At 45.5% G+C, this 51,254-nt stretch carries 47 protein-coding genes, 1 tRNA gene and 1 rRNA gene; 44 read left to right on the top strand and 5 right to left on the bottom strand.

Annotated elements, in window-relative coordinates; all coding sequences use genetic code 11:
- Window positions 1-11 precede the first annotated feature (11 nt).
- The 12 genes from rrf (at window position 12) to rsmI (ending at window position 10,989) form a co-directional block, all read left to right on the top strand.
- Window positions 12-127, top strand: a 5S ribosomal RNA gene (gene rrf, locus NFU07_RS17210).
- Between the two features lie 133 nt (window positions 128-260).
- On the top strand, window positions 261-1,688 hold the full coding sequence (locus NFU07_RS17205; protein WP_251480446.1) for an aminotransferase class I/II-fold pyridoxal phosphate-dependent enzyme: 1,428 nt from the start codon (window positions 261-263) through the stop codon (window positions 1,686-1,688).
- A 61-nt stretch (window positions 1,689-1,749) separates the two neighbouring features.
- On the top strand, window positions 1,750-3,279 hold the full coding sequence (gene ppx, locus NFU07_RS17200; RefSeq protein WP_397443747.1) for an exopolyphosphatase: 1,530 nt from the start codon (window positions 1,750-1,752) through the stop codon (window positions 3,277-3,279).
- Between the two features lie 98 nt (window positions 3,280-3,377).
- Window positions 3,378-5,480, top strand: coding sequence for an RNA degradosome polyphosphate kinase (locus NFU07_RS17195; RefSeq protein ID WP_251480451.1), 2,103 nt, complete (start codon window positions 3,378-3,380; stop codon window positions 5,478-5,480).
- 121 nt (window positions 5,481-5,601) lie between these two features.
- Complete coding sequence (gene tmk / locus NFU07_RS17190) at window positions 5,602-6,237, top strand: dTMP kinase (protein ID WP_251480448.1); 636 nt, start codon at window positions 5,602-5,604, stop codon at window positions 6,235-6,237.
- A gap of 100 nt (window positions 6,238-6,337) precedes the next feature.
- Window positions 6,338-6,667 carry a cyclic-di-AMP receptor gene (locus NFU07_RS17185; protein WP_052649532.1) on the top strand — a complete coding sequence of 110 codons (330 nt, stop codon included), beginning with the start codon at window positions 6,338-6,340 and terminating at the stop codon, window positions 6,665-6,667.
- Window positions 6,668-6,768: 101 nt separating this feature from the next.
- Window positions 6,769-7,761: a DNA polymerase III subunit delta' gene (gene holB, locus NFU07_RS17180; RefSeq protein ID WP_251480443.1), complete on the top strand. Its 993-nt coding sequence runs from the start codon at window positions 6,769-6,771 to the stop codon at window positions 7,759-7,761.
- Between the two features lie 4 nt (window positions 7,762-7,765).
- A complete protein-coding gene (locus NFU07_RS17175; RefSeq protein ID WP_235197755.1) occupies window positions 7,766-8,578 on the top strand; it encodes a PSP1 domain-containing protein in 813 nt (270 codons plus the stop codon).
- Window positions 8,579-8,588: 10 nt separating this feature from the next.
- Window positions 8,589-8,948 carry a DNA replication initiation control protein YabA gene (yabA, locus tag NFU07_RS17170; RefSeq protein ID WP_260107713.1) on the top strand — a complete coding sequence of 120 codons (360 nt, stop codon included), beginning with the start codon at window positions 8,589-8,591 and terminating at the stop codon, window positions 8,946-8,948.
- Between the two features lie 181 nt (window positions 8,949-9,129).
- On the top strand, window positions 9,130-9,867 hold the full coding sequence (locus NFU07_RS17165) for a tRNA1(Val) (adenine(37)-N6)-methyltransferase (RefSeq protein ID WP_397443746.1): 738 nt from the start codon (window positions 9,130-9,132) through the stop codon (window positions 9,865-9,867).
- Window positions 9,854-10,123, top strand: a complete 270-nt coding sequence (locus NFU07_RS17160) for a GIY-YIG nuclease family protein (RefSeq protein WP_251480436.1) — start codon at window positions 9,854-9,856, stop codon at window positions 10,121-10,123. The genes NFU07_RS17165 and NFU07_RS17160 overlap by 14 nt, the downstream gene beginning before the upstream one ends.
- Window positions 10,120-10,989, top strand: coding sequence for a 16S rRNA (cytidine(1402)-2'-O)-methyltransferase (gene rsmI / locus NFU07_RS17155; RefSeq protein ID WP_251480433.1), 870 nt, complete (start codon window positions 10,120-10,122; stop codon window positions 10,987-10,989). Before NFU07_RS17160 ends, rsmI begins: the two co-directional genes overlap by 4 nt.
- 70 nt (window positions 10,990-11,059) lie before the next feature.
- Here rsmI and NFU07_RS17150 read toward each other — a convergent pair whose 3' ends face one another.
- Entirely contained in the window at window positions 11,060-11,338 is a 279-nt protein-coding gene (locus NFU07_RS17150) for a transition state genes transcriptional regulator AbrB (RefSeq protein WP_052649525.1), read from the bottom strand.
- A gap of 332 nt (window positions 11,339-11,670) precedes the next feature.
- On the opposite strand from NFU07_RS17150, the gene metG reads away from it, so the two are divergent.
- The 18 genes from metG (at window position 11,671) to NFU07_RS17060 (ending at window position 32,171) form a co-directional block, all read left to right on the top strand.
- Entirely contained in the window at window positions 11,671-13,638 is a 1,968-nt protein-coding gene (gene metG, locus NFU07_RS17145) for a methionine--tRNA ligase (RefSeq protein WP_251480431.1), read from the top strand.
- Window positions 13,639-13,850: 212 nt separating this feature from the next.
- The gene (locus NFU07_RS17140) at window positions 13,851-14,618 is read left to right on the top strand and encodes a TatD family hydrolase (protein ID WP_251480428.1); all 768 of its coding nucleotides are present in this window, start codon (window positions 13,851-13,853) and stop codon (window positions 14,616-14,618) included.
- 144 nt (window positions 14,619-14,762) lie between these two features.
- Window positions 14,763-16,034, top strand: a complete 1,272-nt coding sequence (locus NFU07_RS17135; RefSeq protein ID WP_251480425.1) for a G5 and 3D domain-containing protein — start codon at window positions 14,763-14,765, stop codon at window positions 16,032-16,034.
- A 107-nt stretch (window positions 16,035-16,141) separates the two neighbouring features.
- Window positions 16,142-16,699, top strand: a complete 558-nt coding sequence (rnmV, locus tag NFU07_RS17130; protein WP_251480420.1) for a ribonuclease M5 — start codon at window positions 16,142-16,144, stop codon at window positions 16,697-16,699.
- Window positions 16,699-17,577, top strand: coding sequence for a 16S rRNA (adenine(1518)-N(6)/adenine(1519)-N(6))-dimethyltransferase RsmA (rsmA, locus tag NFU07_RS17125; protein ID WP_251480417.1), 879 nt, complete (start codon window positions 16,699-16,701; stop codon window positions 17,575-17,577). Before rnmV ends, rsmA begins: the two co-directional genes overlap by 1 nt.
- A gap of 161 nt (window positions 17,578-17,738) precedes the next feature.
- Window positions 17,739-18,002: a biofilm formation stimulator Veg gene (veg, locus tag NFU07_RS17120; protein ID WP_052649519.1), complete on the top strand. Its 264-nt coding sequence runs from the start codon at window positions 17,739-17,741 to the stop codon at window positions 18,000-18,002.
- 164 nt (window positions 18,003-18,166) lie between these two features.
- Entirely contained in the window at window positions 18,167-19,030 is an 864-nt protein-coding gene (gene ispE / locus NFU07_RS17115) for a 4-(cytidine 5'-diphospho)-2-C-methyl-D-erythritol kinase (RefSeq protein ID WP_251480414.1), read from the top strand.
- Between the two features lie 56 nt (window positions 19,031-19,086).
- Window positions 19,087-19,914: a pur operon repressor gene (gene purR / locus NFU07_RS17110; protein ID WP_235197762.1), complete on the top strand. Its 828-nt coding sequence runs from the start codon at window positions 19,087-19,089 to the stop codon at window positions 19,912-19,914.
- A 1-nt stretch (window position 19,915) separates the two neighbouring features.
- Window positions 19,916-20,293: a RidA family protein gene (locus NFU07_RS17105; RefSeq protein WP_251480412.1), complete on the top strand. Its 378-nt coding sequence runs from the start codon at window positions 19,916-19,918 to the stop codon at window positions 20,291-20,293.
- 375 nt (window positions 20,294-20,668) lie between these two features.
- Window positions 20,669-20,953 (top strand): septation regulator SpoVG, encoded by a 285-nt coding sequence (spoVG, locus tag NFU07_RS17100; protein ID WP_052649515.1) that lies wholly within the window; start codon window positions 20,669-20,671, stop codon window positions 20,951-20,953.
- A gap of 325 nt (window positions 20,954-21,278) precedes the next feature.
- On the top strand, window positions 21,279-22,652 hold the full coding sequence (gene glmU, locus NFU07_RS17095) for a bifunctional UDP-N-acetylglucosamine diphosphorylase/glucosamine-1-phosphate N-acetyltransferase GlmU (RefSeq protein WP_251480409.1): 1,374 nt from the start codon (window positions 21,279-21,281) through the stop codon (window positions 22,650-22,652).
- 15 nt (window positions 22,653-22,667) lie between these two features.
- Window positions 22,668-23,636, top strand: a complete 969-nt coding sequence (locus NFU07_RS17090) for a ribose-phosphate diphosphokinase (protein ID WP_235197765.1) — start codon at window positions 22,668-22,670, stop codon at window positions 23,634-23,636.
- Window positions 23,637-23,825: 189 nt separating this feature from the next.
- The gene (locus NFU07_RS17085; protein WP_251480406.1) at window positions 23,826-24,476 is read left to right on the top strand and encodes a 50S ribosomal protein L25/general stress protein Ctc; all 651 of its coding nucleotides are present in this window, start codon (window positions 23,826-23,828) and stop codon (window positions 24,474-24,476) included.
- Window positions 24,477-24,579: 103 nt separating this feature from the next.
- On the top strand, window positions 24,580-25,149 hold the full coding sequence (gene pth / locus NFU07_RS17080; RefSeq protein WP_251480404.1) for an aminoacyl-tRNA hydrolase: 570 nt from the start codon (window positions 24,580-24,582) through the stop codon (window positions 25,147-25,149).
- A 100-nt stretch (window positions 25,150-25,249) separates the two neighbouring features.
- The gene (gene mfd, locus NFU07_RS17075) at window positions 25,250-28,783 is read left to right on the top strand and encodes a transcription-repair coupling factor (RefSeq protein WP_251480401.1); all 3,534 of its coding nucleotides are present in this window, start codon (window positions 25,250-25,252) and stop codon (window positions 28,781-28,783) included.
- 27 nt (window positions 28,784-28,810) lie between these two features.
- Window positions 28,811-30,418 carry a putative polysaccharide biosynthesis protein gene (locus tag NFU07_RS17070; protein WP_251480398.1) on the top strand — a complete coding sequence of 536 codons (1,608 nt, stop codon included), beginning with the start codon at window positions 28,811-28,813 and terminating at the stop codon, window positions 30,416-30,418.
- Window positions 30,415-31,878: a bifunctional methyltransferase/pyrophosphohydrolase YabN gene (gene yabN, locus NFU07_RS17065; RefSeq protein WP_251480395.1), complete on the top strand. Its 1,464-nt coding sequence runs from the start codon at window positions 30,415-30,417 to the stop codon at window positions 31,876-31,878. The genes NFU07_RS17070 and yabN overlap by 4 nt, the downstream gene beginning before the upstream one ends.
- A gap of 2 nt (window positions 31,879-31,880) precedes the next feature.
- Complete coding sequence (locus NFU07_RS17060; RefSeq protein WP_235199352.1) at window positions 31,881-32,171, top strand: RNA-binding S4 domain-containing protein; 291 nt, start codon at window positions 31,881-31,883, stop codon at window positions 32,169-32,171.
- A gap of 65 nt (window positions 32,172-32,236) precedes the next feature.
- Here the strand turns inward: NFU07_RS17060 and argF are convergent, their stop codons facing one another.
- From argF to NFU07_RS17045, 3 genes are read right to left on the bottom strand one after another with little or no spacing between them, the layout of a single operon-like run.
- Complete coding sequence (gene argF, locus NFU07_RS17055) at window positions 32,237-33,187, bottom strand: ornithine carbamoyltransferase (RefSeq protein ID WP_251480392.1); 951 nt, start codon at window positions 33,185-33,187, stop codon at window positions 32,237-32,239.
- Entirely contained in the window at window positions 33,184-36,279 is a 3,096-nt protein-coding gene (carB, locus tag NFU07_RS17050; protein WP_251480389.1) for a carbamoyl-phosphate synthase (glutamine-hydrolyzing) large subunit, read from the bottom strand. Before carB ends, argF begins: the two co-directional genes overlap by 4 nt.
- Window positions 36,272-37,342, bottom strand: coding sequence for a carbamoyl phosphate synthase small subunit (locus NFU07_RS17045; RefSeq protein ID WP_251480386.1), 1,071 nt, complete (start codon window positions 37,340-37,342; stop codon window positions 36,272-36,274). The genes carB and NFU07_RS17045 overlap by 8 nt, the downstream gene beginning before the upstream one ends.
- A 279-nt stretch (window positions 37,343-37,621) precedes the next feature.
- Between NFU07_RS17045 and NFU07_RS17040 the strand changes: the two genes are divergently transcribed.
- From NFU07_RS17040 to NFU07_RS17030, 3 genes are all read left to right on the top strand, one after another.
- Window positions 37,622-38,044 (top strand): FtsB family cell division protein, encoded by a 423-nt coding sequence (locus NFU07_RS17040; RefSeq protein WP_251480330.1) that lies wholly within the window; start codon window positions 37,622-37,624, stop codon window positions 38,042-38,044.
- A gap of 115 nt (window positions 38,045-38,159) precedes the next feature.
- Window positions 38,160-38,591, top strand: coding sequence for a S1 domain-containing RNA-binding protein (locus tag NFU07_RS17035; RefSeq protein ID WP_235197775.1), 432 nt, complete (start codon window positions 38,160-38,162; stop codon window positions 38,589-38,591).
- A 118-nt stretch (window positions 38,592-38,709) separates the two neighbouring features.
- Window positions 38,710-39,171 (top strand): DinB family protein, encoded by a 462-nt coding sequence (locus NFU07_RS17030; protein ID WP_251480327.1) that lies wholly within the window; start codon window positions 38,710-38,712, stop codon window positions 39,169-39,171.
- A 44-nt stretch (window positions 39,172-39,215) separates the two neighbouring features.
- Here the strand turns inward: NFU07_RS17030 and NFU07_RS17025 are convergent.
- Window positions 39,216-39,289, bottom strand: a tRNA-Met gene (locus NFU07_RS17025).
- A 119-nt stretch (window positions 39,290-39,408) separates the two neighbouring features.
- Between NFU07_RS17025 and tilS the strand changes: the two genes are divergently transcribed.
- The 11 genes from tilS to lysS all read left to right on the top strand — a co-directional run bounded on the left by tilS (window position 39,409) and on the right by lysS (window position 50,820).
- A complete protein-coding gene (tilS, locus tag NFU07_RS17020; RefSeq protein WP_251480325.1) occupies window positions 39,409-40,818 on the top strand; it encodes a tRNA lysidine(34) synthetase TilS in 1,410 nt (469 codons plus the stop codon).
- A 10-nt stretch (window positions 40,819-40,828) separates the two neighbouring features.
- On the top strand, window positions 40,829-41,380 hold the full coding sequence (gene hpt / locus NFU07_RS17015; protein ID WP_251480321.1) for a hypoxanthine phosphoribosyltransferase: 552 nt from the start codon (window positions 40,829-40,831) through the stop codon (window positions 41,378-41,380).
- A gap of 120 nt (window positions 41,381-41,500) precedes the next feature.
- A complete protein-coding gene (ftsH, locus tag NFU07_RS17010; RefSeq protein ID WP_251480317.1) occupies window positions 41,501-43,516 on the top strand; it encodes an ATP-dependent zinc metalloprotease FtsH in 2,016 nt (671 codons plus the stop codon).
- Between the two features lie 164 nt (window positions 43,517-43,680).
- A complete protein-coding gene (locus NFU07_RS17005; protein WP_251480314.1) occupies window positions 43,681-44,448 on the top strand; it encodes a type III pantothenate kinase in 768 nt (255 codons plus the stop codon).
- Window positions 44,449-44,465: 17 nt separating this feature from the next.
- On the top strand, window positions 44,466-45,347 hold the full coding sequence (gene hslO / locus NFU07_RS17000; RefSeq protein WP_235197781.1) for an Hsp33 family molecular chaperone HslO: 882 nt from the start codon (window positions 44,466-44,468) through the stop codon (window positions 45,345-45,347).
- Entirely contained in the window at window positions 45,331-46,278 is a 948-nt protein-coding gene (locus NFU07_RS16995; protein WP_251480311.1) for a peptidyl-prolyl cis-trans isomerase, read from the top strand. Before hslO ends, NFU07_RS16995 begins: the two co-directional genes overlap by 17 nt.
- A gap of 199 nt (window positions 46,279-46,477) precedes the next feature.
- Complete coding sequence (gene cysK, locus NFU07_RS16990) at window positions 46,478-47,419, top strand: cysteine synthase A (protein ID WP_251480308.1); 942 nt, start codon at window positions 46,478-46,480, stop codon at window positions 47,417-47,419.
- Between the two features lie 113 nt (window positions 47,420-47,532).
- Window positions 47,533-48,345 (top strand): dihydropteroate synthase, encoded by an 813-nt coding sequence (gene folP / locus NFU07_RS16985; protein WP_251480304.1) that lies wholly within the window; start codon window positions 47,533-47,535, stop codon window positions 48,343-48,345.
- On the top strand, window positions 48,345-48,710 hold the full coding sequence (gene folB, locus NFU07_RS16980) for a dihydroneopterin aldolase (RefSeq protein WP_251480300.1): 366 nt from the start codon (window positions 48,345-48,347) through the stop codon (window positions 48,708-48,710). Before folP ends, folB begins: the two co-directional genes overlap by 1 nt.
- Window positions 48,707-49,189 (top strand): 2-amino-4-hydroxy-6-hydroxymethyldihydropteridine diphosphokinase, encoded by a 483-nt coding sequence (gene folK / locus NFU07_RS16975; RefSeq protein ID WP_251480297.1) that lies wholly within the window; start codon window positions 48,707-48,709, stop codon window positions 49,187-49,189. The genes folB and folK overlap by 4 nt, the downstream gene beginning before the upstream one ends.
- A gap of 146 nt (window positions 49,190-49,335) precedes the next feature.
- Window positions 49,336-50,820, top strand: a complete 1,485-nt coding sequence (lysS, locus tag NFU07_RS16970; RefSeq protein WP_251480293.1) for a lysine--tRNA ligase — start codon at window positions 49,336-49,338, stop codon at window positions 50,818-50,820.
- Window positions 50,821-51,254 lie beyond the last annotated feature (434 nt).

Here is a 51,254-nt window from a genome sequence, read left to right as displayed (position 1 = left end):
GAAAAAAATAGTCCAGTGATGATGGCAAAGAGGCCACACCCGTTCCCATCCCGAACACGGAAGTTAAGCTCTTTTGCGCCGATGGTAGTTGGGGGTCTCCCCCTGTGAGAGTAGGACGTCGCTGGGCACATGGAAAGTCGTTACCGTAGCCGGTAACGGCTTTTTTGTGCGTTCATTTATATGGATGAATCTGTCGGTTTTAAAATGAAGGAAGGATTTCTGTATAATGGACTATATTAAAGCAAATAAGGATGGCGATTATGACACAGCGAAAACCATTAGTAGCAGCATTAACCGAATTTCAACAGAAGCGACCCTTTTCTTTTCATGTGCCTGGGCATAAAAACGGGATGCTTTCAGGATTGCCAGCCGACTTTAAACAAGTACTTCCATATGATTTGACAGAGCTCACCGGCTTGGATGATTTGCATTACCCGGAAGAAGTCATCAAAGAAGCACAGCAACTGTTAGCTGAAACTTATGCCGCCGAGCATAGCTTTTTCTTAGTGAATGGTTCAACTGTTGGGAATTTGGCGATGATTTATGCGGTTTGCGGAGAAGGAGATCATGTAATCGTCCAAAGGAATTCACATAAATCCATCTTCCATGCTTTGGAGCTTGCAAAAGCCAGTCCAGTGTTTATATCGCCAGAATGGGACCAAACATCATTGACTGCTGGAGGGGTAAGGTTAACGGATGTCGAAGCGGTGATTCGAGAATATCCAAATGCAAAAGCTATAGTTCTCACGTATCCGAATTATTATGGAATGGCTTCAAACGAAATGGGGAAAATCATTGAATTGTGCCATGAACAAGGAATGCCGGTTTTGGTGGATGAAGCCCACGGAGCTCACTTTCAATTAGGAGCCCCTTATCCTTTATCCTCTTTAAAGATGGGAGCAGATGCGGTCGTCCATTCCGCACATAAGACATTGCCGGCGATGACAATGGGATCGTTTCTCCATATCCAAGGACCGCTCATTGCCGTAGATAAAGTAAGGAAGTATTTGCGGATGCTTCAATCCAGCAGTCCGTCTTATGTCATTATGGCATCATTGGATGATGCGAGATCCTACCTACAAACTTATTCCCAAGCAGACAAAAAGAGTTTTGAAGAAAAGCGCCGCCAATTTGTAGAAAGCTTAAAAAGCTTGCCGAATCTAGAAGTTTACGAAGCTGACGATCCGTTGAAATTGATGCTTCGTGTACCTTATCACAGCGGGTATCAGTTAAAGGAACAATTAGAGCAAGAAGGGATCCATGCCGAGCTGGCCGATCCTTATCAAGTATTATTGATTTTGCCTTTATTGAAGCGAGAGCACGGTTTTTCGTTTGCAGAGGTGAGAAGACGAGTCAAAGGCGCTTTGGCGAAATTAAAAGAAATTCCACGTAAAGCAGTGGATGTGACGGTGCAGCCGCAAGAGGCGGTAAGTAAGCTTGAAGCGACGTTTGCTGAACTGGAGGGTGAAGGGGAATGGATTTCTTATACGAAGGCCCAGGGGCGCATATCGGCAGCCATGATTGTGCCATATCCTCCTGGAATTCCGCTCGTGTTGGCAGGGGAGAGATGGAGCACCGATAAATTAGAGAGTTTGATGGACTATATAGCAACAGGTGCACAGATTCAAGGCGAACATCGGCTTTCTGAAAAATTAATTCGGGTGCTTCCTGAAAAAAATCGTCCATGAGGGCTTAGAAATGGGTATGGAGGAGTATACGAAATTCTACAGTCAGGAAGTGATGATCATGATGAGTGAGGAAAAGTACGCAATTGTGGATATCGGTTCTAACACGATGCGATTGGTCATTTATACACGGGATAAAAGTGGAAGATTGACGGAAAGCGAAAACGTCAAGGCGGTAGCGCGCTTGCGGAATTATTTGACGGCGGGCGGAGAAATGGGCAGTGAAGGAATCGATGTCCTGGTACATACTTTGCAGAGTTTCCAGGAAGTCACGCGGCATCATAATTTGCAAGAAGTAAAATGCGTCGCTACTGCAGCGATTCGCCAAGCCAATAACCAACAGGAAATTATCGACCGTGTGGAAGAGGAAACAGACTTTTCGATCCGGATTTTATCGGAATACGAAGAAGCCAATTACGGTTTTTTGGCAGTCGTCAATTCAACGCCTTTCAAGGACGGGATTACAGTGGATATTGGCGGAGGCAGTACCGAGATTACGTTTTTCGAAAATCGCAAATTGATTTATTTCTATAGTTTTCCGTTCGGGGCTTTGTCTTTAAAACAGCAGTTTATCAAAGGTGATATGCCAACAAAAGATGAATTGCGGAAGCTTCGGAAGTTTTTGCAGGAGCAGTTTGCAAGCTTGCCGTGGCTGACGGATAAAAAATTGCCATTGATCGGCATCGGGGGAAGTGCTCGGAATCTGGCCCAGGTCCACCAGGAGTATATTGAATACCCGGTCGCAGGCATTCATCAATACATGATGTCCATCAGCGAAGTCAAAAAGATGAATGCGATGCTATTATCCTTGGATTTTTCTGAAGTACAGAAAGTAGAAGGACTCTCAAAAGACCGTTCCGATATTATCATTCCAGCCATTGAAGTCTTTTCTTGCCTCATGGATTTGATCAAGGCTGAAACCTTTGTCTTGAGCCGAAAAGGACTGAGAGACGGCGTGTTTTATGAAGAATTGACAAAAGACTTCGAGCTGTCCATTTTCCCGAATGTCATGGAAGAAAGCTTTTATGAGCTAGCGAGTGATTACGACATCAATTTGACGCATGCCGCCCATGTCAGTACGTACGCATTGATGATTGCGCACGAATTGGAGAGAATTGGGCTGCTCGAATTGAATGAAGAGGATTTGAAATTCATCCGTCTTGGCAGTGCGTTGTATAACTTAGGCACTTATATCGATGCGGAAGCGAGCAACCAGCATACCTTCTATTTGCTGGCGAACCGCACCATCGACGGATTGCTTCATAAAGAGCGGCTGACTGTCGCTTTGGTTGCTTCCTTTAAAAATAAAGAAGTGTTCAAACGGAATGCAGCCCTCTACCAAGACTGGTATTCAAAAGAAGAGTTGGCAAAATACAGCCTTTTTGGCGCTATAGTCAAGCTCGCTTATAGTCTGAATGCGACAAAACGCAATATTATTGAATCTGTCCATGTCGATCCGGCTGCAGACGGTTTATTGTTCAATGTCGAATGCAATAATGACTGGAAACCAGAACAATACCAGGCAGAAAAGCAGAAAAAGCATTTGGAAAAGCAGTTGAAGAAAAATATCGATTTTCAATTTACATTATCTTAACAATCAAATCAGCCTTTAGGGAGCAACCACTAATTTCAACATGATAAAATTGAAAGAGCGGAAAATTGCAGGTAAAGGTGGCGGTGACGGTGAAAACGATGAACAAGCAGGAGGAAGAATTGAATAGCCCTTCTTACTATAACAATAGGGAACTTAGCTGGTTGGCTTTCAATGAGCGTGTATTGATGGAAGCGTTGGATAAGCGAAACCCGTTATTAGAGCGCTTTAAGTTTTTGGCCATTTTCAGCTCGAATCTGGATGAGTTTTTCATGGTTCGGGTAGCAGGGCTGCAAGACCAAGTGAAAGTGGGCTTTAGCAAGCCGGAAAACAAAGCCGGCATGTCTCCGAGGCTTCAATTAAAAGAAATTGCGAATAAAACCCATCAATTGGTGGAACTGCAGCATGAGACCCTTCAAAATGCATTGATTCCTGCGATGAAGCACGAAGGCGTCAAGTTTTTCAAAATGGAGGAATTGAATCCGCATGATTTGGAGTTTGTGGAGCGTTATTACGATGAACAGATTTTTCCGGTGTTGACGCCTATGGCCATCGACGCTTACCGGCCATTTCCCATGCTCCTCAATAAGAGCATCAATTTGGCGGTCGTCTTGGAAGACCGTAACGAAGAGGCTGAAGTGCGCTATAAGACGGCCATTGTCCAAGTCCCTTCTGTCATCGACCGTTTAGTGCAATTGGATGCCAAAGCAGGAAAAGAACGCATCGTCTTGCTCGAGGATATCATTAGCCACTTTATCGGGAAGCTGTTTCATGGCTTTACCGTTAAATCGGTATCGGTATTCCGGATTACTCGAAATGCAGATATGACCATCCACGAAGAAGGCGCACGTGATTTGCTGAAAGAAATTGAAAAAGAGTTGAGAAAGCGCAAATGGGGAGCAGCTGTCCGGCTGGAAATTCAAAAAGAAAGATTTGACCAAGAACTGCTGCCGTATTTGATGGATGAACTGGAAGTGCAGAAAAAAGATGTTTATGAAATCCATGGACCGCTTGACCTGACTCTATTTTTCAACTTTTATAAAACGATGCAGAAAACCCATGAAAAGTTAATCTATAGTGCCCGTATTTCCCAGCCATCGCCAGATCTTGCGTTCAATGAAAATATTTTTTTAAAAGTCATGGAAAAGGATTTGTTTCTCCACCATCCGTACCAGTCTTTCGAGCCGGTAGTCGAATTTGTTTCAGGAGCTGCTGATGATCCGGAAGTGCTTGCCATCAAACAGACGCTTTACCGGGTAAGCGGTGATTCTCCGATCATCAAAGCGTTAAAGCGGGCAGCTGAAAAAGGCAAGCAAGTGATGGTACTCGTCGAATTAAAGGCCCGTTTTGATGAAGAAAACAACGTTCAATGGGCAAAAGAGCTTGAACAGGCAGGATGCCATGTAATTTATGGAATGACCCATCTGAAAACGCATAGCAAAATTACGCTGGTGGTGAGAAAAAGAGACGACCACATTGAACGTTTTGTGCACTTAGGCACGGGGAACTATAACGACCAGACTGCTAAAGTCTATACGGATATGAGTTTGTTTACCTCGAAAAAGGAATTTGGTGTGGATGCGACGAACTTCTTTAATTACTTAAGCGGTTATACCGAAAAGCCGGAATTCCACCATCTTTCAGTCGCCCCTTTTACGATCCGGCATGACTTTATCCAATTGATCGAAGATGAAATCGAATTTCAGAAAAAACATGGCAATGGCCGCATTATCGCTAAAATGAACTCCTTGACCGATAAAACCATCATCAAAAAATTGTATCAGGCTTCGATTGCGGGTGTTCGGGTGGACTTGATCGTAAGAGGTATTTGCTGTCTGCGTCCGGGGATTAAAGGAGTTAGCGATCATATCCGGGTGATTAGCATCGTTGGCAGACTATTGGAGCATAGCCGCATCTATTATTTCCACCATAACGGCAAGGAAAAGGTATTTTTGTCTTCAGCCGATATGATGACCCGCAATATGGAAAACCGCATTGAAATCCTTTTCCCGCTTTATGATAAGGAGATCAAAAACCAAGTAAAGCATATTTTGGACGTGTCGTTGCAGGATAATGTAAAAGCGAGGGAACAGGATGCGCATGGGCGCTATCATTACGTAGAACGCAAAAAAGGCGAGCCCGAAATCAATAGCCAGCTTGTTTTATACAATGAAGCTTACCGAGTGGCAGAAGATGAAGAGTAAAAGGGAAAGCAGGTGCGTCGAGCATCTGTTTTTTTCATTAAGGCACAAGGCTTACAATGTATTAAGCAACTCCTTTCCTGTATAGTTAAAGGAGTAGAACATCAGGAAAACGGGTGAATGAATAGTGGGTTATTTAATTACATTAGAAGGCGGAGAAGGCTCAGGCAAAACGACGGTCTTGAAGCTGGTGGCGGAAGCGCTGCAGCAACAGGGATTTGAAGTCGAATGCACAAGAGAGCCGGGCGGCATTGAAATTGCCGAAGAGATTCGCCATGTCATTTTAGATAGCAAGAATACGAAAATGGATGGCCGTACAGAAGCTTTATTGTATGCGGCTGCCAGAAGACAGCATTTGGTCGAAAAAGTCATTCCAGCATTAGATGCTGGAAAAATCGTCTTATGCGATCGCTACATAGACAGCAGTTTGGCTTATCAAGGGCATGCAAGAGGGCTTGGGATAGCGGAAATCTATTCCATCAATAAATTCGCAATCGACGATTATATGCCGGATCTGACCTTGTATTTTGATGTCGAGCCGGAAATTGGCCTTAGCCGTATCGAAAAAGATCTGGTCAGAGAAGTGAATCGCCTCGATTTGGAGTCGATGAAATTCCATCTCTCTGTCAGAGAAGGCTACCAGATTTTGGTGGAACAATACCCGGAACGCATTCAAGTGATTGACGCATCTAAAGAATTACCACAGGTAGTTGAAGAAGCTTTGCAGAAAGTGGACGCGTTTATCAAAAAGCCGAAATGAAGGCAGTTGCGGCAATGAAAATGTATGGAATGTTAACTTATGAAGTTTACAATTCATGGTATACTAATTACAGAAAGACTATAAAAAGGAGTGAGTGCTGATGAAACTCGTCGTAGCAGTTGTGCAGGACCAAGACAGTAACCGATTATCCAACGCCTTAACCAAGAATGATTTCCGGGCTACAAAACTTGCCAGTACAGGAGGGTTTTTGCGCTCAGGAAATACCACCTTTTTAATCGGGGTGGAAGATGGCCTTGTACCGAAATTGATGGATTTGATCCGCGATAATTGCCGTTCACGTGAACAAATGGTCGCGCCGGTTTCGCCGATGGGCGGAAATGCCGATTCTTATATCCCGTATCCGGTAGAAGTAGAAGTAGGCGGAGCCACGATCTTCGTCTTGCCAATCGAGCAATTCCATCATTTCTAGAATCCCATTAATAGCATTCACGGTTGCCAGTCAACTATTATACAAGACACCCGTGCTCCATTTGGAACACGGGATTTTTTACAGAGGCTGAAGGTGAAAATGTGCAGAAAACAATTGAAGAGTTTCAAGAAATGCAGCCGGTCGTGATGAAAAGGCTGCAAGGTGCTTATAAGAAGGATCGATTGGCCCACGCCTATCTGTTCGAAGGCCCTGCAGGTTCCGGATTGACCGAAATCACACATTTTTTCGTGAAGCTTTTGCTTTGCGAAACTCCTTTAGAAAATGTTCCATGTGAAACATGCCGAAGCTGCCAGCTTTATAATTCCGGCAACCATCCGAATATTCTCTTCGTAGAACCGGATGGCCAAAACATCAAAATCGATCAAATCCGGGAATTGATCTTCAAGATGAATAAAACAGGCTTTAGTTCCGGCCGTAAGATATATGTGATCCAAGAAGCAGACCGTATGAATAATTCTTCTGCCAATGCGTTGTTAAAGTTCTTAGAAGAGCCGGAATTCAATGTGACAGCTATTTTGCTGACAGAGCGCTTAAATGCCATCATGACAACAATCCGTTCCCGCTGCCAGCTGGTATCCTTCCAACCGTTATCGAGGAAAAAAGTGATGGAGAAGTTGGTGCATGACGGCATGACCGCTTCAATGGCGGCAACGGTCAGCATGTTGACGCAGAGCACGGAAGAAGCAGTTCAGCTAGGTTCAGACGAAGATTTCATCCAACAGCGCAAGCTTGTGTTAAAATTAGTCGATGTTGCCAGCCAGAATGTCCACGAGGCGCTTTTATTGCTTCAATCGGAATGGCTTCCTTTATTTAAAGAAAAAGAGGATGCCGAAAGAGGGCTGGACATGTTATTATTTGCATATCGGGACATTGCTTCAGTAAAAGCGGGTCTCGAGACGGCAAGAACATATCCAGACATGGAAGAAACTTGGAAGCAGATGGCGTTGCAGCGTTCGTTTAACGTATTGTCTAAGCAATTGCAGGCTGTTTTGCAAGCTAAGCAGCAATTGCCGCGCAATATGAACCGGACACTGTTGATGGAGCAATTAATGCTAAATCTGCAGGAGGGGTAAGCGAGTGTATAACGTAATTGGTGTCCGCTTTAAAAAAGCGGGTAAAATATATTATTTTGACCCAGGAGAATTTGTGATTGAAAAAGACGATTACGTCATCGTTGAAACTGCACGAGGTGTGGAATACGGCAAAGTCGTCGTTCCCACCAAGACAGTTGAAGAACATGACGTCGTATTGCCGCTTAAGCAAGTGGTGCGCGTAGCAAGCGACCGCGATCGCCAACAGGTAGAAGAAAACCGCCTGGAAGCGAGCCGTGCGTTCGAGATGGGAACGGAAAAAATCGAAGAGCATCGCTTGGAGATGAAATTGGTTGATGTGGAATATACATTTGACCGCAATAAAGTCATTTTCTATTTCACGGCTGAAGGCCGTGTCGATTTCCGCAACTTGGTAAAAGATTTGGCGTCCATTTTCCGGACACGCATCGAATTGCGCCAGATCGGCGTACGTGATGAAGCGAAAATGCTTGGCGGCATCGGTCCATGCGGCCGCATGCTTTGCTGTTCAACATTCCTCGGTGATTTCGAACCGGTGTCGATCAAAATGGCGAAAGACCAAAACTTATCGTTGAATCCTTCGAAGATTTCAGGTTTATGCGGCCGGTTGATGTGCTGCTTGAAATACGAAAACGATGAATACGAAACAGCGAAAAAAGAAATGCCGGATGTAGGCGCACGTGTATCCACTCCGGATGGAGACGGCCGTGTAGTCAGCATGAATATTTTGGAGCGCGTCTTAAAAATCCGTCTTTCTGAGCAAGAACAGACACTAGAATATGCATTAAGTGAGATAATGGGCCAAGGAACGAGAGCGTGAGGTGGTTTAAGTGAAAGAAAAGAACTTTTTAGACACGGTGATGGATTTTGAGCAACAACTCGAGTCAATGCAAGAACAATTTCGCGAATTGAAAGCGGTAGTGGCCCATACAATGGAAGAGCATCATGCACTGCAGCTAGAGAATCATCATTTGCGCGCACGACTGGATGAACTTCATAAAGCTGTTCCTGAAACAGCAGTAGTGGATCCAGTGAAATTGAAAAAAGCGGTCATGGATATCGGAGAAGGCTACGATAATTTAGCGCGCCTTTACCATGAAGGGTATCATGTCTGCAATGTTCATTTCGGCAGTTCCAGAAAAGGCGACGATTGCCTGTTTTGTTTATCGTTCTTGAACAAACAAAATTAAAATGCCAGTTTAACCGAAAGGCTTCCGACACTCCGTGTGGCGGCAGCCTTTTGTTATTAGATAAGAAAATAGAGAATGCAGACTTGCGTGTTCTGCCTTAAAGCAGGATGGTTGCGACAAGGAACTTAGGTTGCCTGTCTCAGATGGGCGCTTGCGCATTTCTTTAGAGGAGTTGAAACAAATGTTGATAGATGACGAACGGCTCGATTATTTATTGGCAGAAGATTTACGGATTATCCAGAGCCCTTCGGTGTTTTCGTTTTCGTTGGATGCGGTGCTCTTGGCACGGTTTGCTTATGTTCCTTTGAAGCGTGGGAAAATCGTCGATTTGTGTACGGGAAATGGAGCCATTCCACTATTCTTGAGTGCCCGGACGGAATCGTCGATTATCGGTGTGGAACTGCAGGAGCGGTTGGTCCATATGGCGCGCAGAAGCGTTGCGTATAATAACTTAACGGAACAAATCGAAATCATCGAAGGCGATGTCAAAGAAATTCCGGCACGCTTGGGAATCGAAAAATACGATGTGGTCACATGCAACCCGCCTTATTTTCCAGCCCATGAAATGAGCGATAAGAACATCAGTGAGCATATGGCGATTGCCCGGCATGAACTCCATTTAACATTGGATGAAGCTGTAAATGCCGCGAGCAAGCTATTGAAGCAAGGCGGAAAAGCGGCATTCGTCCATCGTTCGGGAAGGCTGATTGATATCATTTCTGCTATGCGGGCGAACCGATTAGAGCCGAAACGCATTCGCCTCGTGTATCCGAAAGAAGGAAAAGAAGCCAATACCTTATTGATTGAAGGGATTAAAGACGGCAAGCCTGATTTGAAAATCCTTCCGCCGCTGATTGTCTATAATTCCGGAGGCGAATACACAGAAGAAGTGAGAGCGTTGCTTTATGGAGACAAATAATCATTATTTCTATGTATTGGAATGTGCAGACGGTTCCTACTACGCCGGCTACACGAATGATTTAGAGAAACGCTTGGCAGCACATAATGCAGGAAAAGGCGCGAAGTATACCCGAGCTAAAGGGCCTGTAAAAATGATTCACCATGAACGTTTTGACACGAAACCGCTGGCGATGAAGGCGGAATATGCTTTTAAGCAATTGCCGAAGCCGAAGAAGGTCCGTTATATTGCTGAAGGGAAGGGAGAGAGCCGATGAAATCTCAAAAAAGTTTTTTGGAAAACAAAGCCACGCTTTATCTCGTAGCCACACCAATTGGCAATTTGGAAGACATGACGGTACGGGCGATCCGTATATTAAAAGAAGTGGATATTATTGCTGCGGAAGATACCCGCAACACGAAACAGCTTTGCAATTATTTTGAAATCCAGACGAAGCTTGTCAGCTACCATGAACATAATCAGGAAAGCGGCGGATTTAAAATTCTCTCGTATTTGCAGGAAGGCAAGTCCGTTGCGCTCGTCAGCGATGCCGGCATGCCTTGCATTTCCGATCCAGGGGAAGATATTGTCCGCCGGGCAGTAGCGGAAGACTTCCCTGTGGTGCCAGTGCCAGGAGCCAATGCTGCACTCAGCGCTTTGATTGCATCAGGCATTTCGCCGCAGCCATTCCTCTTCTATGGATTCTTATCGCGCAATAAAAAAGAGCGGCAGGCTGAACTGGAAGTGCTCAGCCAAAAACAGGAAACGCTGATTTTTTATGAAGCGCCGCATCGTTTAAAGGAAAGCTTAAAATCGGTGCAAAAAGCATTCGGAGACGACCGGAAGATAGTTATGGCACGCGAAGTGACCAAAAAGTTTGAAGAGTTTCTGCGAGGCACGGTTGGAGAAGCAGCAGTCTGGGCTGAAGAGAATACAATCCGTGGTGAATTTTGCATTATAATAGAAGGAAATGATTCACCGGATCTTGAAATTCAGGAACAATGGTGGGAATCGTTGTCGATTTCCGCGCATGTCGAAGAATTGATGAAGAAAAAAGATCTTTCTTCGAAAGAGGCCATTAAAGAAGTTGCAGTGGAGCGGAAAATGTCGAAGCGCGACGTGTACCAAGAGTATCATGTCTGATAAAAATAGCGCCATTTGCAGGAATCAAAAAAACCGAAACGCAAGATGCGTTTCGGTTTTTCTATCTGATTTACTTTTTAAGATTGCTCTGAATCTCATTAACGAGCATTTCAGCGCCTTCTTTGCTCAAAATCAGCTTACCGCCAACAAGTTGCATGTTTTCATCGGAAACTTCTCCGGTAACAGCGCAAGTCATATTTGGTAAGTATTTTTTTAATATAATTTTGTCATCATCTACGTAAATTTCCAATGCGTCTTTCTCAGCGATCCCTAATGTGCGGCGTAATTCAATTGGAATAACAACGCGGCCTAATTCGTCAACTTTACGTACGATACCTGTTGATTTCATGTTTATAATCTCCCCTCAAATTTGTCGGATGTTTTCGTCAAAATTCGACATTTACCACTTCCTGTCATAAATCATACCAACTACTGGCAATTTGGTCAATATAAAACTATCGAAATCATAATAAATTTTGATAATTTGTGACGTGAATTTGATATATTTTTTCATTTTTTTATTCTATTTTTGAAATTTCTTTTCAAGGGCTCAAAACTGCCTTTTTTTATGGAATAATTTGTATTTATTTTGTCGAAAAAGGGTGAAGGAATTGAAAGATTGTACAAAATTGTCGACTTCGTTAAAATAAGAACTATACAAAGAAACTGGAGGAATTTTTCGTGACTGCTAAAAACAAAACATTTTACCTCACTACACCCATTTATTATCCAAGCGGAAAATTCCATATCGGAACGGCTTATACGACAGTCGCATCCGATGCAATGGTCCGTTACAAGCGCTTGCGTGGTTTTGACGTCCGGTTTTTGACGGGAATGGACGAGCACGGCCAAAAAATTGAAGAAAAAGCGCAAGAAGCAGGTCTTGCGCCGCAAGAATACGTCGACAACATGGCAGCAGCAGCTAAAAACGTATGGTCGATCATGGACATCACTTACGATGATTTCATTCGTACGACTGAAGATCGCCATAAAAAAGGCGTTGAAAAGATTTTCCAGACGTTCTTGGACAATGGCGATATTTATAAAGGCCAGTACGAAGGCTGGTACTGCACGCCGTGTGAATCGTTTTATACCGAAGCGCAGCTAGTGGACGGCAAATGTCCTGATTGCGGACGCCCAGTCCATAAAGTGAAAGAAGAGTCATACTTCTTTAATATGAAGAAATATGCCGACCGTTTATTGGATTATTACGAGAATCATTTGGAATTCATTGAACCGGAATCACGGAAAAATGAGATGATCAATAACTTCATCAAGCCGGGTCTGGAAGATCTTTCGGTTTCACGTACTTCCTTTGACTGGGGCATCCCGGTTCCTGGAGATCCAAAACACGTTATCTACGTATGGGTAGATGCTTTATCCAACTATATTACATCTCTTGGGTATGGATCGGACGACGATTCGGCATTCAATAAATACTGGCCGGCAGATGTGCATGTAGTCGGAAAAGACATAGTCCGTTTCCATACGATCTATTGGCCGATTTTCTTGATGGCGCTTGATCTGCCATTGCCGAAGAAAATCTTTGCGCATGGTTTTATCATGATGAAGGACGGCAAAATGTCGAAATCAAAAGGCAATGTCGTTTATCCGGAAATGCTGGTTGAACGCTATGGCTTAGATGCAACCCGCTATTTCCTTTTGCGTGAATTGCCATTCGGCTCTGACGGCGTCTTTTCACCGGAATCATTCGTAGAACGCACCAACTATGACTTAGCGAATGACTTAGGAAATCTCTTGAACCGGACAGTTTCGATGATCAATAAATACTTCGATGGTGAAATTCCTCAAATTCAAGGGCAAGTAACGGAATTTGACGGTGTGCTGCAGGAAGTGGCGAAACAGACGGTTGCAACGTATGAACAGCATATGGAAAAAATGCAGTTCAGCATGGTCTTAAGCGAAATTTGGGCATTGATTTCCCGGACGAATAAATACATCGATGAAACGCAGCCATGGGTTTTGGCAAAAGATGAAGCATTAAAAGATCAATTGGCTTCTGCGATGGCCCATTTAGCAGAAAGCTTGCGCATGACAGCGGTTATGCTGCAGCCGTTCTTGCCTAATGCCCCTAAACAAATTATTGAACAGCTTGGTTTAACAGAAGAGTCACTGGCATGGGAGACATTGGATAGCTTCGGTAAAATTCCAGCGGGCACAAAAGTGGCAGCAAAAGGAACGCCGATTTTCCCGCGTCTTGAAGTAGAGCCGGAAGTGGCTTATATCCGTGACCAAATGCGCGGAGACACTGCGCCTGCAGAAGTTGAAGAAATAATAGAAGAAACTCCGGAAGTGCCGGACGTTCCAGAAATCACAATCAATGATTTCATGAAAGTTGATTTGCGGGTCGGAACGGTCACAGCTTGTGAACCGGTGCCGAAAACGTCGAAATTATTAAAGCTTCAACTTGATATGGGATATGAGCAGCGCCAAGTAGTATCCGGTATTGCCGAACATTACAAACCCGACGACTTAGTCGGCAAAAAAGTGATTGTAGTGGCGAATTTGAAACCGGTCAAACTTCGTGGGGAACTGTCGCAAGGAATGATTTTAGCTGGAGAGAAAAACGGCTATTTGACCTTAGCGGAAGTTGATCAGAAATTGCCGAACGGTGCTCAAGTTAAGTAAATTGCCATAATGCACAGACAACAAAAAAATAATAAAATGGCCTGTTTATTAACGCAGGCCATTTTTTATTTTGGCTTAAATTGGTTAATATTTATCAGGGAAAGTTCGTTTTGATATCGAAAAAACATGTTTTGTTATACAAATGTAATATTGGTGTGAAGAAAGAAATAGGATAAACCATTAAAATAAGGATTAATGTGAGGAGAATGAATATGTTTATTGATACCCACGTACATTTAAACGCAGATCAATATGATGAAGATTTACAAGAAGTCATTGACCGTGCATTAGAAAACAATGTTACAAAAATGATTGTTATCGGCTTTGACCGCAAAACGATCGAAAGAGCGATGGACCTAACAGAGAAATACGAGTTTATATACGCAGTGGTTGGTTGGCATCCGGTCGACGCCATTGACTGCACCCCAGAAGATTTGCAGTGGATTGAAGAATTGGCAGCCCATCCGAAAGTGGTCGGCATCGGCGAAACAGGTTTGGATTACCACTGGGACAAATCGCCGAAAGAAGTGCAGCAGGAAGTTTTCCGGAAACAGATTCAGTTGGCAAAGAAAGTTCAGTTGCCGATTATTATCCATAACCGAGAAGCAACAGAAGATGTGTTGCGCATCTTGAAAGAAGAAAAGGCCGAAGAAGTAGGCGGCGTGATGCATTGCTTCAGCGGCAGCGTCGAAACTGCCCGTGAAAGCATTGACATGAATTTCATGATTTCGTTAGGAGGTCCTGTTACATTCAAAAATGCCAAGAAGCCGAAAGAAGTAGCCGAACTGATTCCGATCGAACATTTGATGATCGAAACAGATGCCCCGTATTTGGCGCCGCATCCTTATCGCGGCAAACGAAATGAACCTTCTTACGTGCCTTTGGTGGCCGAGGAAATTGCCCGCTTAAAAGGATTGACCGTAGAAGAAGTGGGAGAAAAAACAACCAAGAACGCCGAGCGATTTTTTAAGTTGAAATGATAAACCCAGATACTCAGCAGGATGATTTAGTTCTTGCTGAGCCTTTGTTTGGGGAAAATGTAGGGGACGTCCTTAAAAGCCTTTAAGTTGACACCTTGAATTCGAGACTATATAATCACTCAAGTGAATGAGGAGGAGTTATTTTTGACAGAAAAAGCAAATAATAGTAAGTCCGCAAATGTGTTCAAAGGAAAATCTTTAGTTGTTGCCATTGCGACTGTTTTACTTTTTGCTGCTGTTTTGACGTTCGCTATTTATGAAGGAACGAAAAACACAGTAACAATGACAGCGAATGGAAAAACGACAGAAGTGAAGACGCATGCGGACTCAGTAGGGGCATTTCTTGAAGAACAAGAAATCCAAGTCAGTGAACATGATTATTTAAGCCAAGCCAAAGATGCTGCCATCGAAGATGATGTAGCCATCGAATGGGAACAGGCAAAAGAATATAAAGTCGAAGTAGACGGCAAACAACAAGCCGCTTGGACAACAGATAATACAGTGGAAGCAATTTTAGCGAAAGCTGACATTGAAGTGACAGAGCACGACAAAGTATCACCTGCATTAGAAGAAGAGGTAGATGCGGATACAGCGATTTCTGTAGAAAAAGCATACGAGGTCACAATCCTTGATGGTTTGGAAGAGAAAAAAGTATGGTCCACTTCGACTACGGTCGCTGACTTTTTAAAACAGCACAAGATTTCTTTAGGCGAACTTGACCGGGTTGAAAATGGAATGGATGAAATGGTCGTTCCAAATTCGAAAGTAAAAGTAGTTCGCGTCGAAAAGGTCACCGATGTAGTTGAGGATTCTGTGAAATTTGCCCAAGAAACGAAGAAAGACGCTTCGCTTCTAAAAGGGAAAAAGAAACTTGTTCAAAAAGGTGAAAATGGAGTCGTTGCGAAAACGTACGAAGTGATCAAAGAAAACGGCAAAGAAGTAAAACGCGCGTTGAAAAAAGAAAAAACAGTAAAAGAACCAAAGAAACACGTGGTAGCGGTTGGAACAAAAGTAGTGGTAGCAAGCGTTTCCCGTGGAGCAGATTCCAAAGCTCCAGCTAAGAAAGCTTCTTCCAACCAAGCAGTCGTCAAAACAGCTGCTGCAACTAATGCAGCGCCATCGGGCGGCAAAGAGTTTTATGTATCTGCAACTGCCTATACGGCTAGCTGTGCAGGATGCTCCGGCATTACAGCTACAGGCATCAACTTAAAAGCCAATCCCGGCTTAAAAGTGATTGCTGTAGATCCAAATGTTATTCCTCTAGGCTCAAAAGTCTGGGTTGAAGGCTACGGCTATGCGGTAGCTGGCGATACAGGCGGTGCGATCAAAGGAAATAAAATCGACCTATTCGTTCCAAATCAATCAGATGCATTGGCTTTTGGACGCAAGCAAGTGAAAATTAAGGTCCTTAATTAGTATAGAAGGATTTTCTTTAAAGGCTTTCCCTAACTGGGGAAAGCCTTTTACATATTCAGGCGGCTGTGTGTAAAATGGAACAAGATAGGCAGGAAAGAGGAAGACGAATGAAGATTAATGAAATCATCGTAGTAGAAGGCAAAGATGATACCGTAGCTATTAAGCGTGCAGTGGATGCAGATACAATCGAAACGAATGGCTCGGCCATTTCCAAAGAGACGCTTCAGCGTATTCGCCATGCCCAAGAAAAGCGGGGCGTTATTGTATTTACAGACCCGGATTATCCAGGGCAGCGAATCCGTGCTATTATTGAAGAATATGTGCCTCAAGTGAAACATGCATTTCTTGCGAAAGAAAAGACCATTGCGAAGAATGGCAAAGGGCTTGGCATTGAACATGCGTGTGATGAAGACATTCGAGAAGCATTGTCCGCAATTTACACGCCGCGGGAAAAAGACGGCGCAATAGAGATTACAATGGAAGACTTGATCGATGCAGCGCTTGTTGCGCATCCTCAAGCTAAAATACGCAGAACACGGGTAGGAGAGCTTTTGCAGATCGGCTATACGAACGGAAAACAGCTTCAGAAACGGCTCCACATGTTCGGGATTACAAAAGCGCAATTTATAGAAGCGGTACAAGCGGTAAATCAGGAGGAACTTTGATGACTAAAGATATTGCAACGCCCATTCGGACCCAGGAGATCATGGCCAAACACGGTTTGAAAGTGAAGAAAAGTTTAGGCCAGAACTTTTTGATCGATCCGAATATTTTACGGAAAATAGTTGGCCAGGCGAATTTGACGAAAGAATCAGCGGCTATTGAAATCGGGCCAGGCATCGGTGCTTTAACCGAGCATTTGGCAAGAGATGCTGGGAAAGTGCTGGCATTCGAAATCGACCAGCGGCTTTTGCCGGTTCTAGAAGATACGTTGTCGCCTTATGATAATATTTCCATCGTCCATTCAGATGTGTTGAAAGTGGACGTCCTTGCAGAGATTGAAAAAGAATTAGCCGGCTATGAAGATATCATGGTAGTGGCGAACTTGCCTTATTATGTCACGACACCAATCATTATGAAGCTATTGCTTGAAAAACTGCCGATCCGTGGGTTGGTTGTTATGCTGCAAAAAGAAGTGGCGGAGCGCATTACGGCAAAGCCTGGCAGCAAAGCTTATGGATCTTTGTCCATCGCGATCCAATACTACACAGAAGCGGAAATGGCTTTAACTGTGCCAAAAACGGTCTTCCTGCCGCAGCCAAATGTAGATTCTGCTGTGATCCGGATGATCAAGCGGCCTGAGCCGCAAGTCAAAGTCATCGATGAAGACTTTTTCTTTACAGTCACAAGAGGTTCTTTTGTCCAACGGAGAAAAACGATTTTAAACAACCTTCAATCGGCGATGCCGCTGGGCAAAGAGAAAAAGGAATTCATTTTGAAAGCGTTGGAAGAAGCAGGGATTGAGCCTTCGCGCCGGGGAGAGACCTTGACGATTAAGGAATTCGGTTTGCTGGCAGATAAGCTTTACGCATATTTCAAATAAAAGTGGAAGCTTGTTACAAAATTGGCACATGAGCTTCTCGAAAAAGATATTTCGAATAAAAAAATATTGACAGTAACTATAGAACGCTGATAAAATATTAAATTTGCTTGACAAAATAGTCGTATTTTGCTATAATTTATTTATAGTGAGGTGTAGACAAGATGCCCAAAACTTTGGCGGATATTAAAAAATCGTTAGATCTACATTTAGGGAAACGATTGATTTTGAAGGCAAACGGAGGACGCAAGAAAACGGTGGAACGTGCCGGAATTTTGCGGGAAACGTATCACTCCGTGTTCGTAATTGAGCTTGATCAAGATGAGCATGCATTTGAACGTGTGTCTTACAGCTACGCAGACATCCTGACAGAAGCAGTAGAAATTACTGTTTATGAAGGAACAGAAGAAGAACTTGTTGTTAGATAATGAATTCATATTTATATTTTGTAAAATCCACACCTGTTGTTTGAACAGGGTCGTGGATTTTTTTGTTTTTTCAGGGTTGCTGGATTTCAGATTTTCTTAATTCTTCCTATTCGAGCCGCTTGTGTTAAAATAGTGTTCATCAGAATAGTAAAGGAGGCAGTGGAATGCTCTACGTAAAGGCGCCTGCCAAAATCAATTTAACGTTAGATGTTTTACATAAAAGGCCGGACAATTACCATGAAATCGAAATGATCATGACAACTGTCGACCTGGCTGACCGCATCGGCTTGAAAGCGACAGAAAGCGGAATCCATATTGAATCCGCTGACCGCTTTGTCCCAAACGATTCGCGCAACTTGGCTTATCAAGCTGCACAGCTGCTAAAAGATAAATTCCATATCAAGTCAGGGGTTATCATTTCTTTGGACAAACAGATTCCTGTAGCAGCTGGCCTGGCTGGAGGAAGCAGCGACGCAGCTGCCACTTTGAAAGGCTTAAACCAATTATGGCAATTAAACTTATCGTTGGATGAACTCGCAGAGCTTGGCGCGCAAATCGGATCAGATGTCTCGTTTTGCGTATACGGAGGCACAGCGCTAGCCAAAGGGCGTGGAGAAATCATCCAGGAGCTGCCAACACCGCCGAATTGCTGGGTGATCTTAGCGAAACCGACGATTGGCGTGTCAACTGCAGACGTCTATGGGGCTTTTGATGTTACAAAAGCGGAGCATCCGAATACCCAAGCAATGATTGAAGCGTTGGAGACTGGCGATTACCAAGCCATGTGCGACAATCTTGGCAATGCGTTGGAAAGCGTGACCTTAAATCTATATCCGGAAGTGGCACAGATCAAAGAACAAATGAAGAAGTTTGGTGCAGATGCTGTATTAATGAGTGGAAGCGGCCCGACCGTATTCGGCTTGGTCCACCAGGAAGCCCGGATTCCCCGTATTTACAACGGTTTAAGAGGATTTTGCGCAGAAGTTTATGCCGTGCATTTGATTGGCGAACGGGATCCCCTTGCTTAAATACGTATATTTATGGTAAATTTTCTATAAATCATTCGTGTTTAGGAGAGGGTAGTATGAAGTGGAAGCGCAGTGAACGTTTAGTTGATATGACGCATTATCTTTTGGAACATCCACATAAGTTAATTCCTCTTACATATTTTTCGGATCTTTACGAATCCGCTAAGTCTTCGATCAGCGAAGATTTGGGGATTGTTAAAGAGACCTTTGAAGAAAAAGGAATTGGGCTGTTGATGACTGTGCCGGGAGCAGCAGGCGGCGTAAAATACGTCCCGAAACTGCAAAAGCCAGAAATCAAAGCCATTATGGATGAATTGATTGAAGAATTAAGCCATTCGGACCGGCTATTGCCGGGCGGCTATCTTTACATGACCGATGTGCTTGGCAATCCAAGCATCATGAACCGGGTCGGCAAAGTGTTTGCAACAGCTTTCGCCGATGAAAAAATTGACGTCATCATGACCGTAGCGACAAAGGGCATCCCGATTGCCCATGCTATCGCCCGCCATTTGAATGTGCCGGTTGTCATTGTCAGACGAGACAGCAAGGTAACAGAAGGATCTACAGTCAGCATCAATTATGTGTCCGGTTCATCTCGCCGCATCCAGACAATGGTTTTGTCGAAGCGGAGCATGAAAAGCGGACAACGTGTCTTGATCACCGACGATTTTATGAAAGTCGGCGGAACGATGAATGGCATGAAGAATTTATTGGAAGAATTTGAATGCACCCTTGCCGGAGTCGCGGTACTCGTCGAAGCCGAGCATTCAGATGAACAACTTGTTGAGAAATACCTATCATTGGTTAAATTGCGTGAAGTCAGTGAAAAAGAACGCAAAATTGCTCTTGAAGAAGGAAACTATTTTACAAATGGAGGGTTTTAACATGAAATTTGTAGCAACCGATCAAGCAGCCGCAGCAATTGGCCCATACTCGCAAGGTGTGATTGCAGGAAATCTGTTTTACAGTTCCGGCCAGATCCCGTTGACGCCATCAGGGGAAATGGTGGAAGGGTCAATTGTCGACCAAACCCACCAAGTATTTGCCAACTTGAAAGCCGTTCTGACAGAAGCGGGCTCTTCTCTTGAAGGCGTGATCAAAACCACGGTATTCATTAAAGACATGAATGATTTTGCAGCGTTGAATGAAGTGTATGCTTCGTATTTCGGCGATCACAAACCTGCCCGCTCTACTGTAGAAGTGGCACGGTTGCCAAAAGATGCAAAAGTTGAAATTGAAGTCATTGCAGCACTTGCTGAATAAGCCATCCTTCGGGATGGTTTTTTCTTTGCTCTTTTATACACGGGAAACTCAGACGGGCGGTTTCCGCATTTCTTTCTGTCCAGCTCCGGCAGCCAGATTGACTTATGCCCGGCGAATCTGAACGGGCTGCTTTCGCTTTTCGTTATTGTCCAGCTGCAAGAGCCAGCTTCTCGGTCGTAAGCCAGCCCACTGCGGCGGCAACAGCCTCCTCGCGGTCTGTCTTACGACTGCCGAAGCTAAGCGGCTCTTTCCGCTTTTCTACTCATTAATTAAATTTTCTAATAAATTTTGTAATTTATGAAGGAGTTTAGTCCTTTGCATCGAATTACCTTAAGAGCATTCTATTTTGCAACTTAGAAGAGAGGTGGTGAAACAATGGAAGTAACTGATGTAAGGCTTCGGCGAGTGCAAACGGATGGTCGGATGCGGGCTATCGCTTCCATCACATTGGACAACGAATTTGTTGTACATGATATCCGGGTAATCGATGGCAATGAAGGGTTGTTTGTGGCAATGCCAAGTAAACGGACACCAGATGGGGAGTTTAGAGACATTGCCCATCCGATCAACTCCAGCACACGCAATAAATTACAAACAGCAGTATTAACTGCTTACCAGCAAAGTGAAAATGATCCGGTTTTTGAAGAAGCCGGTGTTTAATTGAGCCACCTCTTGAGCCTTCGTCCATTGAAAGGCTCTTTTTTATTTTCGTGAAATAATGTCATCGGATTGTCATGCCCCGAAACCTTGAAAAATCAAGGTTTTTCCGGTATAGTTAAGGATAGTGCAGGAGTTTGACGTTCGATAGAAGTATTCAAATCAGCACTTTTTTACTCATCAATCGCCTGTTAACGTGTTCTGTTTCCATATGTAAGGTCCAAATCGTCGAATCGGCGTTTTTTTTTGGAGATTTAGTTAAGGTTTTGGCAGAACAGGGAATATGGACAAATAGATAATAAATACATACAGACGGAGGATCGACTATATGACAAATACATACGCAGTCATTTTAGCTGCTGGGCAAGGAACACGCATGAAGTCAAAGCTTTATAAAGTGCTTCACCCTGTTTGCGGCATGCCGATGGTAGAGCATGTTGCTAACAATGTACAACAATTGGGTGCTGAAAAAATTGTTACGATCGTCGGCCACGGTGCTGAAAAAGTGCAGCAGCAGCTTGGAGAAAAAAGCGAGTATGCGCTGCAAGAAGAACAACTTGGAACGGCGCATGCCGTCCAACAGGCAGCTTCAATGATCGAAGGTTTGCCTGGAACGACTTTAGTTGTCTGCGGTGATACACCGTTGATCCGTCCGGAAACGATGGAAGCTTTGCTTAGCCATCACGCAGAGACGGCAGCGAAAGCCACTATTTTAACAGCGATTGCCGAGAACCCAACCGGCTATGGCCGAATTCTTCGCGATGAAACAGGCAGCGTTTCAAAAATTGTGGAACAAAAAGACGCTTCTGCAGAAGAGCAGAAAGTGAAAGAAATCAATACCGGAACTTATTGCTTCGACAATGAAGCACTTTTTGAAGCATTGAAACACGTTTCAAATAACAATGCACAAGGCGAATATTACTTGCCAGACGTCATTGAAATCCTTCAAAAACAAGGTGAAGTGGTTGCGGCTTACGCGACGGATAGCTTTGAAGAAACACTTGGCGTCAATGACCGTGTCGCTTTGAGCCAAGCTGAGGGAATCATGCGCAGCCGCATTGCTGAAAAGCATATGCGTGCAGGCGTAACGATCATTGATCCAGCAACTGCGTACATCAGCGCAGAAGCGGTAATCGGAGCGGATACGATCATCCAGCCGAATGTAACGATTGAAGGAAATTCAGTGATCGGTGAAGATTGCATCATCACATCCAACAGCCATATCAGTAACAGCACGATTGGCAGCCGGACAGAAATCCGTTCTTCTCATGTCTACGACAGCAAAGTCGGAGAAGATACAGCAGTTGGCCCATTTGCACATTTGCGTCCGGAGACGGAGCTTGGCAATGAAGTGAAAATCGGCAATTTTGTCGAAGTGAAGAAATCCACTGTCGGAAACGGCAGCAAAGTCTCCCACCTAAGCTATATCGGAGATGCCCTTGTAGGAACAAACGTCAATATCGGCTGCGGCAGCATCACAGTCAATTACGACGGTAAAAATAAACATCTGACAACGATTGAAGACGATTCGTTTATCGGCTGCAATTCCAACTTGGTTGCACCAGTGACGGTCGGCAAAGGGTCGTTTATCGCAGCGGGATCAACGATTTCAAAAGACGTTCCAGCAGATTCCCTAGCTATTGCACGCGCTCGGCAAGAAAACAAAGAAGGTTATGTCAGTAAATTAAACCTGAAAAAATAGGAGGCTACACACGTAATGAGTTATCAAATTGATGCAGCGACCACTAAAATGAAAATCTTTTCATTGAATTCCAATCAAGGATTAGCAGAGGAAATTGCAGAGCACGTAGGTTTGCCATTAGGAAAAAGTTCAGTCACCCATTTCAGCGACGGTGAAATCCAGATCAATATCGAAGAAAGCATCCGCGGCTATGATGTCTTCATCGTTCAATCTACCTCACAGCCGGTCAATGAAAACCTGATGGAATTATTGATTATGATCGATGCTGTCAAACGTGCTTCGGCTCGTACAGTAAACGTTGTAATGCCTTATTACGGTTATGCGCGCCAAGACCGCAAAGCCCGTTCACGTGAACCGATTACGGCTAAATTGGTAGCAAACCTATTAGAGACTGCAGGGGCGACTCGCGTCATTGCACTCGATTTGCATGCTCCTCAAATTCAAGGATTCTTTGATATCCTGATTGATCATTTGGTAGCTGTGCCTCTTATTTCAGACTACTTCTTAAAAGAAAGCGGCATCGATTTGGAAAACGTTATCGTTGTTTCTCCTGACCATGGCGGTGTAACGCGTGCCCGCAAAATGGCGGATCGCCTGAAAGCGCCAATCGCGATTATCGATAAACGCCGTCCGCGTCCGAACGTAGCGGAAGTCATGAACATCATTGGGAATGTTGAAGGCAAAACGGCTATCATCATCGATGACATCATTGATACAGCTGGAACGATTTCAATTGCTGCAAGCGCATTGATCGAAAGCGGAGCAAAAGAAGTTTATGCATGCTGTACACACCCGGTCCTTTCAGGTCCTGCTGTCGGCCGCATCAACGATTCTGTCATCAAGGAATTGATTATCACGAATTCCATCGCGTTGCCGGAAGAAAAGAAATCACCAAAAATCAAGCAGCTGTCTGTTGCGAAATTATTGGCTGAAACAATCGTCCGCGTACACGAACAAAAATCTGTCAGCACGTTATTTGACTGAGTTTAAAATCTCGGTAAGCTGAAATGAAGATTTGTAATTACAAATCGATTCGCAGCTATATCGCGGAATATCACTTAAATAAGTAAATGGATTTTACGCTGCTTATACAGCTCACTTTCCTGAAAGGTTTGGCTTTTGCAAGATAGGGTAAATACTTACTATGCATAATTAAACTGGAGGATGAAGAATATGAGCACAAAAATTACAGCGCAAAAAAGAGAAAGCGGTACGCCGCATTCATCATTAACTGAATTAAGAGGAAAAGGTGATGTTCCAGGAGTCGTTTACGGCTTCCAGACAGAGACCACTCCTTTAGTGGTATCGGAAATTGATTTGATTAAAACCTTGCGTGAATCTGGACGCAATGGCGTCATCAACTTAGAAATTGATGGAAAATCCATAAACGTAGTATTGAATGATTTCCAAAGAGATGCGTTAAAAGGAAACTTTGAGCATGTCGATTTCTTAGCGATTAACATGTCTGATGAACTTGAAGTTTCAGCGGCTGTCCATATGGTCGGCGAATCTCCAGGAGAAAAAGAAGGCGGCGTTGTCAATCAGCCTAACCGCGAAGTGACCATCAAAGTGAAGCCTTCTGACATTCCGGATGCAGTAGAAGTGGATGTTTCCAACTTGGCGATTGGCGATACATTGACAGTCGGCGATATCCGTGGAAACGTTTCGTATGAAATTTTAGATGAAGATGACTTCATTTTAGTCTCTGTTACAGCTCCTCGTTCTCAAGAAGAGTTGGATGAACTTGAAGCGCCTGCTGAAGATGCAGCTGGAGAGCCAGAAGTAATCAATGGCGACGCTGAAGACGGCGAAAAAGAAGCTTAATCAAAAAAGAAAAGGGGCTGTCGAGAGACAGCCCCTATTTTTCTGTTTTAATAAGTATTTGTGGTAAAATGTGAAGCAGTGAAAACAGCAAAGGAAGATGGCTATGAAATTGATTGTGGGCCTGGGAAATCCCGGGAAAGCATATGAATCAACCCGGCATAATGTCGGTTTTCAAGTAATCGACTATTTGGCGTCCAAATGGAATGCCCCTTTGACTCAGTCGAAGTTCAAAGGAATGTATTCGATTATCCACCGTCCGGAAGGAAAAGTCATGCTATTAAAGCCGCTGACTTATATGAATTTGTCAGGTGAGAGTGTCGGCGCTTTAATGGATTATTACGATGTTGCAATTGAAGACTTGGTGGTTATTTATGATGACCTGGATTTGCCTACCGGGCAGCTGCGGCTCCGCCAAAAAGGCAGTGCCGGAGGACATAATGGCATCAAATCGCTTATTCAGCATTTGGGCACCCAGCAATTCAACCGCATGCGTATCGGCATCAGCCGCCCGCCTGCCGGGATGAAAGTGCCGGATTACGTACTCGCGCGTTTTTCGGAATCCGAAGTTCCGGAAATTTCCGAAGCGATCAAGAAAAGCGCAGAAGCCTGTGAGTTATGGCTTTCTAAACCGTATCTTGAAGTAATGAATGATTACAATGCAACTGTTAAATAGAATTTCGCTTTGGCGCAAACAGCGTCCAGAGCTTTTTTCTGTTTCTGAATGAGGCAGAAAAATCACGAATACACTGTTTATTTTGAAAGGAGGAATCGGGATGGATCGTATATTAAAATCGTTTGCTGAGGATTCTCATACGCAGGCATTAATTGCAGACTTGAAAAAAGGGCAGGACCACCAGTTGATTTCGGGATTGTCCGGCAGTGCGCGCCCTATTTTTTACCAGACGGTTTGGGCTGAATCGAATACGCCCTTATTGGTTGTAGCGCCGAATTTATTGCATGCACAGCGCACTTATGATGACTTGGTCAAATTGATGGGGGAAGAGCTTGTCCATCTCTATCCGGCAGATGAATTGATAGCGGCCGATGTGTCATTTTCCGGCCCGGAACTGCGCGCCCACCGAATTGATACGCTCGATCACATGAAAAATGTCGGAAAAGGCATTTACATCACGCCGGTTGCGGGGATGCGGAAGTTGATGCCATCCCATGAGCAATGGGAATTTTCAACCTTGCGTACCCATACCGGAGATGAAATTGATGCTGAAGAATGGATTGGGAAATTGGTGGCGATGGGTTATTCACGAACGCCGATGGTAACGACTCCAGGTGAATTCGCCCTGCGCGGCGGAATATTGGATATTTATCCATTGAATTTTGAACACCCAGCCCGCATTGAGCTATTTGATACGGAAGTTGACTCCATCCGCCAGTTTTCAGCAGAAGACCAGCGTTCACTCGATAAAATGGAATCCTTGTGTATCTTACCGGCCAGTGAATTGGTGCTGACGCGTCTGCAGAAGCTTGAACTGGCAGAGAAAATCGAGGAGAAGCTAGCTGCTACATTGAAAAAAGTGAAAGCGGACGACACAAAAGAAGCGCTGCTTCAGCATATCCAGCATGACATCGACATGCTGCGGGAAGGCAATGTGCCGGATCAAGTGGCGAAGTATGCAGCATTGGTGGATAGCCAATCGGCATTCTTAGGCGATTATTTCCCGGGGAATGGTGTCATTTTCTTTGATGAACTCGGAAGAATCCAGGAAATGACCGAAACCTTGGAGCGGGAAGAAGGCGATTGGATCGTTTCGCTGCTCGAAGAAGGAAAATTCCTTCAAGATCTCCCGTTGGCGTATACGTTCCGTGAAGTGCTCCAAAAAACAAAACAGCAAGTTGCCTTTCTTTCTTTATTTGTCCGGACATTCCCGTCGATTCAAGTGAAGAAATCGATTACGTATTCGTGCAAGCCGATGCAGTCTTTCCATGGACAGATGAATTTGCTGAAAGCGGAAGCGGAACGCTGGGCATTGGCTAAGTTCCAAGTGTTCATCATAGCGGAAGGCGAAGAGCGGATGCGTAAAGTCCGTTCGGTGCTTGAAGACTACGGAATGGAAGCGGAAATCATCACGGCTGCGACAAACGTGCAAGGCGGCCACATGTATTTAGTCGATGGAGACTTGTCCGGCGGGTTTGAAATGCCGCTTCAGCGCTTGGCTGTCATTACGGACGCGGAAATGTTCAAACTGCAGGCGAAGAAAAAGACGCGTCCGCAAAAGCTGACCAATGCGGAGCGCATTAAAAGCTATTCGGAAATCAAACCTGGCGATTATATTGTCCATATCCATCACGGCATTGGCCGTTATGTCGGTATTGAAACTTTGGAAATCGGCGGCGTCCATAAAGATTATTTGCACATTGTCTATAAGGCGGATGACAAATTATTCGTGCCGGTCGATCAAATCGATTTAATCCAGAAATACATTGCTTCCGAAGAAAAAGAACCGAAGCTGCATAAGATGGGTGGAGCGGAATGGAAGAAGACGCACCGGAAAGTTTCCGCGGCGGTTCAGGATATTGCCGATGACCTCATTAAACTTTATGCGGAACGCGAAGCATTGAAAGGCTATGCATTTTCCGAAGAACAGGACATGCAGCGCCAATTCGAAGCGGAATTCCCTTATGAAGAAACCGTGGACCAGCTGCGTTCGATCACCGAAGTAAAGCGAGATATGGAAAAAGAGCGGCCGATGGACCGTTTGATATGCGGAGACGTAGGCTACGGCAAAACAGAAGTGGCGATTCGCGCCGCATTCAAAGCAGTGCTTGATGGCAAACAAGTGGCCTTTTTAGTGCCAACGACGATTCTCGCCCAACAGCATTTTGAAACGATGAGCGAACGGTTTAAAGACTACCCGATTACAGTTGGGCTGATGAGCCGCTTCCGTTCGAAAAAGCAGCAAACCGAAACCGCTAAAGGCTTACGTAACGGTACAGTTGATATTGTCGTCGGAACGCATCGTATTTTATCCAAAGACATTGGCTATAAAGATTTGGGGCTGCTGATCATCGATGAAGAACAGCGCTTCGGAGTTACCCATAAAGAAAAGATCAAGCAAATGAAAACGAATGTGGACGTTTTGACATTGACGGCGACTCCGATTCCGCGGACGCTTCATATGTCCATGATTGGCGTACGCGACCTTTCCGTTATTGAAACGCCGCCAGCCAACCGTTTCCCGGTGCAAAGTTATGTCATGGAACATAACGGTGCGCTTGTGCGCGAAGCGATTGAACGTGAAATGGCACGCGGCGGCCAAGTGTTCTATCTCTATAACCGGGTGGATGATATGACCCGGAAAGTGGAGGAAATTCAAGCCTTGGTGCCGGAAGCGCGTATCGGCCATGCCCACGGGCAGATGTCCGAAACGGAATTGGAGTCCGTCATTCTCGGATTCCTGGACGGCGACTACGATGTGCTCGTAACGACGACGATTATTGAAACCGGGATCGATATTCCGAACGTCAATACCTTGATCGTCCATAATGCGGACCGCATGGGCTTGTCGCAATTGTATCAATTGCGTGGGCGCGTGGGCCGTTCAAGCCGTGTCGCTTATGCCTACTTCATGTATCAGCGCGATAAAGTGCTGACAGATGTAGCGGAAAAACGCCTTATGGCCATCAAGGAATTTACGGAACTTGGATCCGGCTTCAAGATTGCGATGCGGGATCTGTCCATTCGAGGTGCCGGAAACCTGCTCGGTTCACAGCAGCACGGCTTTATTGATTCCGTCGGCTTTGACCTGTACTCGCAGATGCTAGAACAGGCCATCGAAGAGCGGCGCACCGGCATCAAGAAAGAGGAGATTCCGGAAGTCGAGATTTCGCTTGATGTGGATGCTTACATTCCTGACAGTTATATCGGAGACGGCTACCAGAAAATCCAAATGTATAAACGCGTCAAAGGCATCGAAACAGAAGAGGAAGTTGCCGAACTGCAAGATGAATTGATTGACCGGTTCGGTGATATGCCGATTGAGACCGATCGCTTGCTGAGTGTTGCGCGCATGAAAGTCTGGGCGCGTTTGACCGGTGTCGAGTCGATCAAGCAAACTGGCAAAATCATTACAATCAAGCTGTCAGCAGAAGGCACTTCTGCGATGAATGGCGGCAAGCTCGTCGAAGAATCGGCAGCTTACGGCCGCGCTGTCGGCTTCAGTATGGCTGGACAGCAGCTAGTGATGACCATCGATGAAAACAAAACCAAGAAGCATCATCCGTTTGATGTGCTTGAAGGCATGATGAAGCTGCTTCCGGAATCGCTTAGGGAAGAAAAGCCGGTCAGTTAATTTTGTAGAGGGAATGAGTGAAGCCCGTTGGCGAATGAAGGAACAATGAAAACATTTATGAAAGGCGCAGTCCTTTTGACGATGGCGGGCTTTATCGTCAAATTGCTGAGTGCCATTTACCGCGTGCCTTTCCAGAACTTAGTCGGTGACCAGGGTTTTTATATTTACCAGCAAGTGTATCCATTTGTCGGCATTTTCAGTGTCTGGACTTCCTATGGTTTTGCAGTAGCGGTCTCAAAGCTGCTCGCTGATTCAGAAAAACAGGATCATGGTGTGATTTTGCGGATCTCTCTCGGTTTTATTGCGGCCGTATCGCTAGTGGTTTTTTTGATGCTGTTTCTAGGAGCGGAAGGGTTGGCCGGTTGGATGGGCGACAGGAACCTTGCTCCGCTTTTGCAAATTGCCGCTTTAGCGGTATTGCTGATGGCACCGATTGCTGTGATGAAAGGGCATTTCCAATCCCGAAATCATATGCAGCCCGTCGCCTATGCGCAAGTGATGGAACAGGCGATCCGGGTATCGGTTATTTTACTCGGTTCTTGGCTAGTGGTCATGGCGGGCTATTCGTTGTATGCGGCGGGAAGCATGGCCATACTCGGTGCCGCTGTGGGAGAACTGGCAGCAGTACTCTTGCTTGTCTATTATTTCCGTCGTTCTTACAATCGAAGAGAACCTTCTTCGGCAGCGATCCGTCCATGGCCGATCATTAAAAAAATGACGGTGATCAGTTTAAGCATCAGCATGAGTTCATTGATCCTGCTGTTCTTTCAATTGGTCGATTCGTTTTCCGTGTTTCGTCTGCTGACTGAGGCGGGGATCGACCGAATTTCGGCAATGGAGCAAAAAGGGGTCTACGATAGAGGGCAGCCGCTCGTGCAATTCGGCATTCTCATGGCGACATCGCTTGCGCTTGCAATCGTACCGCTTGTTGCTCAAATGGCGAAAAAACCAACCGGAAGACCGCCTCAAGCCTATGCGCAATTGGCTTTCCGCGTATCGTTTTTATTTGCTTTTGCTTCAGCAGTAGGTTTGTCATTGGTCATGCCGTATGTCAATGAAATGCTGTTTGAAACCCGTGAGGAATCAGCGGCATTGATCGTTTTCAGCTGGCAGATCGTCTGGATGGCGTTATTGCTGGTTTTGACTTCCTTGCTCTACGGACTAGGAAAAGTGAAGATTCCTGCTTGGCTATTAGCGGGTGGCGTCGTGATCAAAATCATCGGCAATTGGCTGTTAATTCCGCTATGGGAAGTGACAGGTGCTGCGCTTGCGGGAAATCTCGGGCTCGCATTCATCGTTTTCGGCCTGCTTCTGTATTTTAAACGGGTCTGGCCGATCCGATTGGCGCCCACTCGCTATTACGGCTGGATTTTAGCCGCTTCTGCGGCAATGGCGATTGCAGTCACCGGTTGGTCATGGTTTGCTGATGGCGTCGTCTTCGACGGCTTCGGGAGCCGCTTATCTGCTGCCTTTATCGCTGTGACGACCGTACTTCTCGGTGCAGCTGTGTTTCTGGTTGTGATTGCGCGCAGCCGCATCATCACGGAAAAAGAATGGTTTATCATTCCGTTCGGCAGGAAATTGGCAGGGCTTCAATTGAAATTGAACGCCAGAAAAAAAGGAGATCGTATATGAACACCATCCAAGTAATCGGGCTGGGCGCAGGAGATTTGGATCAACTGCCGCTTGGCGTTTATAAAAAAATAAAAAATGCTGCAGAGTTATATGTGCGGACTGAAGACCATCCTGTCTTAAAGGAATTGGCGGAAGAAGGGGTCACTTTTAATTCTTTCGATGCCATTTACGAAAAACACGATACCTTTGCACCGGTCTACGCGGAAATCGCAGATACGCTGATTGCGTTATCCAAAGAGCAATCCCTCATTTATGCAGTTCCAGGGCATCCATTGGTCGCTGAACAGACGGTTCAATATTTAGTGGAAGCTGAAAAAAAAGGAGATTTCCGTTTAGTGATTGAGGGGGGACAAAGCTTCCTGGATCCGATTTTCGGAGCGCTCCGCATCGATCCGATTGAAGGATTTCAATTGCTCGATGGTACAGCGATGGCAAGCGACGATGTGAATATGGCTCAGCATGTCTTGATTGCACAAGTCTACGATTCCTTTAGTGCTTCAGAAGTGAAGTTGACGCTAATGGAAAAATACCCGGAAGATTACGAGGTGACCATCGTGACAGCGGCGGGTTCAGCAAATGAAGTGTTGCGGAAGGTTCCACTTTATGAATTGGACCGTGCAGCGGAAGTCGATAATCTAACGACCATTTACGTGCCGCCGGCCGTGGATCAGATGGACCGCTTGAAAGAATGGCAGACGTTCCGGCAAATCGTTGCCCGTTTAAGAAGCCCTGAAGGCTGCCCTTGGGACCGGGAGCAGACGCATGAATCATTGCGCCCGTATCTTCTGGAAGAAGCCCACGAGCTGCTCCAGGCGATTGAAGAAGAAGATGACGAAGCGATAGCCGAAGAACTGGGCGATGTGCTGCTCCAAGTATTCTTGCATGCGCAAATTGGCCAGGACAATGGCTATTTCCAGCTGGAAGATGTGCTGTCAGCGGTCAGCGCCAAAATGATCAGGCGCCATCCGCATGTTTTCGGCGATGCCGAAGCGGCAACATCAGATGAAGTGGTATCAAACTGGCAAGCGATCAAAGCACAGGAAAAGCCGCAGACGGCTTCAATTCTTGACGGACAGGAACGTTACAGTTCCTCTTTGATGACGTCTTATAATTACCAGAAAAAGGCGGCGAAAGTCGGCTTTAGCTGGTCAGATGCAGATGGGGCCTGGGAGAAATTCGAGGAAGAATTGCAGGAGTTTCAAGCGGAAGCGGCGAAAGGTTCCAAAGAGCGGCAGCTCGATGAACTGGGCGATTTGCTGTTTACCCTCGTCAACATTGCCCGCTTTTACCAATTGTCGCCTGAAGAGGCCATGGTCCATGCCAATCGGAAATTCCAGCAGCGCTTCAGCCATGTTGAAAAGCGCGTCAGCGAAGGAAGCGGCAATTTCAGCGATTATACATTAGCGCAATTAGATGAATTTTGGAACGAAGCCAAAACATTGGCAAGAAGGGAAGAATGACGATGCGTCTGGATAAATTTTTGAAAGTTTCACGCTTGATCAAACGCCGGACTTTGGCTAAAGAAGTAGCTGACCAAGGACGGATTACCGTAAACGGCAATAAAGCAAAAGCAAGCTCGGTCATCAAAGAAAATGACGAATTGCAGATCCGTTTCGGACAGAAAGTCGTAACGGTGCGTGTGGATATGTTGAAAGAAAATGCCCGAAAAGAAGAGACGGCCAATATGTACACCATCTTAAAGGAAGAAAAGCTGGATAAAGTAGAACCCGAATTCATCGATGACGAAGCGTGAGGGTTTGAAAAATGAAAAGCTGTTCCGGAAGCCAAACGCTTCCGGAACAGCTTTTTTTGTATATATTAGTCGGCCATCAAGGCAACAAGCAAGGCTTTCTGTGCATGCAAGCGGTTTTCGGCTTCCTGGAAAACGACTGAGTGTGGACCTTCAAGAACGGCGGTCGATACTTCTTCTTCGCGATGGGCAGGAAGGCAGTGCATAAAGATATAATCCGGGTTCGCATGCGCTGCCAGTTCTTCGTTCACTTGATACCCCTGGAAATGTTCCAGGCGTTCCAGCGCTTCCGCTTCCTGGCCCATGCTCGCCCAGACATCCGTATAAATCACGTCGCAGCCTTTGACTGCCTCGACGGGATCGATCGTAATCTGTACGGTTGCCCCAGTTTGCAGCGCAATCGTTTGAGCCAATTCGACCATATCGGGTTTTGGCGCATAAGCGGCAGGAGAAGCGATGGAGATGTCCAATCCGACTTTCGCCGCACCGATCATCAGTGAATTCGCCATATTATTAGCATCGCCGATATAAGCCATTTTCTTTCCTGCACAGCTGCCGAAATGTTCTTGAATCGTCAGTAGGTCGGCAAGCACTTGGCAAGGATGAAAATCATCTGTTAATCCATTGATGACCGGCACCGAACTATGGTCCGCCATTTCCTGGACCGTTGCCTGGTCAAATGTCCGGATCATGATGCCATCGAGATAGCCGGATAAAACTTGTGCGGTATCTGAAATCGTTTCGCCGCGCCCCATCTGGATGTCCCGTGTGCTGAGATGCATCGCATGGCCGCCGAGCTGCAGCATGCCGGCTTCAAAAGACACACGTGTACGGGTGGACGATTTTTCGAAAATCATGCCGAGCACTTTGCCTTCCAATAAAGGCAGGTATTTGTTTTCCGGTTTCTTCAATTCTGCAGCGAGCTCAAGCAAATCCAAAATCTCTGAGCTGCTGTAATCTTTTAGCGACAGCATGTGTTTTTGGGCAATTTGTGGGGCATAGGGCAAAATCGTTGTCATTGTACAAGCACTCCTTTCGTATTTCCGTTGATCGCTTTGACATGTTCTTGAAAAGCACTGATGGTTTCCGTGCGTGTCCAAACGTGAAGACGGTGGACAGCAGCTGCAGCTGCCTGGATTTTATCGGGATCAGGGACTAAATCGATATACGCTTTCTTATCGTCCGTTTTCAGCCACTCTTCAAACGGCGTCGCAGTTTCTGTTTGAAAGGCGAAGCCTTGATCTTTCCAGAATTTCTCGTCAATCAGCGGAAGCGATGCTTCGGTAATGAAAATGGTGCCGCCGCCTTTTAGTGAAGCCAGTTGCTGAGATGCACCGTCCAGCGCTTTTTGCATCGCGAGAGTGGAGTCCCGGCTGCTGCCGATGACTTCTCCCGTCGACATCATTTCAGGTGAGAGGACCGCGGACAGGCCAGGCAGTTTAATATGTGATAACACCGGAGCCTTTACGGTATATTCCGGTTGTCCATTGTATAATTCCTCGATGCCGAGTTCCTCAAAAGGTACACCAAGCATCAATGCCGTCGCCAATTGCACAAGTGGGACGTCGGTGGCTTTTGAGCTGATCGGCACAGTACGGGAAGCCCGCGGGTTTATTTCCATGACGAATAATTGATCGTCTTCGTAAACAAACTGGATGTTGAATAAACCCGTGTATTTCATATTGCCTGCGATATGCCGCGCGGTCGCTGATAATTTTGCGAGTGCTTCGGAAGACAGTGAAACTGGCGGCGTAATGGAAATGCTGTCGCCGGAATGGACGCCGGTGCCTTCAATATGCTCAAAGACAGCGGAAATCCATACATTTTCTCCATCTGATAAAATATCCGCTTCCACTTCTTTTCCGGTAATGAAATGATCCACGAGCACAGGGTAAGACATGGCCGTTTGCATCAGCCATTGTTGTAATTCCTGCTCGTCATGCAAAACCGTCATGCCTTTGCCGCCGATGACGTAAGACGGACGCAGCATGACCGGATAGCCGAGAATGCCGGCAAACTCTTGAACTTCTTCCGGCGTCCCAGCCGTGAAGCTTGGAATAACAGGCAGGCCGATCGATTCCAAAAATCCATAAAATCGTTCCCGGTCTTCCATTTGATCCAATAGATCCACTTCGGAACCAAGAATTGTGATGCCTGCCTCTTCCAGTTCCGCTGCCACATTCAGTGAAGTCTGGCCACCGAACTGGACGATGACTTGCGTGATGCCTTCGAAGTCGAGCACATTCAAAATGTCTTCAGCCGTCATCGGTTCAAAATACAACGCATCCGCGATTTCGTAATCGGTGGATACCGTCTCTGGGTTGTTATTGATCATAATGGCTTCATAGCCATGCTTTTGAAGAGCGAGCACGCTATGCACGCAGCAATAATCGAATTCGATGCCTTGTCCGATCCGGATAGGGCCTGACCCGATCACTGCCACTTTTTTCTTCGTAGACTTTCGTTCGTCCGCCTGGCCGTTCCAAGTGGAATACAGGTAATTGGTCTGCGAACGGAATTCCGCTGCACACGTATCAATCACCCGGTAAGAAGGAAATAGGCTCCAGCTTTTGCGCTGGCCCCAGATTTCAGCCGGAGAGACATGCCACAGATCGGCTAATTGCTTATCGCTGAAACCGAGCGCTTTCGCTTGCTTTAAGCGGCTATAGGTCATACTGTTCCAGGACAATAAATGCAATTTATGCCATTCATCAACGATGCGCTTCAAAACGTATAAGAAGTAAGGGGCAATTGCCGTCATTTCCTGCACTTGCTTTACGGTTTTATTGCGGATCAGCAATTCGAACAGCACGAAGAGCCGGCGGTCGTCCGGTTCTGAGGCCATCTTTTCTAGAGTCGCTGTCGGCAATTCAGCGAGTGCCGGCAAGCGGAAACCGTCGAGCGGCATATCGAGCGAGCGGATCGCTTTTTGGAAAGCGGCTTCCATGCTGCGTTCAATGGCCATCACTTCGCCGGTCGCTTTCATCTGCGTCCCGAGTGTGCGGTTCGCCTGGTGGAATTGATCAAAAGGCCAGCGCGGAATTTTCACGGTGACATAGTCGAGTGCAGGTTCAAAACTCGCAAATGTAGTGCCGGTCACTGGATTTTTCAATTCATCCAAGGTGTATCCGATCGCCAGTTTAGCTGCAATTTTTGCAATCGGGTAGCCGGTCGCTTTAGAAGCAAGTGCCGAAGAACGGCTGACCCGGGGATTGACTTCGATTAAATAATAAGCGGAAGTTTCAGGATGCAAGGCGAATTGGACATTGCAGGCACCGACAATCCCGAGTGCATCAATAATGTTGATCGATGCAGTACGGAGCATATGGTACTCGCGGTCATTCAATGTCTGGCTCGGAGCCACTACAATCGAGTCGCCTGTATGTACGCCGACAGGATCCATATTTTCCATATTACAGACTGTGATGCAGGTGCCGTTTTGGTCGCGCATCACTTCATATTCAATTTCCTTGTAGCCGGCAATGCTTTTTTCTACCAGGCATTGCTGGATAGGACTCGCGCTTAAACCTTGGGCAACAAGCGAGACATATGCAGCCTCATCTGCCGCGATGCCGCCGCCAAAACCGCCCAAAGTATAGGCAGGGCGGACGATCAATGGATAGCCGGCTGTATCGGCAAATTTCAATGCTTCTTCAATGGAATAAATGATATCGCTGCTTGGGACAGGCTGTTCCAATTTATTCATCAGTGCACGGAACTGTTCACGGTCTTCTGCTTGCTTGATCGAATCCATATCGGTGCCAAGCAGCGAGACGCCGTATTTGGCGAGGACGCCGGAATCCGATAAAGCCATTGCTAAATTCAATCCGGTTTGGCCGCCCACTGTAGCCAGCAAGCCATCGGGCCGTTCTTTTTCCAGAATGCGGGTAAGGCTGTCGACTGTCAGCGGTTCGAAATAGACTTTATGGGAAATGGTTTTATCCGTCATGATTGTGGCCGGGTTGTTATTGACGAGAATCACTTCGATGCCTTCATCTTTCAAGGCAAGGCAGGCTTGAGTTCCTGAATAATCGAATTCAGCAGCTTGTCCGATGACAATGGCGCCGGAACCGATCACTAGTACTTTTTGGATGGCGGGCTGTTTAGGCATGTAAGGTCACCTTCTTTTTCTGTTGGATTAATGCAAGAAACTGGCTGAATAGTTCTTGATGTTCAGCGGGTCCTGGCGCTGCTTCCGGATGAAATTGGACCGTCAGCAGCGGAAGTTCGGGATGGCTCAATCCTTCGATGCTGCCGTCATTGACGTTTTTATAAAGAATGGAAAGCGGCGTTTCCGATATGCTTGCATCTTCTACGACGTAGCTGTGATTTTGGGAACTCATTGTCACTTTCTGCGTCTTTGTATGGATGACTGGGTGATTGGCGCCGCGATGGCCATAAGGCAATTTCGTCGTTCGGGCGCCGAAAGCGGAAGCGATAATCTGATGGCCGAGGCAAATCCCGAAAGTGGGATAGCGTTCTGCCCAGTCCCGGTAAACCGGAAACAATGGGGCTAAGGCAGCGGGGTCGCCAGGGCCGTTAGAAAACAGCAAGCCGTCCAGTTGAAGCGCATCCAGCTTCTCAGTCGGCAAATTATAGGGAAGGATGCTGACTTTGCATTTGCGCTGCAGCAATTCCGTTAATATAGAAGATTTAAAATAGAAATCAATTAACCCGATGTGAATGTCTCCATCGCCGAATATTGTAATTTCTTCTGTATGGTGGTGTTCCGGGAAAAAGTCGGTTTGGATGGGGTTCCACGAAATTAGGGAAGAAGTGAATGGGCTCATTTCTGACTGCATCGTCCCGTATTCGCGGACAATCTGAATAATGGAGCGGGTGTCTACGCCGGCTAAAATCGGAACTTGGCCCCTTGCTGCAAAGTCACCGAGGGAAATAGCCCCTTTTTCTAAAGGCCCTTCGTATAGCTCCACTACGACAATTCCAGCCGCCTGAATCTTCTCTGATTGAATATGCTGGCTTTGGATGCCGTATTGGCCGATTAATGGATAAGAAAACACGATGATCTGTCCCTTGTAGGAAGGGTCAGTCAACACTTCTTCGTATCCCGTCATGCCCGTGAAAAAAACAATTTCGCCTTGAATGGTTGTTTTAGCGCCGTGCCACTGCCCTTTGAAGCTGATTCCGTTCGAAAGTGTCAACAAACCTGTCATACTTTCACTCCATTCTTTATTCATTAATAATGCATATTTATAAAACGTTATTTGTAGAAAAACTAATTTTATAGATTAAATCAAGCATTTTTAAATAATGTCTCTTATTATATAATGTATAAAAATTAAGTCAACAGTATTTTTATTAATTAAAATGAATACTCAAGTAATTTTTTTCCCAGAAATGTTTCAAAAGTAGTAAGAATTGCAAAAAAACCTTATAATTACTGGGTTTTTCATGTATAATGGCAACAAAGTGAGTCGGAGGAGGGAAGAGTCATGAGTTTGAAGAGAGAAAAGCCGTCGGAAAATCGCGAAGTCGCTTCAATTCGCAATGACTATGTCCGCTCGGTTGAACGGAAAGAAAAGCGTCATCAAGCACATAAAGTTCGGTTATTCAGACGTCTGTCTGTTTTCGGCATTTTGGTGCTCATGGCGAGCATTTGGATCGGCACCACTATTTATGCCCAATCCCAGACCATTTCTGAAAAAGAGCAGATGCGTGCGGAAACGCTAGCTTCGCTTGAAAAAGCGGAAAAAGAGCAGAAGAAACTCGAAGAGCAGATTTTGTTGTTGAACGATGATGAATATATTGCGAAATTAGCGCGTAAAGAATACTTTTTATCTGAGGACGGGGAAATCATTTTTACCCTTCCAAATGAGGACCAAAAAACAAAAGAAAAAGCCGATGAAAAAGAGTAGTCAGTTGACACTCTTTTTTTGATGGTTATAATAAAAAGTGGGACAAGTGCCCGTTATAAAGAGTTTATGGCCCAAGTCGGTGTCATTTTAATTTTTAAGGAGGAGCATTTTTTTTATGTCGATTGAAGTAGGCAGCAAGTTAGAAGGTAAAGTTACAGGTATTACAAATTTTGGAGCGTTCGTTCAGCTTCCAACCGGTGCAACAGGCCTCGTGCATATCAGTGAAGTCGCTGACAATTATGTTAAAGACATCAATGACCATCTTAAAGTTGGCGAAATGGTAGAAGTGAAGGTTATGAATGTGGAAGCTGATGGAAAAATCGGTCTTTCAATTCGTAAAGCGAAGCCTCAGCCAGAAGGGGCACCACAGCGTCCAGACCGCCCACAACGTCCACGTCCAAGCAACAACCGTTCGTTTGAGCGTGCTCCTAAAGAGAACTTTGAAACAAAAATGGCGAAGTTCCTAAAAGAAAGCGAAGACAATTTGACTTCTTTAAAACGCGCTACAGAATCTAAACGCGGTGGCCGCGGTGCAAGAAGAGGCTAACTTGCTAGCTGTTTTAATAGCATAGGAAAATGCTTCAATACAGCTTAACAATTTAAACTGAAACGCTTCTCAATTGGGAAGCGTTTTTTTTATAAAACAAAGCTGGAGGGGTGCAAGGATGGAAAAAACGCAACTGATTAATGGGATGAATGATTATGAAGTTTTTTTAGCCTCACTGAATACCTCGGTGAAAACGGAAGCGGAAGCGAACACGGCGATTGCTGAAGGGAAATGGTCGATTGCCCAAATCATTATGCATTTGGCTGAATGGGACCGTTTTATGAGGGAGCAGCGTTTGCCCCAAATGGAACAAGGTGCGGAAGTGGAGAGATTGCCGGATGTGGATGCGTTTAATGAAGCCGCAGTAAAACCGGTAGCTTCAATGAAATTCCAAGAAGTGTTGGCCCATGCCCAAAAGCAGCGTGCCTTGTTGGTACAGGAAATTGAAGGCATGACAGACGCAAAATGGCATTCCCGTTTTCACATCGGCCAGCGAGAAATGGATCCGGCTGCATATTTTGCGGGCATTCTTGAGCATGATGCCCATCACCGCAAGCAAATAGAAGATTTTTTGGCCTGAAAAAAAGCAGCACCCGGTGTGGATGCTGCTTTTGAAAAAAATGATGGCGGCAGAGGGGATCGAACCCCCGACCTCACGGGTATGAACCGTACGCTCTAGCCAGCTGAGCTACGCCGCCTTGTTTAAACGAACATTTAATATCATACTATCGAATAGATGGTGTGTCAATTGCAAGTTGAAAATAATTTGAGTGCTTATTGGAACACTGAAATTGAAACAAAAAGAGGTGGCTGGTTCATGAACACATTTCATCAGAAATTGATGGATTATATTGAGAGCCATCGTTTGCTTGAACGAGGAGACCATGTATTGGTGGGGTGTTCTGGAGGAATCGATTCATTGGTCTTGCTGCATTTCTTGAAAACCCACGAACAGCATTACGGCATTCGACTTTCTGCCGTGCATGTAAATCATATGCTGCGAGGAGAAGAGTCTTTGCAGGATCGGATTTTCACAGAACGCCTGTGCCGGGAATGGGGCATCCGCTGTTTTAGCCGGGACATCCCGATTCCTGCCATCTTAAAGGCGGAAGGCGGCAACAAACAGCAAGTTTGCCGGGAACAGCGCTATGCGTATTTCGCTGAAATCCTTGACACCAGCGGAGCTAATAAATTAGCGACTGCCCATCATGCAGACGATCAGCTTGAAACCATTCTTCTATCGGGTCTACGGGGAACGCTTGAAACGGCTAACTTCGGAATGCCGATGCGCCGTCCTTTTGGAGTCGGTGAATTGGTTCGTCCGCTGCTCGCTGTGACAAGGGATGAAGTGGCAAACTATGCAGCTGAAGAAAAGATCAACCATCGGGAAGACTCCAGCAATGCAGAAACGGCTTATACGAGAAATCGTGTGCGCCATACCATCTTGCCTCTTTTGAAAAAAGAGAACACCCGGGCGTCCGAACATTTCGCAGAACTTGCGGAAACGATCCAGGAAGACCGGCAGTTCATCACAGAGCTTGCCCGCATGAAATTGGAGGAAATAGCCGTTTTTGATGAAGAAAGCATCTCTTTATCGGCGGAAAAGTTCGCGGGAGAAGCACTTGCTTTACAAAAAAGAATGGTTCTACTACTATTAAATTATCTATATAATGAGCAGGAAGTGCCGATTAATAAGCAGTTGGCAGAACAAATCCGAGAAATGATGGGAAGTTCGTCAGGTACTGTTTTTTTGCATTTGCCAGGTCATTATCAGATGGTTCGCGAGTACGACACGGTTTTATTCGGCCGGCGTTTATCGATTGAACCGAAACAACGAGTTATTTCCACTATATCTACGGAGTGGTCTGAAATAATGAATGGTTTTCGCTACAAAGCAGTGCCGGTCAGCCAAATCAACGGAGAACATGCCGCATATTGGTATTTCGATTCCGCGAAAAGGCCATCGATGGTGTTAAGGAACCGGAAACCGGGTGATCGCATCCAGCTTGCTGGAATGGAGCATCCAAAAAAAGTGGCACGCTTGATGATTGACGAAAAAGTGCCAACTCTGCAACGGGAAAATTGGCCAGTCATTGCAGCGGCAGAAGGTGATGTTCTGCTAGTGCCAGGTTTACGCCATTCTTGTTTTTTTAGCCGCAAAAAACGGCCGGAAGACGATTGGGTATTAATTGAACAACATGTTAAGATCGCAAAAAGCGGATTATAGGAGGTCCACCATGCTAGAGAAAGACATTGAAGAAATATTGATTACTGAAGAACGTTTGCAGGAAAAAGCAAAAGAATTAGGTGCTGTTTTAGCACGTGACTACGCAGACAAATATCCTTTGGCAATTGGCGTATTAAAAGGCGCAATGCCGTTTATGGGAGATTTGATGAAGCGCATGGACAGCTATGTGGAAATGGATTTCATGGATGTTTCAAGTTACGGCAACGCGACGGTTTCTTCAGGCGAAGTAAAAATCATCAAAGATTTGAATGCAAGTGTGGAAGGCCGCGATCTTCTCATTATTGAAGATATTATTGACAGTGGACTGACGCTTAGTTACTTGGTGGATCTATTTAAATACCGGAAAGCAAATTCCATTAAAATCGTTACATTGCTTGATAAACCATCTGGACGCAAAGTGGATTTGAAAGCGGATTACATCGGATTCGAAGTTCCGGATGCATTTGTGGTCGGGTACGGATTGGATTACGCTGAAAAATACCGTAACTTGCCGTATATCGGTGTTCTAAAACCTTCTGTTTACAGCGGGGAAGAAGAATAGTCAAGAGTTGGTCACAGACGTTGGAGTTGTCGGCAACGGCAAGGGCTTTTCGTTGTATGCTTAAATGTTCCTATGTTAGTATTTAGTATAGTTTTGGGAAACTTTGTGAGGAGGCTTAGGATGAATCGGATATTTCGATACACCATATTTTATTTACTGATTTTCCTTGTTATTATCGGTATCTTGGGAACATTTAACAATAGTAACCAACCGACTAAAAATATAGGATATAACGAATTTCTGGACGCACTGGAGAGTGGCGAAATCACGGAAGTAACCATTCAGCCAGATGCCATGGTTTATGAAGTAACAGGGAAGATGGCCGGCTATGAAGAAGGCGAATCTTTCATTACCAACATTCCATTGGAAAACGAAGCATTGACAGCTGAAATCGATGCTGTTGCAAAAGCACAAGATGGCGTTGAAGTAAATTACTTGAAAGCTCCGCAGACAAGCGGTTGGGTTTCATTCTTCACGGGGATCATTCCTTTCATCATCATCTTCATCCTCTTCTTCTTCTTGCTTAACCAATCACAAGGCGGCGGTGGCGGCCGAGTGATGAACTTCGGTAAAAGCAAAGCGAAGCTGTATGACGATCAAAAGCATAAAGTCCGCTTCCCGGATGTTGCTGGGGCAGATGAAGAGAAACAGGAACTTGTGGAAGTGGTTGACTTCCTGAAAGATCCGCGCAGATTTGCTGATATCGGCGCACGCATTCCTAAAGGGATTTTGCTTGTCGGGCCTCCGGGTACTGGTAAAACACTTTTAGCTCGTGCAGTTGCTGGAGAAGCAGGTGTTCCATTCTTCTCAATCAGTGGATCGGATTTCGTTGAGATGTTCGTCGGAGTCGGGGCTTCCCGAGTTCGTGACCTTTTCGAAAACGCGAAAAAGAATTCACCTTGTATCATTTTCATCGATGAAATTGATGCAGTAGGGCGTCAACGTGGAGCTGGCCTCGGCGGCGGACACGATGAGCGCGAACAAACTTTGAACCAATTGCTAGTAGAAATGGATGGTTTTGGCGCCAACGAAGGCGTTATCATCATTGCAGCTACTAACCGTCCAGATATCCTGGATCCGGCACTTCTGCGCCCAGGCCGTTTTGACCGCCAAATTACGGTTGGACGTCCAGACGTAAAAGGCCGCGAAGAAGTATTGAAAGTTCATGCACGCAATAAACCGCTTGATGAAAACGTTGATTTGAAAGCTATCGCTCAACGTACACCTGGTTTCTCAGGAGCGGATTTAGAGAACCTCTTAAACGAAGCGGCACTTGTTGCTGCAAGACGCAATAAATTGAAAATCGATATGTCCGATCTGGATGAAGCATCTGACCGTGTTATTGCGGGACCTGCTAAAAAGAATCGCGTCATTTCGAAAAAAGAACGCAATATCGTAGCATTCCACGAATCCGGGCATACTGTTGTCGGCTTAACCCTGGACGATGCGGATATTGTCCATAAAGTAACCATCGTACCTCGCGGGCAAGCAGGCGGCTACGCTGTCATGCTTCCAAGAGAAGACCGTTACTTCATGACAAAACCGGAATTGCTCGATAAGATTGCCGGCTTGCTTGGCGGACGTGTAGCGGAAGATTTGATTTTTGGCGAAGTTTCAACTGGCGCCCACAATGATTTCCAGCGCGCAACAGCTATTGCACGCAGCATGGTAACTGAGTACGGAATGAGTGACAAGATCGGACCGATCCAATTCGGCCAGGCACAGGGCGGAAATGTCTTCCTTGGCCGCGACTTTAACTCAGAACAAAACTACTCAGATGCAATCGCGTTTGAAATTGACCAAGAAATCCAACGCATCATCAAAGAGCAATACATTCGCACGAAAGAGATTCTGACTGAAAACAAAGAACTTCTTGAATTGATTGCGACTACATTGCTTGAAGTTGAAACGCTGGATGCGGCTCAAATTCTTCACTTGAAAGAACACGGAACACTTCCTGAGCGCTCATATGAAGCGTTGAACGGAGATTTCGGAGACGATGTGCCTGATTTGAAAAAAGAAGGCGATGTAAATCCTGACGTGACCGGTGCACCAGCTGACCCTTCTGCAGGCGATTTGCCGAAAGAAGGCCAAACAGGCGAAGCGCGCGGACCGATCCAGGAAGACCGTAAGTAAAATGAAATCAAAAAGCTGTTTGCTGAATCCTTTCAAAAAGGACAGCAAGCAGCTTTTTTTCGTCCTGTTGAATGGGAAATGAATTTGAACGAGGCGTTTTTCAAATTTGTCTAAAAATATGGTATGATGTGTTGGAAAAATTGTTGATAAATGGGGACGCAAATATGATTTTAGTAATGGATGTCGGCAACACCAATATTGTTTTAGGCATTTATGAGCAAGACCAACTCGCTTATCATTGGCGTTTAGAAACAGCCCGCCATAAAACAGAAGATGAATTCGGCATGCAGATCAAGGCTTTATTGAATGATGCTGGTTTGGCGTTTAACGACATTAAGGGCATTATCATGTCTTCGGTCGTTCCGCCTATCATGTTTTCATTGGAGCGGATGTGCCAAAAGTATTTTCATCTGGCCCCTGTAGTGGTTGGCCCGGGCGTTAAGACGGGATTGAATATTAAATACGATAATCCGAAAGAAGTGGGAGCAGACCGGATTGTCAATGCAGTAGCTGCCATCCACGAATACGCGGCTCCGCTTATCATTGTGGACTTTGGGACCGCGACGACGTACTGCTATATCGATGAGCATGAGCAGTATATGGGAGGAGCCATTGCTCCAGGCATTGGGATTTCGACAGAAGCGCTCTATGACCGGGCTTCAAAATTGCCGCGCATTGAAATCATCCAGCCTTCCCATGTCGTCGGCCGAAATACAGTGGCTGCCATGCAGTCGGGCATCGTTTATGGATATGTAGGCCAGGCGGAAGGCATTGTCAGCCGCATGAAAGCGCAAAGCCGGAAGAAGCCGACTGTAATCGCGACAGGCGGAATGGCCTCGCTAATTGCCAACGAATCCGCCATAATCGATAAAGTGGACCCATTTTTGACGTTAAAAGGGTTATATTTAATATACAAACGCAATCAAGCGTAAAGAAAGGAACGATCACAGTGGGAGATTATTTAGTGCGCGGCTTGGCTTTTAACGGAAGTGTCCGTGCTTTTGCAGTCGATACGACTGAAACGGTCGCTGAAGCGCAGCGGCGCCATATGATGTGGCCGACAGCTTCGGCTGCGTTAGGGCGCACCATGACGGGCGGCGTTATGCTTGGGGCAATGCTCAAAGGAGACAATAAAGTCACCATCAAAATTGATGGCGGAGGTCCGATTGGAACCATCCTAGTGGACAGCGATGCGACAGGCGGCGTGCGCGGCTATGTCACAAACCCGCAGACGCATTTTGATTTAAATGAAAAAGGGAAATTGGATGTGCGCCGGGCAGTTGGGCAAGAAGGGATGCTTTCGGTCGTGAAAGATTTAGGCCTTCGCGAAAACTTCACGGGGCAGAGCCCGATCGTTTCAGGGGAAATTGCGGAAGATTTCACTTACTATTTCGCAGTGTCTGAACAAGTACCCTCTTCTGTCGGTTTGGGTGTCTTAGTCGATACGGACAATTCCATCTTGGCAGCAGGCGGATTTATCATTCAACTGATGCCGGATACCGAAGACGAAGTCATCAGCCAATTGGAAAAACGCTTAGCTTCGATTGAGCCGGTTTCCAAAATGATTCAACGTGGATTGAACCCACAGCAAATATTAGAAGAAGTGCTTGGAGAAGGAAATATTCAGATCTTAGATACAATGCCGGTGAAATTTGAATGCAATTGTTCAAAAGAACGATTTGCAGCAGGGCTTATTGGCCTTGGGCAAAAGGAACTTGAACAGATGATCAGCGAAGATGGAATGGCAGAGGCCCAGTGCCATTTCTGCCTGGAAACGTACCAGTATTCTAAAGAGGAATTAGAAGCGTTCATCGATGAGCTCCAATCTTAATCGCCGGCGGCCCGCACCTTCACCGGCAGAACCCGGGCGCCCAAGACGAAAATTAAAAACAGGGCCGTTGCTTGTCCTGTTGCTCATTTTGTTTCTCGGAAATTTACTATGGTTTATTGCTTGGCTGATTCCGAATGACAAAGGCGGAAGTAATGAAGAAGTGGCTTCTGTCAGCGGAGACGAAATCACGCGCGAAGAGTGGTTGGCGGCAATGGAAGACCAGCACGGCCGGGATACCTTGCTTGAATTGGTCAACCAGAAAGTGATGGAGACAGCGGCAAAGGAATACGACATCAAAGTCACGGATAAAGAAGTGGACCTTGAACTGGCCATGCTGCGCTCTGCGCAAGATAGCACCGAAACCGCTCTTTTTGCAGGAGATTCGGAGCGGGTGCGCGACAAATTGAAAGCGCAATTGATTCTAGAGAAAGTGCTGACAAAAGACGTCGTCGTTGAAGAGGAGCAAATCAAAGCCTTCTACGAAGAAAATCAGTCGCTTTACGATGTACCAGATGCGTATCGTACCCGCATGATTGTGGTTGATTCGATGCAAAAAGCAGAAGAAGCCATTGCTGAGCTTGAAGATGGCTCTTCTTTCGAAGCTTTAGCGAGAGAGCTTTCGATTGATACAGCGAGCGGCAGTTTGGGAGGAGATATCGGGTATATTTCTCCGAAGCAATCCTCTGTTGATGCGGTCATTTCTGAAACAGCGTCTTCATTGGATATCGGAAAATGGTCAAAACCGTTGACCTTGGAAAATGGAGATATCGCGATTATCACGGTTACAGAAAAAGCGGATGGGCAAACTTTTTCTTTCAAGGAAGTTTCAGGGCATATCAGCCGCGAGCTGGCATTGGAGCAATTGCCGCAATCGGTAACGCCTGAAGCATTTTGGAACGAATTTGATGCCGAATGGTTTTATAGCGAGTGAAATGAGGGGTTTTTCCATGAGCAAAAACTTATTAGGAAGCCCCTTGCTGTTAATGAATTCGATAAGGAGGTATCCCAAAAGTAATTTGGGATGCCTCCTTTTTGAACGATTCATACAATTTGACAGAGTTCCAAAAACACTGATACGATGAAGAAAGTATAATGCAGATAAAATTAGTAGGGATTAGGAGTGTTGACAAATGGCGCGTATTGGAAATTCAGTGGCTGACTTGATCGGCCAAACACCTATCGTAAAGTTAAACCGTCTGACAGGTTCGGAGGATGCAGAAGTTTATTTGAAATTGGAATACTTCAACCCCGGCAGCAGTGTGAAAGACCGCATTGCGTTAGCGATGATCGAAGCTGCTGAAAAGCACGGCAATTTAAAAGAAGGCGACACGATCATTGAACCGACTAGTGGAAACACGGGTATCGGTTTAGCAATGATTGCTGCTGCTAAAGGCTATAAATCTGTATTGGTTATGCCGGAAACGATGAGCATGGAACGCCGGAATTTATTGCGTGCTTACGGTGCTGAACTTGTATTGACTCCAGGCCCCGACGGCATGAACGGTCCGAATGGTGCCATCAAAACGGCAGAAAAATTAGCAGCTGAAAATGGCTGGTTTATGCCGCAGCAATTTAAAAACGAAGCAAATCCTGAAATCCACCGTTTAACGACGGGTCCGGAAATCGTAGAAACAATGGGTGACCAACTGGATGCTTTCGTATCTGGGATCGGTACAGGCGGTACAATCACCGGAGCTGGCCAAGTGTTAAGAGAGAAATATCCTGAAATTCTTATTGCGGCTGTAGAACCGACAGATTCACCTGTTCTTTCAGGCGGCAAGCCAGGCCCGCATAAAATCCAAGGAATCGGCGCAGGGTTTGTTCCAGATATCTTAGATACGAAAATCTACGACGAAATCATTCAAGTAACCAATGACCAGTCTTATGAAACGGCTCGCAAAGCAGCTCGTGAAGAAGGCATTTTAGGCGGCGTTTCTTCTGGAGCGGCGATCTATGCGGCGCTTCAATTAGCGAAACGCCTTGGCAAAGGGAAAAAAGTTTTGGCAATCATCCCATCAAACGGCGAACGCTATTTGAGTACGCCGCTTTACCAATTCGATGAAGAAAAATAAGCGTTTCTGAAAAAAGAGTGTGCTTCTGGCATACTCTTTTTTGTGTGGCAAAAAGGGGTTCATTCGCGTTAAGATAAGGCAATGGAAACTACTAGAAAGTGCAGGTGTACATAATGGAGATCAACTTCGAAGAAAAAACGTGGGTAATGGGGATTTTGAACGTTACACCGGATTCTTTTTCGGATGGAGGCAATTACACGACCATCGAAAATGCAGTCTCTCGTGCTAAACAGATGGTGGAGGACGGGGCGGATATTATCGATGTCGGCGGTGAATCAACCCGGCCGGGCTATACCATGATTTCGGATGAAGAAGAGATCAATCGGGTTGTGCCGGTTATCCGCGCTTTGGCCAAAGAGGTAAATGCTCTTATTTCTGTCGATACCTATAAAGCGGCAGTGGCAGAGGCGGCGATTGCAGCCGGCGCTCACATCATCAATGATATTTGGGGGGCCAAATACGAACCGGAAATCGCAGCCGTTGCAGCTAAGTGGAATGTGCCAATCATTCTAATGCACAACCGTAACGATACGTCATACGTTAATTTCTGGGAAGATGTAAAGAAAGATATGGAAAACAGCATCCAGATCGCTTTGGATGCGGGAGTCAAAAAAGCGCAAATATGGCTAGATCCCGGTATTGGCTTTGGGAAAACGGCTGCACAAAATATCGAAATGATACAGCATCTCGATCAATTCGTTGAGCTTGGCTATCCTGTACTGCTTGGAACTTCCCGTAAATCGCTGATTGGTAAAGTATTGGATTTACCTGTTGCCGAACGTTTAGAAGGATCTTTAGCGACGGTGTGCTATGGCGTTGAGCGAGGGTGCCATATCGTCAGAGTTCATGATGTGAAAGAAACAAGCCGAACGGTGCGTATGATGGATGTATTAACTGGTAAACGAATTTATAAAGGGGTGGAGTAATGGATTTTATTCATCTGAACGAAATGCAGTTTTACGGATATCATGGAGTTTTTCCGGAAGAAACCAAACTTGGTCAGCGCTTTCGTTTGACGGTTTCGCTGGCGGTTGATTTAAGGCAGGCAGGCGAGACGGATGCGCTGGAACATACGGTGCACTACGGAGAAGTTTATGAAACGTGTAAATCTGTAGTGGAAGGCGAACCGAAAAAACTGGTAGAAGCTGTCGCAGAAAAAGTGGCAAGCCGCATCTTATCGGAATTTCCGCTTGTTAAAGGAATTCGGGTACAGTTGATCAAACCCGACCCGCCGATTCCGGGCCATTACAAATCAGTCGCGATTGACTTAACGCGAGGGGAATTCGCATGAATATCAGTTACCTCTCGCTAGGCTCGAATATGGGAGACCGTTTCGATATGCTGAAGCAAGCCGTGAAATTATTGGATCAGCATCCGCGAATTTTAGTGCAAAGCATTTCTTCTTTGTATGAAACTGATCCTGTCGGTTATACAGACCAAGAGCCTTTTTTGAATATGGTGGTTTGTCTTCGCACTGACATGACGGCGATCGACTTATTAGATGTCTGCCAAGAAATTGAACAGAGACTGGATCGAAAGCGCCTCATTAGGTGGGGGCCCCGGACCATAGACCTCGACATCTTGCTGTATAATCAGGAGACGATTGAGACAGAGCGGCTTGTCGTTCCGCATCCACGCATGTACGAGAGAGATTTTGTGCTCATCCCGTTAGTGGAGATTGCAGCGTTTTTAAAGGATGAGGTCAAACCATCGGCGCAAGGCGTCCGTTTATGGAAAACATACACTAGTCTTGAAGACTTTATTGGATAATAGAAGATAAAAAAAGATGCAATTCAAGCGGAAAGTACAAGCCGCCTCAAATTTATGGCAGCTTTCTATGTAGATTGAAGAGAAATTGTGTACAATAGATTAATACACGAACGAGCGTGGTTTTTATAAATAAAGGAGTGTAGGACATGTCAGAAGAGTTAAACGATCAATTATTGGTGAGACGGCAAAAAATGCAGGCTTTTAGAGAACAAGGGATGGATCCTTTTGGTTCGCGTTTTGAACGTACTCACTCTTCGCAAGAAGTCATCAACCAATATGATGACCTATCAAAAGAAGATCTTGAAGAAAATCCGCATGAAGTGGTAATCGCTGGACGCATCATGACGAAACGCGGAAAAGGGAAAGCTGGATTCGCGCATGTTCAAGATCTGCAAGGGCAAATCCAAATTTATGTTCGCAAAGACGCCATTGGCGATGAGTCTTACGAAATCTACAATTCAGTGGACTTAGGCGACATCGTTGGGGTCAAAGGGACCGTTTTTAAAACAAATGTAGGCGAGTTATCCGTTAAAGCGAAAGAATTTGTCTTTTTAACAAAAGCGCTTCGCCCGCTTCCAGACAAATTCCATGGCTTAAAAGATGTTGAACAGCGTTACCGCCAGCGTTATTTGGATTTGCTTACAAGTGAAACAAGCAAAGAAACGTTCATCCTTCGCAGCCGCATCATCCAATCGATGCGCCGCTACTTGGATAACCAAGGATTCTTAGAAGTGGAAACGCCAATGTTGCATTCGATTGCCGGAGGAGCGGCAGCGCGTCCATTTATTACGCACCACAATGCACTAGATATGGAATTGTATATTCGGATTGCAATTGAGTTGCATTTGAAGCGATTAATCGTTGGTGGATTAGAAAAAGTATACGAAATCGGCCGTGTATTCCGAAACGAAGGAATCTCTACTCGCCATAACCCGGAATTCACAATGCTTGAGCTATATGAAGCCTATGCAGATTACAAAGACATCATGGCGCTGACGGAAAACCTAATCGCTCATGTTGCACAAGAAGTATTCGGCACGACAACTGTCCAATACGGCGAAGATCAGATCAACTTAGCGCCAGGCTGGAAACGTCTGCACATGGCAGATGCGGTAAAAGAGTACACAGGAGCAGATTTCTGGCAGCGAATGACCAAAGAGCAAGCTCAAGCCTTAGCTAAAGAACACAACGTAGAAATAAAACCTACTATGGAAGTAGGACATATTTTAAACGAGTTCTTTGAACAAAAGGTTGAGGAAGAATTGGTTCAACCTACATTTGTGTACGGCCATCCTGTGGAGATATCACCATTAGCTAAGAAAAATCCAGAAGACGAGCGTTTTACTGACCGTTTCGAGTTGTTTATTGTTCGTCGTGAACACGCTAACGCCTTCACTGAGTTAAATGACCCTATAGATCAGCGTGAACGCTTTGAAGCGCAGTTAATCGAAAAAGCTGAAGGTAATGATGAAGCTCATGAAATGGACGAAGACTTCATAGAAGCATTGGAGTACGGCATGCCGCCAACTGGTGGATTAGGAATTGGGATTGACCGCTTAATTATGTTATTGACTAATTCAGCATCTATTAGAGACGTCTTGTTGTTCCCGCAAATGCGTCCTCGTGATTAATCTCTTTGATTCTATATAAGATAGGGCTCTGAAATAGTACTATTTCAGAGCCCTATTATTTTTTAAAAATAAGTGTTGCGCTGAAGTGTAAGAGGTGCTACAATAATTGATGTCGTGTTTTTAGTAATTGAATCACGAAAAAATATTTTTAAAAAGCTATTGACTTCTGGTTAACGAGCTGGTAATATTGAAAAGTCGCCATTACGAGTTGGTGATAAACATGAACCTTGAAAACTGAACAGCAAAACGTCAACAATATCGGCAACGGACCTTCGGGTCCCGCGCCACAACTTACTGATCAGGCTTTGCCAGATCAAAGCGAATCGTGCGTCTTTTCGGAGACGGCGATACGCCAGCATTGAGCAATCAATACTACTCTATAATGGAGAGTTTGATCCTGGCTCAGGACGAACGCTGGCGGCGTGCCTAATACA

It is taken from the genome of Planococcus sp. NCCP-2050 (assembly GCF_023708025.1).
GTDB lineage: Bacteria > Bacillota > Bacilli > Bacillales_A > Planococcaceae > Planococcus.
Note: the sequence above shows the minus strand (reverse complement) of the source record. Positions and strands in the feature narration are given on the sequence as shown.

Bases quoted from the DNA above. Each gene is read 5' to 3' on its own strand.
- NFU07_RS17030 (WP_251480327.1), top strand. From the start codon at position 38,710: ATGGAAAAAACGCAACTGATTAATGGGATGAATGATTATGAAGTTTTT.
- rsmA (WP_251480417.1), top strand. From the start codon at position 16,699: ATGACTAAAGATATTGCAACGCCCATTCGGACCCAGGAGATCATGGCC.
- NFU07_RS17165 (WP_397443746.1), top strand. From the start codon at position 9,130: ATGTTGATAGATGACGAACGGCTCGATTATTTATTGGCAGAAGATTTA.
- NFU07_RS17040 (WP_251480330.1), top strand. From the start codon at position 37,622: ATGAGTTTGAAGAGAGAAAAGCCGTCGGAAAATCGCGAAGTCGCTTCA.
- hpt (WP_251480321.1), top strand. From the start codon at position 40,829: ATGCTAGAGAAAGACATTGAAGAAATATTGATTACTGAAGAACGTTTG.
- rnmV (WP_251480420.1), top strand. From the start codon at position 16,142: ATGAAGATTAATGAAATCATCGTAGTAGAAGGCAAAGATGATACCGTA.
- folP (WP_251480304.1), top strand. From the start codon at position 47,533: ATGGAGATCAACTTCGAAGAAAAAACGTGGGTAATGGGGATTTTGAAC.
- NFU07_RS17035 (WP_235197775.1), top strand. From the start codon at position 38,160: ATGTCGATTGAAGTAGGCAGCAAGTTAGAAGGTAAAGTTACAGGTATT.
- NFU07_RS17085 (WP_251480406.1), top strand. From the start codon at position 23,826: ATGAGCACAAAAATTACAGCGCAAAAAAGAGAAAGCGGTACGCCGCAT.
- ppx (WP_397443747.1), top strand. From the start codon at position 1,750: ATGAGTGAGGAAAAGTACGCAATTGTGGATATCGGTTCTAACACGATG.
- spoVG (WP_052649515.1), top strand. From the start codon at position 20,669: ATGGAAGTAACTGATGTAAGGCTTCGGCGAGTGCAAACGGATGGTCGG.
- ftsH (WP_251480317.1), top strand. From the start codon at position 41,501: ATGAATCGGATATTTCGATACACCATATTTTATTTACTGATTTTCCTT.
- argF (WP_251480392.1), bottom strand. From the start codon at position 33,187: ATGACAACGATTTTGCCCTATGCCCCACAAATTGCCCAAAAACACATG.
- yabN (WP_251480395.1), top strand. From the start codon at position 30,415: ATGAACACCATCCAAGTAATCGGGCTGGGCGCAGGAGATTTGGATCAA.
- lysS (WP_251480293.1), top strand. From the start codon at position 49,336: ATGTCAGAAGAGTTAAACGATCAATTATTGGTGAGACGGCAAAAAATG.
- ispE (WP_251480414.1), top strand. From the start codon at position 18,167: ATGCTCTACGTAAAGGCGCCTGCCAAAATCAATTTAACGTTAGATGTT.
- cysK (WP_251480308.1), top strand. From the start codon at position 46,478: ATGGCGCGTATTGGAAATTCAGTGGCTGACTTGATCGGCCAAACACCT.
- NFU07_RS17140 (WP_251480428.1), top strand. From the start codon at position 13,851: ATGTTTATTGATACCCACGTACATTTAAACGCAGATCAATATGATGAA.
- folK (WP_251480297.1), top strand. From the start codon at position 48,707: ATGAATATCAGTTACCTCTCGCTAGGCTCGAATATGGGAGACCGTTTC.
- rsmI (WP_251480433.1), top strand. From the start codon at position 10,120: ATGAAATCTCAAAAAAGTTTTTTGGAAAACAAAGCCACGCTTTATCTC.
- NFU07_RS17060 (WP_235199352.1), top strand. From the start codon at position 31,881: ATGCGTCTGGATAAATTTTTGAAAGTTTCACGCTTGATCAAACGCCGG.
- NFU07_RS17045 (WP_251480386.1), bottom strand. From the start codon at position 37,342: ATGACAGGTTTGTTGACACTTTCGAACGGAATCAGCTTCAAAGGGCAG.
- pth (WP_251480404.1), top strand. From the start codon at position 24,580: ATGAAATTGATTGTGGGCCTGGGAAATCCCGGGAAAGCATATGAATCA.
- NFU07_RS17205 (WP_251480446.1), top strand. From the start codon at position 261: ATGACACAGCGAAAACCATTAGTAGCAGCATTAACCGAATTTCAACAG.
- purR (WP_235197762.1), top strand. From the start codon at position 19,087: ATGAAGTGGAAGCGCAGTGAACGTTTAGTTGATATGACGCATTATCTT.
- veg (WP_052649519.1), top strand. From the start codon at position 17,739: ATGCCCAAAACTTTGGCGGATATTAAAAAATCGTTAGATCTACATTTA.
- NFU07_RS16995 (WP_251480311.1), top strand. From the start codon at position 45,331: ATGAGCTCCAATCTTAATCGCCGGCGGCCCGCACCTTCACCGGCAGAA.
- NFU07_RS17005 (WP_251480314.1), top strand. From the start codon at position 43,681: ATGATTTTAGTAATGGATGTCGGCAACACCAATATTGTTTTAGGCATT.
- carB (WP_251480389.1), bottom strand. From the start codon at position 36,279: ATGCCTAAACAGCCCGCCATCCAAAAAGTACTAGTGATCGGTTCCGGC.
- NFU07_RS17160 (WP_251480436.1), top strand. From the start codon at position 9,854: ATGGAGACAAATAATCATTATTTCTATGTATTGGAATGTGCAGACGGT.
- NFU07_RS17195 (WP_251480451.1), top strand. From the start codon at position 3,378: ATGAACAAGCAGGAGGAAGAATTGAATAGCCCTTCTTACTATAACAAT.
- tilS (WP_251480325.1), top strand. From the start codon at position 39,409: ATGAACACATTTCATCAGAAATTGATGGATTATATTGAGAGCCATCGT.
- NFU07_RS17150 (WP_052649525.1), bottom strand. From the start codon at position 11,338: ATGAAATCAACAGGTATCGTACGTAAAGTTGACGAATTAGGCCGCGTT.
- NFU07_RS17105 (WP_251480412.1), top strand. From the start codon at position 19,916: ATGAAATTTGTAGCAACCGATCAAGCAGCCGCAGCAATTGGCCCATAC.
- folB (WP_251480300.1), top strand. From the start codon at position 48,345: ATGGATTTTATTCATCTGAACGAAATGCAGTTTTACGGATATCATGGA.
- NFU07_RS17185 (WP_052649532.1), top strand. From the start codon at position 6,338: ATGAAACTCGTCGTAGCAGTTGTGCAGGACCAAGACAGTAACCGATTA.
- mfd (WP_251480401.1), top strand. From the start codon at position 25,250: ATGGATCGTATATTAAAATCGTTTGCTGAGGATTCTCATACGCAGGCA.
- NFU07_RS17090 (WP_235197765.1), top strand. From the start codon at position 22,668: ATGAGTTATCAAATTGATGCAGCGACCACTAAAATGAAAATCTTTTCA.
- glmU (WP_251480409.1), top strand. From the start codon at position 21,279: ATGACAAATACATACGCAGTCATTTTAGCTGCTGGGCAAGGAACACGC.